Below are 56535 nucleotides of genomic sequence, written 5' to 3' on the forward strand. Positions count from 1 at the left end.
CTAGTGAACAGCGTGGTGACCATGGAAGCCATCGGCGCCCTAAAGGTCAACGAGCAGAGCCGTAACGCCGAACCCCAGATAGACAACATCCGCAAGATGCTCTTGGCCATGGTAGAAGATGTGCGCGCCGTGGTGATCAAATTGGCCGAGCGCATCTGTCTGCTACGGGAAGTCAAAAATGCCGACGAGGAGACCCGGGTGCTGCTGGCGCGGGAGATCGCCGACATCTATGCGCCGCTAGCCAACCGTCTCGGTATAGGTCAGCTCAAGTGGGAGCTGGAAGATATCTCGTTTCGTTATCTGCACCCAGAGATCTACAAGGACATTGCCAAGCAGCTCGATGGCAAGCGGATGGATCGTGAGATTTACATAGAGACCTTCGTCAACCAGTTGCAGCAGCGTCTGGACGAAGAGCAGATCCGCGCCAAGGTCTATGGCAGGCCCAAGCATATCTACAGCATCTGGAAGAAGATGCGCGGCAAAGATCTTACCTTCGATGAGCTGTTTGATGTGCGCGCGGTGCGAGTCGTCACCGAGCGTCTGCAGGACTGCTACGGCGCCCTGGGTGTGGTGCATACGCTCTGGCATCATATTCCTAAAGAGTTCGACGACTATGTCGCCAACCCTAAACCCAATGGTTATCAGTCGATCCACACCATAGTCGTGGGCCCAGAGGGCAAGACGGTGGAGATCCAGATCCGCACCGAGCAGATGCATGAAGATGCCGAGCTGGGAGTGGCCGCCCACTGGAAGTATAAAGAGGGCACCACGGGTAAACAGAGCGGCTACGAAGAGAAGATCAACTGGCTACGTAAGATCCTACAATGGCAGGAAGATGTGGCCGAGAGCGGCAACCTGGTGGACGAGGTGCGCAGCCAGGTGTTCGAAGACAGAGCCTATGTGTTTACGCCAAACGGTGACGTGGTGGATCTGCCCATGGGCTCGACCGTGCTGGATTTCGCCTACTATATTCACTCCCAGGTGGGTCACAGGTGTATCGGCGCCAAGGTCGATGGCCGTATCGTGCCCTTCACCTATCAGGTGGAGACAGGCGAGCGGGTCGAGATCATCACCTCCAAGCATCCTAACCCTAAGCGCGACTGGCTCAATCCTAACCTGGGCTATATTAAGGCGTCGCGCACCCGCTCTAAGATCCAGCACTGGTTCAAGCAGCAAGACAGGGACAAGAATATCGTCGCCGGCCGCGAGATGCTCGAAGCCGAACTGGCTCGCTCTGGACTGACCCTGAAAGATGCCCAGAGCGCGGTAGAGCGTTTCAACATGGTGGGCATGGATGATCTGCTGGCCGGTATCGGCGGCGGTGACGTCAGGCTCAACCAGGTGGTTAACCATGTACAGAGCCGGATGCGGGTCAATGAGGTCTCCGAAGAGGAGGCGCTCGAAGATCTGCTGAAGAAGAATCAGGCCCGCGCCACAGGCAAGGGCAAAGGCCAGGTCGAGGTTAACGGTGTGGGTAACCTGCTCAGCCATATCGCCAAGTGTTGCCAGCCTGTGCCTGGAGATGAGATCTTCGGTTTCATCACTAAGGGTAGGGGGATCTCTGTGCACAGGGCCGATTGTGAACAGGTCAAAGAGTTGATGCGGGTGCATCCCGAGCGCAGCGTCGATGTGGTTTGGGGTGAGAACTATTCCGGCGGCTACAAGTTGAAGCTCAGGGTGCAGGCCAACGACCGTAGCGGTCTGCTGAGGGATCTCACCTCGGTACTGGCGGCGGAGAAATCCAATGTGCTGACCATGAGTTCATCATCGGATGTGAAGACGCAGACGGCGGCCATCGAGCTGGAGCTTGAGCTGTATAATCTCGACGGCTTGTCCAGGGTGATTGCTAAGTTGTCCCAGGTGAGCGGCGTTATTGAGGCGAGACGTCTCTAACCTAATTCACCAATGAAACGATAAATTAAGAGGCGGCCCTGGCCGCCTTTTTGATGAGGTAAGCGATGCAGAGTAAATCAGATATTCAAAAGCTGCTGACTATCATGGAGCGGTTAAGAGACCCGATAACGGGTTGCCCCTGGGACAAGGCGCAGAGCTATCAGACCATAGTGCCCTTTACCCTGGAAGAAGCCTTCGAGGTGGCCGATACCATAGAGCGCGGCGCCCTGGATGAGCTGCCGGGAGAGCTTGGGGACCTGCTGTTTCAGGTGATCTTCTATTGCCAGTTGGGCAAGGAGCAGGGCAGGTTCGACTTTGATCTGGTGGTGGATAAGATCTGCACTAAGCTTACCGAGCGTCATCCCCATGTGTTTGGCGAGATGACACAGGCATCCAGCGAGTCGGTGCGCGAGACCTGGGAGAGCATCAAGGCCAAGGAGCGTGCCGGACGCTCGCTACACTCTGTGCTTGACGATATTCCGCGGGCGCTACCAGCCCTGACCCGCGCGGCCAAGGTGCAGCGCCGGGTAGCGACTGTGGGCTTTGACTGGAACGACTTAGGGCCCGTGGTGGCTAAGATCCACGAGGAGATCGATGAGGTGATGGTGGAGGTCGCCGCCCAAGACAGAGACAAGATGGAAGATGAGCTGGGGGACCTGCTGTTTGCCGTGGTTAATCTGGCCAGACACCTCAAGCTAGATCCGGAGCAGGCGCTACGCCGGGCGACCAATAAGTTCGAACATCGCTTTCGCGGCGTCGAGGCCTTAGCCGCTCAGTCTGACAAAGCGATGCAGGAGCATAGCCTAGATGAACTGGATGCCTATTGGGAGCAAGTCAAGAAAAATGATCCCCTAAAAGACTAAAATAGTTGCCGTTACCTATTTGTCGAATCCAAAGGGCTTTGATATAATAACGCCCCGTCCTAGTGCTTTCTTACAAGCACATATTTCCAACTCATTTTCTCAGGTTCAGCATGACTACAAGGTATATCTTCGTTACTGGTGGCGTGGTTTCATCACTAGGTAAAGGCATTGCAGCAGCATCATTGGCGGCAATTTTAGAGGCTAGAGGCCTTAACGTAACCATTATGAAGTTGGATCCTTATATTAACTTGGATCCGGGTACCATGAGCCCAACCCAGCACGGTGAAGTATTCGTCACCGAAGATGGCGCTGAAACTGACCTCGACTTGGGTCACTACGAACGTTTCATCCGTACCAAGATGAATCGTCGTAACAACTTCACCACGGGTCGTATCTACGAAGAAGTGCTGCGCAAAGAGCGTCGCGGCGACTACCTAGGGGCCACCATTCAGGTGATCCCACACATCACCAACGCGATTAAAGAGAAAGTGCTTGAGGGCGGAGAAGGGCACGACGTGGCGATCGTTGAGATCGGCGGTACCGTAGGTGATATCGAGTCATTGCCTTTCCTTGAGTCTATTCGTCAGTTGGGCGTAGAACTCGGCCGTGACCGTACCCTGTTTATGCATTTGACCCTGGTACCTTTCCTAGGCGCTGCCGGTGAAGTGAAGACCAAGCCGACACAGCACTCTGTAAAAGAGCTGCGTTCAATCGGTATCGCGCCAGATGTACTGGTTTGTCGTGGTGACCGTGCGATTCCATCTAACGAGAAGGCGAAGATCTCGCTTTTCTGTAACGTTGAAGAGCGCGCTGTTATTTCGCTGAAAGATGTCGATAGCATCTACAAGATCCCAGCGCTGCTGAAGGCGCAAGGTCTGGACGACTTAGTCACCAAGCGTTTTGGACTAGAGTGTAAAGAAGCCGATCTGTCTGAGTGGGAAAACGTTATCTATCAAGAAGCCAACCCAACCGGTGAAGTCACTATCGGTATGGTAGGCAAGTACACCGAGCTGCCAGATGCCTACAAGTCGGTGAACGAAGCGCTGAAACATGCCGGCCTGTTTAACCGCGTGTCGGTCAACATCAAGTATATCGATTCACAAAACATCGAAGCCAAGGGCATAGAGGTGCTGGAAGGCCTTGACGGTATCTTGGTACCAGGCGGTTTTGGTGAGCGCGGCGTCGAAGGTAAGATCATGGCGGCCCAGTATGCCCGTGAGAACAAGCTACCTTATTTCGGTATCTGTCTGGGGATGCAAGTGGCGCTGATCGAGTTCGCTCGTCACGTGGCTGGTTTAGAAAATGCGCATTCAACCGAGTTCAACAAGGATACGCCGTATCCAGTTGTGGGTTTGATCACAGAATGGATTGACGAAAAAGGTAATATCGAGCAACGTCATGAAGAATCAGATCTGGGTGGCACCATGCGTCTAGGCGCGCAGCTGTGTCATCTGGTCGAAGGTACTAAGGCGGCAGAAGCCTACAAGGGACTAACCTGTGTAGAGCGTCACCGTCACCGTTACGAAGTGAATAACACATACAGAGAACGTTTAGAGAAAGCCGGCTTGGTATTCAGCGGTCTGTCGACAGATCGTCAGCTGGTTGAAATGATTGAACTCCCTAACCACCCATGGTTCGTGGCGGGTCAGTTCCACCCTGAATTTACATCAACGCCTCGCGATGGTCAGCCATTGTTCCAAGGTTTCGTTGCTGCAGCCGTTGCGTACCAAAAACGCGATTTAGGCTAATCTTTATACAAGGGCCGCTTCCGACTCTCGGAGGCGGCTTTTTTGTTTCAGATGATGTAAATTTAGCGATAAGAATTTTAGTTTTGCATTAACTTTTAAACTTAAATCTTAAACTTAAAGTCGAGGAAATTATGGCTAAAATTATCAATGTCATTGGTCGCGAGATCATGGATTCACGCGGTAACCCAACGGTTGAAGCGGAAGTTCATCTAGATGGCGGTTTCGTAGGCATGGCAGCTGCTCCATCTGGCGCATCTACCGGTAGCCGCGAAGCACTAGAGCTGCGTGATGGTGACAAGAGCCGTTACATGGGTAAAGGCGTTTTGACCGCTGTGGCTAACATCAACGGTCAGATCCGTGACGCCCTAATAGGTAAAGATGCGACGGCGCAAGCCGAGCTGGATCAGATCATGATCGACCTGGATGGCACTGAAAACAAAGACAAGCTGGGCGCAAACGCTATCCTGGCTGTGTCTCTGGCTGCTGCTAAAGCCGCTGCTGCCTTCAAAGGCATGCCTCTGTACGCGCACATCGCCGAGCTAAACGGTACTCCAGGTCAGTACTCTATGCCTGTACCTATGATGAACATCCTTAACGGTGGTGAGCACGCCGACAACAACGTTGATATCCAAGAGTTCATGGTTCAGCCTGTTGGTGCTAAGAGCTTCCGTGAAGCGCTACGCATGGGCGCCGAGATCTTCCACAACCTGAAGAAGGTGCTACAAGAGAAGGGTCTTAACACGGCTGTGGGTGATGAAGGTGGTTTCGCGCCAAACCTGGCCTCTAACGCCGATGCGCTTGCTGTGATCAAGGTTGCGGTAGAAAAAGCCGGTTACAAGCTGGGTGAAGACGTGACGCTGGCCCTCGACTGTGCCGCCTCTGAATTTTACAAAGACGGTCAGTACGACCTGTCTGGCGAAGGCAAGGTATTTGACTCAAACGGTTTCTCTGACTTCCTGAAGTCACTGACCGAAGAGTACCCAATCGTTTCTATCGAAGATGGCCTGGACGAGTCAGATTGGGATGGCTGGGCATACCAGACTCAAATCCTGGGCGACAAGATCCAGCTAGTGGGTGACGATCTGTTCGTAACCAACACTAAGATCCTGAGCCGTGGTATCGAGAACAAGATCGCTAACTCTATCCTGATCAAGTTCAACCAGATTGGTTCTCTGACCGAGACGCTGGCGGCAATCCGCATGGCGAAAGATGCTGGTTACACTGTGGTTATCTCTCACCGTAGCGGCGAGACCGAAGATGCGACCATTGCGGATCTGGCGGTAGCGACTGCGGCAGGCCAAATCAAGACCGGCTCTCTGTGTCGTAGTGACCGTGTTGCTAAGTACAACCAACTGCTACGTATCGAAGAGCAGTTAGGTGAAAAAGCACCTTACAAGGGTCGTAGCGAGATCAAAGGCCAAGCATAACCGAGTTTTTACGGTTAATTTGGTAAAAGGCCACCACTTGGTGGCCTTTTTTGTTGTAATATCAGTTCAGCCTTTTAACAGAGATAAAGCCCATTAAGGATGAAGCGACTTCTTATCGCCATGTTTGTGCTGCTTGGTCTGCTCCAGTATCGACTCTGGTGGGGACAAAATAGCCTTCCCGAATCTTTTCAGCTGCAGGAACAGATCAAGCTGCAGCGTGAGAGTAACGCCAAACTCATCGAACGAAATCAGGTACTCAAAGAAGAGATTCTCGACCTTAGACGCGGTACCGAGGCGCTGGAAGAACGCGCCCGTAACGAGTTGGGGATGGTGAAACAGGGAGAGACCTTCTTTCGCGTAGTGGGTGAGCCTCAGCGTAAAGCCGAGATCGGCGGGCAATAGCCTCAGCCGGTTTCGCCTAAAACTGACACGAGTTAACACCGATGACAAGTCGCATACAAGAGCTGGTTGCTATTGTACCCGCCGCCGGGATCGGCGCGCGAATGGGCGCCGAGATCCCCAAGCAATACCTGATGTTAAATCATCAACCTATTCTGGCGCACACCCTAGATCGCCTGTTGGAACATCCGCGTATCGACAAGGTGATCCTGGCCCTGAGTTCAGAAGATACCCACTTCGCCAAGCTGACCCAGGCGAGCCACCCCAAGCTGATGACAGTAATCGGCGGTAAAGAGCGCGCCGATTCTGTGCTGAACGCCCTCAAGGCGGCACCGAGTGATGCCTGGGCGCTTGTGCATGATGCGGCCCGTCCCTGCTTAAGTGCGGCCGATATCGACAAGCTGATCGCCGCCTGTGAGACTGAAGCGGGTAGTCAGCAGGGGGCCATCCTCGCCATGCCGGTGCGGGACACCATGAAGCGTGCAGGCAAAGGCGGCGCGATACAAGAGACGGTATGCCGCGAGAACCTCTGGCATGCGCTCACCCCTCAGCTGTTTCCCGTGACCAGTCTTAAGCAAAATTTGACCAAGGCCCTGGCGGAAGGTGTTGCCATTACCGATGAGGCCTCGGCGATGGAGTGGGCCGGTGACCAGCCGCTGTTGGTTAGCGGGCGTTTCGACAACATCAAGGTGACCCATCCTGAGGATCTGCAGCTGGCGGCGCTGTTTCTGCAGGTGGCCGCGAGTGATTCCAATTCCAATACAGGTGAATGACAGATGAATATACGTATCGGCCATGGTTTCGATGTGCATAAATTTGGCGGCGAGCTGCCGCTTATCCTAGGCGGCGTGGAAGTCCCCTATGATACTGGGCTGGTGGCCCATTCTGACGGTGACGTGGTGCTGCATGCCATTTCAGATGCGATTCTCGGCGCCATGGCGCTTGGAGATATCGGCAAACATTTTCCCGACACCGACCCAGAGTTTAAGGGGGCCGACAGCCGCGTGCTGCTGCGCCACTGCTACCGACTGGCGCTGGATAAGGGCTATCGGCTTGGCAACCTGGATGTCACTATTATTGCCCAGGCGCCTAAGATGCTGCCCCACATTCAGTCGATACGCGAGTGTCTGAGCGCAGATCTTGAAAGTGACGTAGACGCGATCAACGTTAAGGCCACCACCACTGAGAAGCTTGGCTTTACCGGACGCAAAGAGGGGATAGCGGTGGAAGCCGTGGTGCTGATGTGCGCCGCCCCGAGATAAGAGAGAGTTATGACCCCACTACACTATTTGCATGGCCAGCCCGAGGCGAGCGCCGACCTAAGAACCTTCAACAGCGACTTTATCGTGCAGGAGATCTTGCCATTCCTCCCGACGGGCGAGGGCGAGCATCATATGCTGCACATTCGCAAGGAGGGGTTAAATACCGCCGATGTGGCGCGCATGCTCTCAAGTTTTTCCGGGGTGCACCCTAAAGAGGTGACCTTTGCCGGGCAAAAAGATAGGCACGCCATCACAGAGCAGTGGTTTGGGGTGCGTATTCCCGGCAAGAGTATGCCCGACTGGCAGTCGCTCAACAGCGAGCAGCTCACCGTGCTTTCCAGTGCCCGTCACGGCAAGAAGCTGCGCACCGGCGCCCTGGCGGGTAACCGTTTCACCTTAACCCTAAGGGCCGTGTCTGACATGGATGCGCTGGTGCGGCGCATCGAGCTGATTAAAGCCACTGGCGTGCCTAACTATTTTGGTGAGCAACGCTTCGGTCATGATGGTAAGAACCTGATTTTCGGTCGTCAGATGCTCGCTGGACGCAAGAAGGTGAAAGACAGAAATAAGCGCAGCATCTTTCTCTCGGCGGTGCGCTCTCATCTCTTCAACCAGGTAGTGAGCGAGCGCTTGCGTCAACAAGAGCTCAAAACACTCGATGGCGACTGTGTAATGCTGGCCGGCAGCAAGAGCTACTTCGTAGCCAACCCCTGGGATGGCGAGCTGAATGGCCGCCTGGCGGAAAAAGATATTCAACTCTCGGCGCCCATGTGGGGTAGGGGGCAGGCGCTGTGCGAGGCCGAGGCGTTAGCCTTCGAGAAGAGCGTTTGTGACCAGTACCCAGAGGATCTTGCCGGTCTCGAGCAGGCGGGGCTGAATCAGGAGCGTCGCCCGCTGCTCCTAGCGCCCCAGCAGCTAAGCTATGAGATCCAGGATGACACCTTAGTGCTCAAGTTTGCTCTGCCGGCTGGCAGTTTTGCGACCTCAGTGCTAAGGGAACTGGTGAATTATCAAGATGTCAAAGAGCGGGAATATCAGGCCAGAAAGGCAGCAGCGAGCGAGCAAGCCCATGATTAAGATATTGGTAAGCAATGATGATGGCATCACGGCGCCGGGGATCGCGGCCCTGTCCAATGCCCTGGCAAAGCATTTTGACGTGATGACGGTCGGTCCGGATCGTAACTGTTCGGGTGCCAGTAATTCGTTAACCTTGACTAACCCTTTGCGAATTAATAAGTTAGATAATGGTTATATTTCCGTCAGCGGAACGCCGACCGATTGCGTGCATCTGGCGATCCGTGAGTTTTATGCCAATGAGCCGGATATCGTGGTCTCCGGTATCAATGCCGGGGCTAATATGGGGGATGATACCCTCTATTCCGGAACAGTCGCGGCGGCGATGGAGGGGCGTTTCCTCGGTTTTCCAGCCATTGCCATCTCTCTGGTGGGGCGAGAGCTGAAGCACTATGACACGGCGGCCTATTATGCCTGTAAGATAGTGGCCGGTTTGATCGATAGCCCCATCGCATCGGATCAGATCTTAAATGTGAATGTACCGGACCTGCCGTTGGATGAGATCAAGGGCATTAGAGTCACCAGGCTTGGGGCCAGACACAGGGCCGAAGGCATGGTGCGCATGCAAGATCCTGCCGGAAGGGATATATTTTGGCTCGGCCCACCAGGTGAGGAGCAAGATGCCAGCGAAGGCACAGACTTTCACGCCGTGGCCAACGGCTATGTGTCAGTCACACCCTTGACGGTAGATCTGACCGCATTTGAACAAGTACCAAAAATAAAGCAATGGATAGAGCAATTATGAATGGGGTAGCCACCACGGCGGCATTGAATCTGGCACGTCACCTTCAGGGGGCGGGGATTGCTAATGCCGATGTCTTATCTGTGGTGGCGAAAACGCCACGAGAATTGTTTCTCGACGCAGCCCTGGGCCACAAGGCCTATGAAAATACTGCTCTGCCCATAGGCCAGGGACAAACCATCTCTCAACCTTATATCGTGGCGCGTATGACCGAGCTACTGCTTGAGTCTCATCCCAAGCGGGTATTGGAAATAGGCACTGGTTCTGGCTATCAGGCGGCTATTTTGGCGCAGCTGGTGGACGAGCTCTGCACGGTTGAGCGGATCAAGAGCCTGCAGATCCAGGCGCGGCAACGTCTCAAGCGGCTCGATCTGCATAATGTCTCCTTTAAATATGGCGACGGCTGGAAGGGGTGGGCCAACAAGGGCCCCTTCGACGCCATCATGGTGACGGCTGCCGCCAGCAGCTTGCCCCAGGCGTTACTGCAACAGCTGGCCGATGGCGGTGTACTGGTGATCCCCGTAGGAGAAGAGACCCAACAGTTGATGCGTGTGGTTCGCAGTGGCGATCAATTTCATTCCCAGACCATAGAGATGGTGAAGTTTGTGCCTTTGGTCAATGGTGAACTTGCCTAGTGGTCGTTATGTCTTGCGCCGATTCAAAAGAAAGTAGGGGAGCCGCTATGCTAAGCCCCCCGAATCGGTTTATGTTTTTTCATCGTCCTCTCCTAATAGCGTGCGTCTTCGCGTTTGTCGGTCTGTTGAGCGGGTGTAGCTTTCAGGCGCATACTCCTGCCCCCGTCGTAAACGTCAACACGCCGGTGAAGAAAGCCTATAAGCGGGGAGGCCTCACCTCCGACCACTACAAGGTGAAGCGTGGTGACACCCTCTACTCGATCGCTTGGGCGGCTAACAAAGATTTTGCCGAAATAGCCCGATATAACGGGCTTCGTAAGCCCTATACCATCTATCCGGGGCAGGTTTTAAAGCTTAAATCGACAAACACTGTTACAAATAGAAAGACCAAGTACAACGCTCAGGTATCGAGCAAAAAAACGCAACCAAAGACGGTGAAAAGTCAACCTAAACAAACAGTTAAGCCTAAGCAGCAGACGACCGCCAGTAAAATGACACCGGCGAAAAAATCGCTTGATCGGGGCGATAAATCTGCGTACGCTGTAACAACTGGTCAACAAAATGTTAACGGTGTTATCCACAAGCCCAGTAGCACCCTACCTAAGAAGGTTCAGCGCTGGCATTGGCCCGTTAAGGGCAAGTTGATCGGCAAATTCTCTACCAAGGAACAAGGTAATAAAGGAATTAAGATCGCAGGATCCCGAGGCGATCGCATTCAGGCCGCCGCCGATGGGCGCGTGGTGTATGCGGGAAATGCGCTAAGAGGATATGGCAATCTGGTGATCATTAAGCATAGCGATGACTATCTCAGTGCTTATGCCCATGCCGATAAGATCTTAGTAAAAGAGAAGCAGTTCGTTACCGCAGGACAAACAGTAGCGAGTATGGGACAAACGGGCACCAATAGGGTGATGCTGCATTTCGAAATTCGGTATCACGGTAAATCCGTCGACCCACTTAAATTTTTGCCTAAATCATAATTTTATAGGCGCCATTTTGGCAATTGGAGGACAGTAAAGTGCAGTAAATTAGCATGTAAAATTTGGGAGAGCATATTATGGGTCGTAAACAATCTACCGCCGTGGCGGAGCCCTTGGTTGACTTGTCTAAGAATGAGTCTGATCTATCAGCTAGCAACAGCAAGGAGGTAATGAAAGACGCAGAACTAGAACAGCAAGTACAAGATGACTTACAAAAGAACTTAGATGCCACACAGTTGTATCTGAGTGAAATTGGATTTTCCCCCCTATTGAGTGCGGAAGAGGAGGTTTATTTCTCACGTAAGGCCCTAAAAGGCTGTGATAAATCTCGCAACCGTATGATTGAGAGTAATCTCAGACTCGTCGTAAAAATTGCACGTCGTTATAATAATCGTGGTTTAGCCTTACTGGATCTGATTGAAGAAGGTAACTTAGGTTTGATCCGCGCGGTCGAGAAATTCGATCCCGAACGCGGCTTCCGTTTTTCAACCTATGCCACCTGGTGGATCCGTCAGACCATAGAACGTGCCATCATGAACCAAACCCGTACTATTCGCCTGCCTATTCATGTGGTGAAGGAACTGAATGTTTACCTTCGCACCGCCAGGGAACTCGCGCACAAGCTAGATCATGAGCCTACCGCCGAAGAGATCGCCGAGCAGTTAGACTTGCCAAGTAGCGATGTGAGCAAGATGCTTAAGCTTAATGAGCGTATTACCTCGGTCGATACCCCACTCGGTGGCGACAACGATAAGGCACTGCTGGACGTATTAGCCGATGACGATAGCGTGGGCCCAGACTACAAGGTGCAAGACGATGATATGTCTAAGTCTGTTGTGCGCTGGCTCGACGAGCTGAACAGCAAACAGAGAGAGGTTCTTGCCCGCCGTTTTGGTCTACTTGGCTATGAGCCATCGACCCTTGAGAATGTCGGTAAAGAGATAGGTCTCACCCGAGAGAGAGTTCGTCAGATCCAGGTGGAAGCCCTGAAGCGGTTGAGGGATCTGCTCAGTGCACAAGGATTATCGGTAGAAGCTATCTTCAGAGTATAAAATGGGTATCGGGGTGTAGGCTTAAGGACCGACTGCAATAATCTTGATATCGCCTATTTTGGTTACTGTTGGTGTCTTATGTTGTAACCATTGGGCTATAAAAAATGCTAGCGTCTTATGGAGAAAATAAGCGGTAAGTGTCCTAAGGTGTAACCTGTGTCTTGAAGAGCCGACCCCAGAATAAAAAAAAGCGCACCCTAAGAGGTGCGCTTTTTGCTATCTAGGTTTTGAAAGTCAACTGAGCTCTATTTACCTTTAAGCTCTCAATTATCCTAGCGTAGCTGCTTGAGCTCATAGAGGAGATCCAGTGCCTGTCTCGGTGTTAGGCTATCGGGATCTATGGTATCTAACCTGTCTAAGGCCTGTGAGGTTTCCGGCATGGCCAGACTCAGCTGGGCCTGTCTCAGTTCGGGGAGCCCCTCCTCTCTATCCCGGCTCTCAAGATGATGCAGCTTGTGCTTGGCGGCCTGAACCACCTTGGCCGGAACCCCGGCCAGCGCCGCCACCTGAAGGCCATAACTCTTACTCGCCGCCCCCTCCTGTACCGCGTGCATGAAGGCAATGGTATCGTCATGCTCTATGGCATCAAGATGTACGTTGGCCACGTTTTCCATCTGCTCCGGCAGCTGTGTCAACTCGAAATAGTGGGTGGCGAACAGGGTCATAGACTTTAAATTTTGTGCCAGATGTTCGGCGGCGGACCAGGCCAGCGACAGACCATCATAGGTCGAGGTGCCGCGGCCAATCTCGTCCATCAACACCAGGCTCTCTGGCGTGGCGTTATGCAGTATGTTGGCGGTTTCCGTCATCTCTACCATGAAGGTCGAGCGGCCTGAGGCGAGATCGTCTGCGGCGCCGATGCGGGTAAAGATGCGATCCACGGGGCCAATGGCGGCCTTCTGGGCCGGTACGAAGCTGCCGATATGGGCCATCAGGGTGATCAGTGCCACCTGACGCATATAGGTCGACTTACCGCCCATGTTAGGACCTGTCACGATCAGCATACGCCTTGCCGGGTCGAGGGTGACAGGGTTGGCAATAAACGGCGTCTGACTGACGCGCTCGACCACTGGGTGCCTTCCCGCCTCGATATGTATGCCGCCCTGGGCCGTGAGCTCTGGTCTATGATAGTCCAGCTGTTCGGCCCGCTCGGCGAAGTTGGTGATCACGTCAAGCTCGGCGGCCGCGCGGGCAAAGGCCTGCAGCTCGTGTAGGCGGGGCATCAGTAGATCGAACAGCTCTTCCCACAGCTGTTTCTCAAGCGCTAGCGCCTTGCCCTGACTGGAGAGCACCTTCTCCTCATGTTCTTTCAGCTCGGCGACTATGTATCGCTCGGTATTTTTCAGTGTCTGTCTACGCTGGTAGCTCATAGGCACCAGATCCGACTCGCGGCGACTCACCTCTATGTAGTAGCCGTGCACCCGGTTGTAGCCCACCTTCAGGGTCGAGGCGCCGGTGGCCGCCTTCTCCCGTGCTTCCAGCTCGGCGAGGTAGTCGGTGGCGCCCTGACTGAGCCTGCGCCATTCATCCAGCTCGCTGTGATAGCCCTCTTTGAGCACCCCACCGTCGCGGATCAGCATAGGCGGATTATCGACGATGGCGCGGCTGAGCAGGGCGCGCTCCTCGGGGAAGTCTCCCAGGTGACTCGAGAGGGTCTTGAGATGAGGGCTGTTGCAGTCAGCTAGCTGTTGTTGTATCTCGGGCAGCAGAGCTAGGGCCTGACGCAGACGGGCAAAGTCACGTGGGCGTGCGCTACGAATGGCCAGACGCGCCGTGATACGTTCTATGTCACCCAAGGCTTTTAGCTGTTCATGTAGGCTTTCGTGATAGCCATTGTCCAGCAGCTCGTCGATGGCATCATGACGGGCGCGGATGATGTTGTGGTTACGCAGCGGCTCGTGGATCCAGCGTTGTAACATACGGCTACCCATAGGGGTCGCCGTGTTGTCCAGTACCGAGGCCAGGGTGTTGTCGCTACCGCCTTGCAGGTTGCGGGTCAGTTCCAGGTTCTTACGGGTGGCCGCATCCAGTACTATGCTGTCGCACTGGTTGAAACGGGTGATAGCGTTGATATGGGGCAGGGCGGTTCGCTGGGTATCTTTTACATACTGGATAAGACAGCCGGCCGCCTGTAGCGATAGCCTGACTTCCCCCAGGCCAAAGCCATAGAGATCTTTGGTACCGAACTGTTCCAGCAGCAGCTTGTAACTGGTGTCGTAGTCGAACTCCCATTCCGGGCGGCGACGCTTACCCGACAGTGAGGCGATCAAAGCCGGCTCGCTGAAATCTTCGCTGTAGAGCAGCTCTGCGGGGTTGGTGCGTTGCAGCTCGGCTTCCAGCGCCTCTTTGCTGGCCAGCTCGGTGACCACGAAGCGCCCGGATGAGACATCCAGGGTCGCGTAACCAAAGCCCACCTTGCCATGATAGACGGCGGCCAGCAGGTTGTCTTGTCGCTCTTGTAGCAGAGCCTCATCTGTGAGGGTACCCGGGGTGACAATACGGACAATCTTACGCTCCACCGGGCCCTTGGTGGTGGCGGGATCGCCTATCTGCTCGCAGATGGCTACTGATACCCTGAGCTGTACCAGTTTGGCCAGATAACCTTCCACCGCATGGTAGGGGATACCGGCCATGGGGATAGGGTCACCGCCGCTCTTGCCGCGGGCAGTCAGGGAGATCCCCAGCAGCTCTGAGGCCAGCTTAGCATCGTCGTAGAAGAGCTCGTAAAAATCTCCCATACGATAAAAAAGCAACATATCTGGGGTTTCGGCCTTCAGCGTCAGATATTGACGCATCATGGGGGTGTGCTTTTCAAGATGTTGAGTATCGATGGCGTTCATGAGTTAACCAAGATTTCCTGCTGCAAAAATGTCTGTGAGAGCCCTGTGGCTTGGACAGAATGAATGGCCTCAATACTAACAATAAAATGATGGCGGTTGCGCGTTTATCCTGCCTGTTTGGGTAAATTTAGTGCTAATGCGCTTGAGAGCATTTGACCTGTTTTGATTAAGGAAGGACAAAAATAATCGCATACAGTACTTGATACTGTATGATTGTACAGTATACTAGTTTGCATATTGAGACAGCCTAAAGCGATGCGGAAACGGTCTGCGTGCTTTAACTTAACGGATACCCCACAGCGCAGCGTCTGTGATTGAGAGGAAAGCAGAATGAAGATTGATGCGAATAAAGAGAAAGCCCTGAGCGCGGTCCTTGGCCAGATTGAGAAGCAGTTTGGTAAAGGCTCTATCATGAAGCTAGGTGAAAACCGCTCTATGGATGTTGAGACTATCTCAACGGGTTCTCTATCGCTTGATGTTGCATTGGGTGCAGGTGGTCTGCCACTGGGTCGTATCGTTGAGATCTATGGTCCTGAATCTTCGGGTAAGACAACCCTTACACTGGAAGTGATCGCAGCTGCCCAGCGCGAAGGTAAGGTTTGTGCCTTCATCGATGCCGAGCACGCACTGGACCCTATCTATGCGCAAAAACTCGGTGTGGATATCGATAACCTACTTTGTTCTCAGCCTGACACCGGTGAGCAGGCGCTTGAGATCTGTGACGCCCTGACGCGCTCTGGTGCCGTAGATGTAATCATCGTCGACTCGGTTGCGGCCCTGACGCCTAAGGCGGAAATTGAGGGTGAGATCGGTGATTCTCACATGGGTCTAGCGGCGCGTATGATGAGTCAGGCGATGCGTAAGCTAGCGGGTAACCTGAAGCAATCTAACACCTTGCTGATCTTCATCAACCAGATCCGTATGAAGATAGGTGTCATGTTCGGTAACCCAGAGACCACAACCGGTGGTAACGCCCTTAAGTTCTATGCCTCTGTACGTTTGGATATTCGCCGCACCGGCGCTATTAAAGATCGTGAAGAGGTCGTTGGTAACGAGACCCGTGTGAAGGTAGTGAAGAACAAGATCGCCGCACCATTCAAGCAGGCAGAGTTCCAGATCCTTTATGGTGAAGGTATTAACCGTACCGGTGAGTTGGTGGATCTTGGTGTGACACATAAGTTAGTCGAGAAATCTGGCGCCTGGTATAGCTATAAGGGCGACAAGATAGGCCAGGGCCGAGCCAATGCCGGTAAGTACCTGGTAGAGAATCCTGAGGTTGCGGCGGAAATCGAACAGGCACTGCGCGCCATGCTACTCGGCAGTGGTGAAGTAGTTGCCGAGTCGGCTACAGGCGATGAGAACATCGACCTGGAAACCGGTGAAGTATTTTAAGCTTGACCGTTTCAGCTAAGCCTTTCTTAATGACACTGGCTTTGTGATGACAATGGTTCTTTCATGAGAACGTTTTTTTCATGACTATGTCGGCGATGCAAGTAGCGGTGGGTCTCCTGGCCCGCCGCGATTATTCCCGCTATCAGATAAAGAGTAAGTTGACTCAGAAAGGCTTTCTAGATGGCGAAATAGAGTCTGTTCTTGGTCAATGTGAAAGCCAGGGGTATCTCGATGATGCCAGGTTTGCCGCGCTCTTGTTGCGATCTCATATCGCCAAGGGCCATGGCCAGAACAAGATACGCCAGTCTATGTCCCAGAAGGGGCTGACCAGAGAGATTATCGAGTCTACCTTCAATCAGAGCGATTGTGACTGGTTCGAGCTGGCGAGACAGAAAGCCGCCAAAAAATACGCCACTAGCGGCCCCATTCAAGATCAGAAAGATCGCGCCAGACGGGTGCGTTATCTTCTCTCCCAAGGTTTCGGCTTCGATCAGGTCGCCTATGCCTTAGAGGTAGACCCTGACTTCGACTAACACCTAGGGCCACATTGGATCCCGTTTAGACGCCAGACCACTATCCTGACTTGGCCTTATATCCTTCATGTTCTACTTCTAATCGACCCATTAGAAACTTAGGCTTTTTACGCTTTCTTTGGGGATCCTCGGCTAAACCTCTGGTTGTTCACCCATAGACTGCTTATAATGCTGGGCTAACTGAGCATTCGTCGGTGAGCCTTTTGCTTTCATCGCTAAAACAATCAAATTCAGGATGATTTCATGTATCAAACCACTGCAGCGCTGAGAAGTGCTTTCTTGGAGTTTTTCCGCAGAAACGGTCACCAGGTTGTGGACAGCAGTTCACTGGTACCTGGCAATGATCCCACCTTGCTATTTACCAACGCAGGGATGAACCAGTTTAAAGATGTTTTCCTGGGGGAAGACAAGCGTGACTATAGCCGTGCCACCACGTCACAGCGTTGCGTGCGCGCCGGTGGTAAGCACAACGACCTGGATAATGTTGGTTACACCGCCCGTCACCACACCTTCTTCGAGATGCTAGGTAACTTCAGCTTCGGTGATTATTTCAAACAAGATGCGATTCGTTTCGCCTGGACCTTCCTGACAGAAGAACTCAAGCTGCCAAAAGAGCGTCTGTGTGTCACTATCTATGAGACAGACGATGAAGCCTTCGAGATTTGGAACAAAGAGATAGGCGTTGCGGCAGAGAACATCATCCGCATCGGCGATAATAAGGGTGCGCCATATGCCTCTGACAACTTCTGGCAGATGGGCGATACAGGTCCTTGCGGCCCTTGTACCGAGATCTTCTACGATCACGGCGAGCACATCTGGGGTGGCCGTCCCGGCACGCCGGAAGAAGATGGTGATCGCTTTATCGAGATCTGGAATATCGTATTTATGCAGTACAACCGTCAGGCCGACGGCGCTATGGATCCGCTGCCTAAGCCTTCTGTCGATACTGGTATGGGCATCGAGCGTATCGCCGCCATCATGCAGGGCGTACACTCGAACTATGAGATCGATATCTTCCAGTCTCTGATCAAGAAGACCGCCGAGATCCTGGGGGTTACGGATCTGGAGAACAAGTCGCTGCGCGTTGTCGCCGACCATATCCGTTCTTGCGCCTTCTTAGTGGCCGATGGGGTGATGCCGTCCAACGAGGGCCGTGGTTATGTACTGCGCCGCATCATTCGTCGCGCCGTGCGTCACGGTAACAAGCTAGGTGCTAACGAATCATTCTTTTACAAGCTGGTTCCTACACTGATCGAGGTGATGGGCGATGCCGCTAAAGAGCTGGTGGCGACCCAGGCTATCGTCGAAAAGGCGCTCAAGGCGGAAGAGGAGCAGTTTGCTCGTACTCTAGAACGTGGCCTGGGTATCCTCGATAATGCCCTGAGCCAGCTAGAGGGTAAGGAGCTTGACGGTGAGACAGCCTTTAAGCTGTACGACACCTATGGCTTCCCAGTTGATTTGACGGCTGACGTATGCCGCGAGCGTGATATCACTGTCGATGAGGCTGGCTTCGAGGCAGCCATGGCCGAGCAGCGTAGTCGCGCTCAGGCGGCCGGTCAGTTCGATACCGATTACAACGATAGCCTGAAGATCGATGCCGAAACCGAGTTTTGTGGTTACAGCGACCTTAACGGCGAAGCCAAGGTCATCGGTCTCTATGTCGATGGTCAGGCGGTTGACGCCCTGGCCGAAGGCGACCAAGGTGTTGTGGTGCTTGATAGCACGCCTTTCTACGGAGAATCTGGCGGTCAGTGTGGCGACAAGGGCCAGCTAAGCGCCGAAGGTGTCGAGTTCGAGGTGAAAGACACTCAAAAATATGGTCAGGCAATGGGCCATATCGGTCAGGTCAAGGCCGGTAGTATCGCTATGGGTCAAACCCTTAAGGCTGCGGTGGACAAGAAGCTAAGACATCGCACCGAGCTTAACCACTCTGTGACTCACTTACTGCACGCCGCGCTGCGTCAGGTGCTGGGTACTCACGTGAGCCAGAAGGGCTCGCTGGTTGAGCCTGAACGTCTGCGTTTCGACTTCTCTCATTTCGAAGCGGTTAAGCGTGAGGAGCTTAAGCAGGTCGAAGATCTGGTTAACACTCAGATCCGTCGTAACCACGAGCTGAAGGCCGAGGTGATGGATATCGACCAGGCGAAAGAGAAAGGCGCCATGGCCTTGTTTGGTGAGAAGTACGATTCTCAGGTTCGCGTGGTAACCATGGGTGACTTCTCTATCGAGCTATGTGGTGGTACTCATGTGGGCCGCACCGGCGATATCGGTCTGTTTAAGATCACCTCAGAGGGCGGTATCGCAGCCGGTATCCGTCGTATCGAGGCGGTCACCGGTGCTGCCGCTATCGCTTATGTGAGTGAGCAACAGGCTCAGCTTGAACAAGCGGCTTCCATGCTCAAAGGCGACAGCGCTTCTGTAGTGGCTAAGCTCAAAGCTCAGCTGGATAAGACCAAGCAACTTGAGAAGGAGCTGTCTCAGCTTAAAGACAAGTTAGCGGCGGCGACCAGTGCCGACTTGGCCGGAGAGGCCCAGGAACTAGCCGGCGTTAAGGTGCTGGTTAAGCAGCTCGAAGGTGTCAAAGCCGGTGCGCTACGTGGCCTGCAGGATGAGCTTAAGCAGAAGCTGCAATCTGGCATTGTAGTACTGGGCATTGCCGGAGACGCTAAGGTGAACCTTATCGCCGGTGTAACCAAAGACTTGACCGGTAAGGTCAAGGCTGGTGAGCTGGTGGCCATGGTGGCTGCTCAGGTGGGCGGTAAGGGCGGCGGACGCCCCGATATGGCTCAGGCCGGTGGTAGTGAGCCTGAGAAGTTAGCTGGCGCATTGGATTCTGTTATCCCTTGGTTGTCAGAACGTTTGGCCTAAGTTGGTCAGATAGAAAAAAGCGCTCCTAGAGCGCTTTTTTTGTGCCATATTGATTGAGGCTTAAGCTGAGGTACAGTTTAGAGTGTTAAATTTTATGCTGGTTTAATTGACAGTCCTTACTATCTTGGTTGTTTGTCAGGCATGTAGCAGATAAATCAGCGATGTGCGGCACATTTAAACGAATTAAGATGCAATAAAAGGGTGTTTTTTATCAGAACACTATTAATTTGTACTAAGCTGACCGTATAATAAGGTCATAACGGAATAATGCCGTATAAGCAGAATTAGGAACTAAAGGAGCAAAAAATGCTGATATTGACTCGTCGTGTTGGTGAAACACTGATGATTGGTGATGAAGTTACTGTCACCGTTTTAGGCGTAAAGGGTAATCAAGTTCGTATTGGTGTTAATGCACCAAAAGAAGTTTCAGTTCATCGTGAAGAGATTTATCAGCGCATTCAGTCTGAAAAGTCAGGTAGCTCTTCAGAAGGCGGCAATTTTTAAGCGATAGATTTAACCGGCGTTACACTATAAGAGTCAGCAAGTTTGCTGGCTTTTTTGTTTTTAGCTGACAGCTTTTTAACCATAACGGCGACATAGCATACAGGCCCTAAGGGGAAATAGGGATAACTGCTTAAAAACAGCTCAAACAGCATTTGTTTAGGAGAAATGGTTTGACTTATTTTCTTCAAACAGTAATATGTGCGCCAAGAAAACGGAGAGGTGGCCGAGTGGCCGAAGGCGCTCCCCTGCTAAGGGAGTATGGGCTTTAACTCCCATCGAGGGTTCGAATCCCTCCTTCTCCGCCATTTCTTAACTGACAAAACAGGGCGCGTGTAGCTCAGCTGGATAGAGTACCTGGCTACGAACCAGGCGGTCAGAGGTTCGAATCCTCTCACGCGTACCATTTGTTTTTCAGTAAAAGTAGGTTATAGATATAAGATGCGCGTGTAGCTCAGCTGGATAGAGTACCTGGCTACGAACCAGGCGGTCAGAGGTTCGAATCCTCTCACGCGTACCATCTCTTAACTTACTCGTTTTATCTGTGCGCGTGTAGCTCAGCTGGATAGAGTACCTGGCTACGAACCAGGCGGTCAGAGGTTCGAATCCTCTCACGCGTACCATATTTTAAATTCGACGGTTTTGGCCGTCGTTTTGTTTGAAAGCCTAGAATTTTGCGCGTGTAGCTCAGCTGGATAGAGTACCTGGCTACGAACCAGGCGGTCAGAGGTTCGAATCCTCTCACGCGTACCATTTTAGACGGAGAGGTGGCCGAGTGGCCGAAGGCGCTCCCCTGCTAAGGGAGTATGGGCTTTATCTCCCATCGAGGGTTCGAATCCCTCCTTCTCCGCCATTATTAAAACCCGTAACTTAGGTTACGGGTTTTTTTATGCCTATATTTCGACGCCTCTCTCAAATCCTATCTTTATCTGGCTAGTCAAGGCGTGGGCTTGACTAAAAATTGCATAATCTTGCATTCTTCCTTATCACACGTTCGTTTTCATGAATTCATTTTTCAGCTGGCTTAGGACTTTTTAATCTAATTCTAGATTCATGGGCTAAATTTTTAAGTGATCCGTAAAAATCATCGACTTTTATTGAGAATTAATCGACATGGTCTTATCAATTAGTCGTAGTTTGGTAAGACCAATTTACAAGGTGCTCGCCTTTTGTTATAGATTGGTTAAGGTTTCCTAAGTTGAGGCGATCTTTTTGCGCCCAAATCGGCGTCACCTGTCGATTTAAATGCGTGTGAGTTGAATAAATAGCATGTCGAGCGGCTAGGCCGTAAGTCTGATGTGCTCGATTAACCTGAGAGGATAGTATGGATTCAATGGCTGAACAGTTAATGGAAGCACTGATGATCATGGCGCTGGGAATGGGGTTGGTGTTTATCTTCCTAACTATACTCATTGGGGCCGTGAATCTGGTGGCCTGGAAATTTGCGCCTAAACCCAATCTTGCCCCCATCGCCGAGGCGAGCGAGGCACAAGTTACAAGCTTTCCAGGCATAGACCCTAAGATGGTCGCCGTTATTACCGCCGCCGTTCATCAATATCGCGCCAAAGCATAATTAGAAGTAGGGAGTTTTTATGAGCAAGCCACTTGCATTAACCGACGTCGTCCTGCGCGACGCGCATCAATCGATTCTTGCCACACGTCTTCGTATCGACGACATGCTTCCTATTGCCCCCTTGCTTGATAAAGTGGGCTTCTGGTCGCTGGAGTCCTGGGGCGGTGCCACCTTCGACGCCTGTATTCGGTATCTGGGTGAGGATCCTTGGGAGCGGATCCGTGAACTTAAGAAGGCGATGCCCAATACGCCCCAGCAGATGTTACTCAGGGGGCAGAATCTCTTAGGCTATCGCCACTATGGTGACGATCTGGTGCACAGGTTCGTGGAGCGTGCGCATCAAAATGGTGTGGACGTGTTCCGCATCTTCGATGCCATGAACGATGTGCGTAACCTGGAGACTGCGGTTAAATCTGTGGTTGAGGTGGGCGGGCATGCCCAGGGCACCATCTCCTACACCACTAGCCCGGTACATACCTTAGATACCTGGGTCGACATGGCTAAGCGTCTGGAAGACATGGGTTGTCACTCGCTCTGTATTAAGGATATGGCAGGCCTACTAAAACCCTTCGACGCCTTCGATCTTATCAGTCAGCTCAAGGCGCAGACCAACTTGATTGTCTCAATGCAATGCCACGCCACCACAGGCCTGAGTACGGCAACCTATCAAAAGGCGATCGAGGCTGGTATCGATGTGCTCGACACGGCAATCTCTTCGATGAGTCAAACCTACGGCCACAGCGCCACCGAAACCTTAGTCGCCATGGTGGAGGATACCGACAGGGCCACGGGTTATGACATGGCGCTGCTCGAGCAGATCGCCGCCTATTTCAGAGAGGTACGTAAGAAGTATGCCGCCTTCGAGGGTGAGCTCAAGGGGATCGACTCGCGTATTTTGCGTGCCCAGGTGCCGGGAGGCATGCTCACCAACATGGAGAATCAACTGAGAGAGCAGGGCGCCGCCGACAAGTTGGATCTGGTGCTCGAAGAGATCCCTAAGGTGCGTGAAGACCTGGGTTACCTTCCGCTGGTTACCCCGACCTCGCAGATCGTTGGCACCCAGGCGGTGATCAACGTGCTCACAGGTGAGCGTTATAAGTCGCTTACCAAGGAGACCGAAGGGGTACTCAAGGGCGAATATGGTGCCACGCCTGCGCCGGTAAACAGTGAGCTGCAGGCCAGGGTGCTGGCTGGTGGCGAGGCGATCTGCTGTCGCCCGGCAGATCTGTTGCCCAATGAGCTGGACAGCCTGAGAGCCGAGCTAAGTGAGAAGGCCGCCAGTGACCATATAAGCCTGGCAGATGAGCTGGACGACGATGTCTTGACCTATGCGCTCTTCCCGCAGATTGGCCTTAAGTTCCTCAAGAACCGTGATAACCCTGATGCCTTCGAGCCTAAACCTGAGGCGCCTCAAGCGGCAACTCAAGCCGCAACTCAAGCAACAACTCATGCCACACCGGCGAGCGAGCCGGTCGCTACGCGTCAGCCACAGGGCAAGGAGACCTATACGGTTAATGTTCAGGGGCAGAGCTTCGTGGTAGAGGTCTCTCCCGGCGGCGATATCAGCCAGATAGTCCCGAGCGAGAATGTGGTGCCTTTCGCGGCGCCAGAACCTGCTGCTCCATCTGTCGGCGACGGTGCGCCCATGAATGCGCCTCTGTCGGGCAACATCTTTAAGGTGAATGTCCAGCCAGGAGATGCGGTCAAGGCAGGCGATGTGGTGATCATCCTCGAGGCGATGAAGATGGAGACTGAGATCCGCGCCGAGGCCGATGGTGTGGTCGCCAAGGTCTGGGTCAAGGAAGGTGACTCTGTTGCCGTTGGCAATCAATTGCTTGCCATTGCATAGGAGCTGAGATGGACGGATTAATCGCCTTTTGGGCCGAGTCGGGTATTGCTAACTTTACCGGCCCTCAGTTGTTGATGATGGCCGTGGGGGCGCTCTTGCTCTATTTGGCCATCGCCAGAGGCTTCGAGCCCCTGCTGCTATTGCCTATCGGTTTTGGCGCCATTTTGGCCAACATACCCAACGGGGGCTTCACCGAGGAGGGAGGCCTGCTCTATTACGCTTACCATGTGGGAATAGAAACAGGGGTCTTTCCTCTGTTGATCTTCATGGGGGTCGGTGCGCTGACCGATTTCGGTGCCCTTATCGCCAACCCTAAGATGTTATTGCTGGGCGCCGCGGCGCAGTTTGGGATCTTCGCCACACTGCTAGGGGCCATCGCCCTCAATGCAGTGCCGGGCTTCGAGTTCTCGATGCAAGATGCGGCGGCCATCGCCATCATCGGTGGCGCCGATGGCCCGACGGCCATCTTCCTTGCCTCCAAGTTGGCACCAGAGCTGCTTGGTGCTATCGCGGTGGCGGCCTACTCATATATGGCGCTGGTGCCCATCATTCAGCCACCCATCATGAAGCTGCTCACCACTGAGGCTGAGCGACAGATCAAGATGGAGCAGCTGCGTGAGGTGAGTAAGCTGGAGAAGGTCATCTTCCCCCTCGCTGTACTTGGGTTGACCATACTCTTCCTACCAGCGGCGACGCCCCTGGTGGGGATGTTTTGTCTGGGTAACCTGATGCGCGAATCTGGCGTGGTCGACAGACTCTCTAACACGGCGCAGAACGAGCTGATCAATATAGTGACCATCTTCCTGGGACTGGCGGTGGGCTCTAAGCTCTCGGCGGATAAATTCCTGCAGCTGGAAACCTTGGGCATCCTGGTGCTGGGAGCCGTAGCCTTCGGCATAGGTACCGCAACCGGTGTGCTGATGGCTAAGGTGATGAGTAAGCTTTCGGGCGGCAAGATCAATCCACTGATTGGCGCCGCCGGCGTGTCTGCCGTACCCATGGCCGCCCGTGTGGTCAACAAGGTAGGGCTACAGGCCAATCAGCAAAACTTCCTCTTGATGCACGCCATGGGGCCGAACGTTGCGGGCGTGCTGGGTTCGGCGGTGGCCGCCGGGGTCTTGTTGGCGGTACTGGGTGGTTAGCCAAGGCCTATAGTGCGCTATCAGAATATGAAACGGTCGGCATCTGTGTCGGCCGTTTTTATTTGTCTGCGTTTTATACGCGTTATTGGTCAGCCAGCTTGTTGTGTTCTGTTTTAAAAGCGAGTTTCCCTCACTAGTTAAGGGCGATTCCATTTTACTTCCCTTAATCAAGCTAATGCTAAAGCGCTTGATACAGATCAACGTCTGCCTCGCAGATTTGGTGTCTTATAAGTGTGACTTGGCTCGCATTACTGGTGTTTAGGTGAGCCGTAACCCGTTTTCGAGGAGTAGGCGATGGAATTACGACCCAACTGTTATACCGATATCTGTGTAAACGGCAAATGGTTTCACTATGACCACGGTGACCATTCGGTGTTTATGTTAAACGGTGGCGATCCATTGACCTTCGAGTTGAGCGAGCTGCCGACTACCGAAGCCGAGCTAGAGGCGCATCTGGCAATCTTCACTCAGCAGGGGTAGTTCTGGTTAGTTAACCGCGTAGGTTTTGTCCGGCGGTGAGCCAGAGCAGAAAGCCGAGAGAGAGCATGAGGGTCGCGCTAATGGCTATGATGTAGATAAAGCCCTTCTTGCCTTGTTTCAGCGGCACACCGTTGAGATAGAGAAACAGTGCCCAGAACAAACTGAGTATGATTGGCAGTAAAAACAGGCGGGCCATAGTGGTTAGTGGTTACCTTATTTCTGGGGTAAGTATTATATGATTTAAACTTACTATCTCAGTTTTAACAAGCAATTAGCAATAAAAAAAGCCGCAATAAGCGGCTTCTTTTCTGTTCATTGTACTGCGGCTTAACCTACTACCTCAGGGGCATCGGCCTCGTCGACGCGACAGAACTGCTCTTCGTCGAGCTGGCCTTCCGATTTGCCCACCACGACGGCGGTCATCATGTCGCCGGTAACATTGGTGGCGGTGCGTATCATGTCGATCACCCTATCGATAGAAGCGATAAAGGCGATGCCTTCTAGGGGCAAGCCGATGACACCCAGGGTGACAGAGAGCATCACCATGGCGCTACCCGGTACGCCGGCCGTGCCCACTGAGGCTACAGTGGCGGTGACGGCGATCAGCATATAGTCAGTCATCTCTAGCGGGATGCCATAGATCTGCGCGATGAAGATGGCGGCGATGGCCGGATAGATGCCGCCACAGCCATCCATGTTCATGGTGGCGCCGAGTGGCAGTACGAAGGCGCCATATTTCTTCGATACGCCCATGGTCTCTGTGGCGCGGGTGCTGGCGGGTAGAGTGCCGAAACTCGAAGCCGTGGTGAAGGCTACCAGCTGGGCTGGCATCGCCTTTCTGAAGAACTGTAACGGACTCAGGCCGGCACCGAACCTGACCAGACCGCCGTAGACGAAGATGATGTGGATCAGTGCGGCAATATAAATGGCGCCGATAAATTTACCCAGTGGCAGTAGGGTAGAGAGGCCATATTCGCCCACAACCCAGGCCATCAGGCCAAACACGCCGATAGGGGTCAGCTGCAACACCATGCGGGTCAGTTGGAACATCACCTCGGCACCGGCTTCTATGGCGTGCTTGAGTGGCTCGGCCTTCTCGCCGATCTTGTTGATGGCGATACCGACTAAGGCGGCAAAGACGATGATCTGTAGCACCTTGCCTTCGGCCAGCGAGGCAAATGGATTGACGGGGATCATGTCCAGCAGTACCTGTGCAAAACCTGGCACGTTACGCTCACGCACCTCAGTGGTGGCGAGTTCTAGCGAGCCGCCCATGTCGATCAGGCTGCCAATCGCCAGACCGATAAGCGAGGCGATAGTACCTGTGAACATGAACATGGCCAGAGTCTTGATACTCAGACGCTTGAGACTAACATCGTTACCCAGGGAGGTGATGCTGACGACGATGGCGCAGAAGATAAGTGGCGCAACCAACATCTTGATTGCCGCGATAAAGAGGTCGCCAAGGGGCTTAAGGTGGGTCGCCTGTTCGCCCAAGATGACGCCTAGGCCTACCCCTAAGATGAAACCGGCGAGGACCTTCTGCCAGAAGGGGATCTGTTTAATTGTTTGCCACATGGGATCTATTCCAAATTTTAGTAAGTCGTTATTGTGGATGGCGTTATCGAATCAAAAATGAATTGCTTGTTCTAGCACGAGCCATCCAGGTATTTCAACCTTAGAGAGTGAGCAGGATATTGTATCTGGACGACGTCTTGCTTACCAAAGCGATTTTGTTATAACTTATTGTGATATAAGAGTTTGTTTTAATAAGATTAAATTTTTACTTTTAGGTAACATGATCACCTTGAATAGACCACACATAAAAATTTACTTTTTTTCATTAGGTAAGGGATCATGAGCGCGTTATGGTTGATCTTTAGCGGCGCCTTTTTGGCCGCTACTCTGTTACCGGGTGGATCTGAGGTATTACTGGCGGCGCTGATTAATCAGGCGCCAGAGACCTGGGTTTCGTTAGTGGGTATGGCAACTTTGGGCAACACCCTGGGCTCACTGACCAGTTACTATCTGGGCGCCCTGGGGCGCTTTGCCAAGACGCCGGAGGAGATGGCCAGTGGTCGATATCGTCATGGGCTGAGGCTTGTCGAGCGCTATGGCTACTGGAGCCTGCTGCTCGCCTGGACGCCCATCATTGGCGATATATTATGTCTGCTGGCAGGCTGGCTCAAGCTGCCAGTGATTAAGTCCAGCATAATGATTTTTATAGGGAAAGGTGTGCGCTATCTGCTGGTTGCGGCGTTGGCGTTACACTGGTTGTAAGCGGTGTGGTCTTTTGGGACGAACTTTTTTTGGCAAAGGCTGTCTCGATAAAGGCTGGCCTCACTGTTTAAAATGGGAGCAAAGAATGAAGAAATGGATATTGGCCGCGGCGATTTCTGCCGCGCTGAGTGCCTGTGCCAACGCACCGGCTAATGTGGCGCTGCCTCAGGGCGTCTCGCTGGTCGAAAATGTGGCCCTGGCCGAGTCGGGCGTGGGCATTCCTTACAAGAAATATCAACTGGCAAATGGCCTGACGGTGATTCTGCATCAGGATCATTCCGATCCTCTGGTGCATGTGGATGTCACCTATCATGTGGGCTCGGCAAGAGAGCTGCCCGGACGCTCGGGATTTGCTCACCTGTTTGAGCACATGATGTTCCAGGGCTCTGAGCATGTGGGCGATGAGCAGCACTTCAAGACGGTAACCGAGGCCGGTGGCACACTCAACGGCACGACTAACACGGACCGTACCAACTATTTTGAGACAGTGCCCAGCAATCAGCTAGAGAAGATGCTCTGGCTGGAGTCGGATCGCATGGGGTATTTCTTACCCGCCCTGACCGACAACAAGTTTGAGGTGCAGCGCGAGACGGTGAAGAACGAGCGCGCCCAGCGCATCGATAACCAGCCCTATGGTCGCATGAACGAGCGTTTCAACCAGGCCTTCTATCCCAGCGGTCATCAGTATTCCTGGCCCGTCATCGGTTGGCCTGAGGATCTCAATCGCGCCGAGCTAGATGACGTGAAGCACTTCTTCCAGCGCTGGTACGGCCCGAACAACGCCACACTCACCATAGGCGGCGATTTCGATGAGATGCAGACCCTTGCCTGGGTGAACAAATATTTCGGCGAGATCCCAAGAGGCCCTGAGGTGAAGCCAGAGCCTAAGGAGCTGGTCACTCTGGATAAGACCCGCTATATCTCCATGGAAGACAGGGTGCACTTGCCGCTGCTGCGAATGGCGTTTCCAACTGTGTATGCCAGCCATCAAGATGAGGCAGCGCTGGATCTGCTGGCCAACATCATAGGTGGCGGCCCAACCTCGCTGGTGTACAAGAACCTGGTGAAGGATGGTTATGCGGTGCAGGCCGGTGTGAACCACCCTTGTCAGGAGCTTGCCTGTCAGTTCTCTATCTATGCGCTAGCGAACCCTGCCAGAGGCGGTCAGCTGGCCGATGTCGAGCGCCGTATTCGCGAGTCTATCGCCGAGTTTGAGCAGCGCGGCGTGACAGATGACGACCTACAGAAGGTGAAGGTGCAGTTTGAGGCGAGTACCATCTTCGGTCTGCAGAGCGTTAAGGGCAAGGTGTCGACCCTAGCCCTGAACCAGACCTTCTTCGGCAATCCCGACATGATAGCCCACGATCTTAAGCGCTACGCCAACGTTACCAAGGAAGATGTGATGCGGGTGTTTAACACCTATATCAAGGGCAAGCCGTCAGTGGTGATGAGTGTGGTGCCTCACGGACAGAAGCAGTTAATCGCCCATGAAGATAACTTTGTACCGCCGGCGCCGCGTGTGGCCGCCGAGGCAGTGACCGGTATGGTTGATGTGGCCGAGGCGAGTAGCAGCTTCGATCGCAGCATTATGCCGAGCGCGCAGCAAGCACCTGTCATAAAGGTGCCGAGCCTGTGGACAGATAAGCTGGCTAACGGCATTGCCGTCATGGGTACCGAGAGCGATGAGACACCTACCGTCGAACTGCTCATCTATCTTAACGGCGGCCATCGCCTGGCCGACGTGAATCAGGCGGGATTGGCCGGTCTGACTGCGGCCATGCTCAACGAGTCGAGCGACAAGCGCAGCACAGAAGAGCTGGCCCAGGCGCTGGAGATGCTGGGCAGTAGTGTGAGTTTCGGCAGCAGCATCTATCAGAGCTATATCAAGGTCTCGGCCCTGACCTCACACCTAGATGAGACCCTGGCGATTGTCGAGGAGAAGCTGTTCCATCCAGGCTTTAAAGCGAGCGATTTTGCCCGAGTACGGCAGCAACATCTGCAGAGCCTGCAACATATGCAGTCCGATCCTAACTATGTCGCCAACAGCCAGTTCGATGCCTTGCTCTATGGTAAAGATACCGCACTGGGTGTGAGCGACATGGGGACATTGGCCAGCGTGTCTCAACTGACGCTGGACGATGTTAAAGCCTTCTATAACAAGCAGTTCAGAGCCGGGAATGCACAGATAGTGGCCGTAACCAACCTGCCCAAGGCCCAGCTGATGCCAAAGCTGAAGGGGCTGGCCAAATGGCAAGGGGATGCAACGCCGCTGCCAAGTATGGCCGCCTTGCCAACCCTCGATGCCGGCACCGTCTATATCCTAGACAAGCCGGGTGCGGCCCAGTCGGTGATCAAGATAGGTAAGCGCGCCATGCCCTATGATGCTACCGGCGAGTTCTTCAAGTCTTACCTGATGAACTATCCACTGGGCGGCGCCTTTAACAGCCGCATCAATCTCAATCTGCGTGAAGACAAGGGCTATACCTATGGTGCCCGCAGTTACTTCAGTGGCGGCAGCGAGCTTGGTCTGTTTGAGGCCTCGGCCAGCGTGCGCAGCGATGTCACCGCCAAGGCGCTCACTGAGTTTGCCAAGGAGATCGACGCCTATCAGGCAGATGGGATGACTGACAAGGAACTGACCTTCCTGCGCAGCTCTATCTCCCAGGGGCAGGCACTGGATTATGAGACGCCATATCAGAAGGCGGGTTTCATGCGTAAGATCCAGCGTTACAAGCTTGCTGCCGATTACACCCAGCAGCAGGCCGAGATCATCAAGTCGGTCGCTAAGGATGAACTGAATCAACTGGCGAAAGATAAGCTGAAGCTGGATGAGATGATCGTCCTGATTGTCGGCGATAGGGCGAAGATCGAGCAAGAGATTAAGGCTCTGGGCTACCGGGTGAAAAATTTGGAGTTGTAATCTGACGATTGCGCCCCAATATAGGCCCTAGCGGTGAGCATTAACTCTGCTCACCGCTTTATTTTTTCCCTTGCCAAGGATCTAGCACAGCGGCTATTTTGTGGTGATGGCGAAAGCAAACGCGCTTTTTGCAGGTCTGACTTGCAAGGCAAACGGTTGAAGCAATGAGAGACGAAGAATTTGAACTCTTTCGATGAAGTGATAGGCCTACTCGACAACGAGCAGGGAAGCGCCGCATTGGCAGGTATGCAACGAGGTATTGAGCGCGAAGCATTGCGTATTGAGCCAAATGGTCATCTGGCCATGGATAAACATCCTAAGGCACTCGGCTCGGCCCTGACTCACTCTCGGATCACCACAGACTATAGCGAATCGCTGTTAGAGTTTATTACCCCCGTCTATCAAGATATCTCTGCCTTGCTGACGGATCTTACCCAGACCCATGCCTTTTCGGTAAGGCACCTGGGCCAGCAGCAACTCTGGCCGGTGAGCATGCCCTGTTATGTCGGCGATGTGGCCGATATTCCCATTGCCGATTATGGCAGTTCTAATACAGGGCAATTAAAGCGTCTGTATCGCAAAGGCCTCACCTATCGCTATGGTGCCCAGATGCAGATCATCTCTGGCGTGCATTTTAACTTTTCCGTATCCGATGCCTTGTGGGAGCTACTCTATCAAGCATCGGATAAATGCCTGAGCAAAGGCGATTTTATTTCTGAATCCTATTTTGGATTGATCCGTAACTACCGCCGTCTGGTTTGGGTATTGCCCTATCTGTTTGGCGCCTCTCCGGCGCTGTGTGGCTCCTTCATCAAAGATCAACAAACCGATCTCGCCTTCGAGAAGCTAGGGAAAGGCACTCTGTATCTGCCCTATGCGACTTCGCTGCGCATGAGCGATCTGGGATATACCAACAAGGAGCAGGAGCGACTCAACATCAGCTACAACTCCCTGACGGATTATCTCGAGGGGATCAACGCGGCGATCAAGATGCCATCGGCCAGTTTCGAGGCCATTGGCGTCAAGGTCGATGGCGAGTTTCGTCAGTTAAACGCCAACGTGTTACAGATCGAAAACGAATTCTACTCGCCCATTCGTGCCAAGCGCGTGACGCTCACCGAAGAGAAACCCTCCCAGGCACTTGCTCGCGCGGGTGTCGAATATATTGAGGTGCGCGCACTGGATGTAAACCCCTTCAGTCCAGTGGGGATAGATGCCGATCAGGTGCGCTTCTTGGATCTCTTCTTGCTGCACTGCCTGCTGACGCCATCGCCAAAGAGCGATGCCAAGGATGAGGCCGCGATAGGCGATAACCTAAATAAGGTGATCACCCGTGGCCGAGAGCCCGGATTGACCCTTAATCGTGCGGGCGAGGAAGTCACGCTACAGGCCTGGCTCGAGTCCCTGTTTGGTGAGCTAAGCACCTTGGCTAAGCTGCTCGATGGCCAAGGTCAAGACCAAAGCCAAGTCTATCAAGACAGCCTGGCCCATTGGCTCGAGGCGGTACACGATCCAGCTAAGACCCTGTCTGGCCGCGTGATGTCGGCATTGCTGGCAGAGGGGATAGATCACAGTCAGTGGGTGAAATCCCTGGCGAAAGACTATTATCAGGCTCTGCTCGAGTATCCTCTGCCTCCTGAGGTTGAGGCGGCCTATGAGGCTGCCGCCGAGCAGTCCTTGGCGGCCCAGGCACAGCTTGAGACGGAATCAAAGCAGGACTTCGAGCAGTATCTTGCCGACTACTTTGCCGAGGCGCCCGCGCCGGTCGACCAAGTGGTGTAACCATGAAGGTTAGCGGTATTTGCTCTGGTTTCGGTCGAGGCTTTGGCATAGCAATTAGCCTGCTGACACTGTCTATGTTGTCGGGTTGCGCCTCCGGACCCGACAATGAGTCGTTGTGTGCGACTGTGTCTGGTTATCAGATGCCCGACGAGTCTCAGGGCCTGTACCGCGCCGTGGTGACCCACCTCAACGGTAAGCCTGTGATCTCAAGGCCCAACTATCGCCTGGCGCCGGGGGAGTACCAATTTACCCTGGCCGAGCTTATCGACTCGCCGCGTCTCAAGGTGAAACTCGCTGCGCGCCAGACAAAGACGCTGACGCTGCATATCGAGGCGAATCAGCGTTATCACCTAGCGGCTCAGTTTAATCGGGATAAGATCTATCGAGTCCTGGATACCGATTATTGGCAACCCGTAGTTTGGGCCCAGGAGCCTCACGAGTGTGAGTTTCTCAACGAATCAAATTAATGAATTGTTAGCCTGGGGTAAATTCGCCCCCTAGCGATTGCTTCTCTCTAATAACGATGTGAAACTAGCCCAATGTGTTTAACGTTTCGGGTTTGTTGATGAGAAAGATTTCCTTTGCCTTACTTGCGGTTACCTTCCTGTCAGTGGGGGGCTGCGCCACCTCGCCACCAGAGGATCCAGAGAACCTCTGCGCCATCTATAAAGAGAATCGAGATTGGTACGAGGCCGCGGTCAATACCCGGGAGAAGTGGGGCGTGCCTGTGCATGTTCCCCTGGCCATGATGTATCAGGAAAGCTCCTTCAAGCACAACGCCGCACCACCTATGGAGTATTTCTTGGGCTTTATCCCTATCGGCCGCGCCAGTGATGCCTATGGCTACGCCCAGGCTAAGACAATGACCTGGGACGATTATGTGCGCGAGACAGGCAACTCCTGGTCTAGCCGTAGCGACTTCGACGATGCCATGGACTTCATGGGGTGGTTTATCTACAAGACCCATAAGATAAATGGCGTCTCCAAGTGGGATGCCCGTAATCAATACCTCAACTATCACGAGGGGTGGGGCGGATATAAGCGTGGCACCCATAGGCAGAAGCCTTGGCTGATCAAGGTGGCCGATAAGGTCGACAAGCGATCTAAGCGTTATGCCGCTCAGTACCATACCTGTCAGGAAAATCTCGACTCTTCCTGGTTGTGGCGCCTCTTCTTCGGTTAATCCACAAGCCTCGCCAGCCTTGTAGATAGGTGCTGGTGAGGCGACAATGCCTCTTTGTCGCCTCGTTACGCCGCCGGCGGCGTCATAAAACGCCCGACCTTAAACCTGAGAACTCACTGTTTTTGTCAGCGCATAATTACTAGCCGTTATTTTTAGGCTAAGTCAATGCTGCTTAAGCCTTTTTATCCTGTTTGGGTTAATACCCGCGATCACTATTATCTGCATTTAAAAATGACTATAATGCGCGCAAAACAATAGCCTTACCCTACAAAAAGGATAAAAGATGACTAAGCCATTTGTTGCCGTACTCATGGGATCGGATTCCGATCTCCCAACAATGCAAGCCACCTTAGATGTACTTAAGACTTTTGGTATTCAATACGAAGCCAAGGTGACCTCGGCGCACCGCACGCCTGCAGCGACTCACGCTTACGTACACGATGCCGAAGAGCGTGGTTGTAAGGTCTTTATCTGCGCGGCGGGTCTGGCGGCTCACCTTGCAGGTGCCGTGGCCGGTATCACAACTCGCCCTGTGATCGGTGTACCCGTAGATTGCGGTCCACTTCAGGGGCATGACGCCCTGTTATCGACAGTGATGATGCCTGGCGGTGTGCCTGTGGCTACCGTGGCAATCGGCAGTGCTGGCGCGAAGAACGCGGGTTACCTGGCGGCTCAGATGCTAGCCGTCGGCGATGATGCCCTTGCACTTGCAGTTAAAGAAGAGCGCGCCAAGTCGGCCGAAGCCGTACAGGCAAAAGATGCCAAGCTACAAGAGAAGCTGGCTAACGCATAATCTCTTTTTGATGACATAAAACGCCGCCAACCGCGTAGGTTGGCGGCGTTTTTTTTGTCGAGTTTAACCCTTAAGTCCATTTCTAACGTTACTAGAATTAATGAGGAGTTTAACGCGGCAGCGGGAGCATGAGATGCGCATTGATCTATCGACTAAAGTTAACGCGGTGACGAGCACTGGTAACCTAATTCATTCATCCTTTCTAGTGGCGGTTTTATTGTTAGCCATGCTCTCTGGCTGTAATCTGGCGAACGAGCATTCGCGAGAAGAGAACTTAGCCGAAATGCAGACGCAACAGAGCGAAGTCGTAGCGTTACAGACTGATGAGAATAGCAATGAACAGGCTGCAAGAGTGCTTAAGTCATCAACTCGAGAAGAGCCTGTTCCGCAGCAAATAAAGCAGGGGGAACATACCTTGGTTAAACCCGTTGATAAACCATGGCCGCCTCAACCTGATCCAAAACCTGTATTGGAAGAGAAGCCTAGAAAGGACAGCATATAGTTGAATTTACACGCATACCTTTTGGTTAGCCGTAGACAAACGGCGCTAGGCGATGCAGACTCAGTCATAAATGACTGATTATCCAATTGTGGATATGCATAGGGAGCCTAGCGTGACTAAGGTATTTGAAGATGATGTCGAAAAGGATCCTGATCAAGCCTTAATGATGCGGTTTACACAAGGTGATCACCAAGCATTCGAGCGGCTTTATCATAAACACAAGGGTGGTTTGTATCGCTATTTCAAGCGTCAGCTAGGCGACAGTGCCTTGGCTGAAGATCTCTACCAAGAGACCTGGAGCAGGGTGGTTAAGGCCGCCGCAGGCTATGAGCAGCGGGCCAAGTTTACGACCTGGCTCTATCGCATCGCCCATAACCTGCTGGTGGATCATGTCAGGGCACTGAAACCTGTGGATAGCCTAAATGAGCCCGCAGGGGGAGAGCAGCCTCTGGAGGCGACATTGCCCAGCGACCTGACAGGTCCCGATGGTCAGCTCGAAGATGAGCAGAAGGCGCTGATATTAAAGCATTGCATCAGCCTGTTGCCCCATGTGCAGAAGGAAGCCTTCTTGCTGAATGTGGAGATGGGATTTACCGCCGCAGCGATTGGTGAGATCGCCGGGGTTGGCATGGAGGCCACTAAGAGTCGTATTCGTTATGCCAATCAGGCGTTGAAAGCCTGTGTGCAACAGAAATGGCAGGAGCAGTCTAATGTCAGATGAAAAGGATAAAATGCTCTCGGATCCTGAGCTGAAGGCGCTCTATCAGGCCGAGGCCAAAGAGCAGCCGTCATCCGAGCTGGATGCGCGTATCCTGGCGATGGCGCGGCAGCATCTGGACGAGCAATCTGGAGAGCTGGGAACTACAGCCAATGTAGTTTCGGTCAGCTTCTGGCGTCGATATCGCTGGCCGCTGTCATCGGCCGCATCGGTGCTGCTGTTATCCAGCCTCTTGCTATTGAACCTACAGGGACCTGCGCCTATCGATGAGCAGCTCCAGCCCATGTTGCTCGACGAGCCTCGGGCATCGAAAATGGCGGCGCCGAGTGAGCAGCAGGGGCCTAATGCACAAGCGGACGCCATCGAGGCGACGCAGCCTGTTCAGTCTACGAGTCCTCAAGGCGTTATGCCTCAGAGCGTTAAGGTGCAGCCTCGTCAGGCAGATGTGAGCGATCCCCAAGTTCAGACCGAGACAGCTGTCAAAGCAAAGACTCAGGCCAAGGCGATGATATCGGATATTCAAGCGGTGAATCATCTGCAGCAACTGGTCGATGGTGAGCTGTGGACTGATGCCGATACCCTGTATCAGAGAATGCTTAAGGAACGTCCAAGGCTGGAAGATAAGACACATCCTCAGCATGCCCAGTGGCAGGATTTGGTGAGCAAGATTAAGGCGCAGCTGAGCAAACAGTGATAAAGCATTCATAACGGGGCCTAGTGCCCCGTTTTGCTATCTAAGCCGGATTCTTGTGCATCTTTATTATTAAGTGGCTACGTATCTTTTATACCAAATGACTAGGCGTCTTTCTATGCGAAGTCGTTGCCCTTTGAGGCGATGTTCCCCCGTGGTAAGAGACAATCAAAACTTCGCCCTTCATTACCCTAGATAGAGGGAAATGTGGCCCAGGTATACTTGTACACATTTGCTAATACTTCTTTGGTCACAAATTACTGTAGATTTAAGGAAAGTTTGCTACCTTGTTGCCCCATAAAAATAAATCCGACTTAAATATGGGCGCTTTATGAAACTCTCTCACCTGTTTGCCTGTTGCGTAATCGCATTGGGCACCGCTTCTTCCGCACCACTTTTTGCCGCTCAAGCCGAAAATGTAAAAGCCGAAAGCCAGGCTCGTGAGCAGAACGTCGGCTACTACCGCTCGCCAGCTATTCATGGCGATACCCTGGTATTTACCGCCGAAGGGGATCTCTGGGTTCAGCAGCTAGGTGATGCCCAGGCGAGAAGGCTTACCAGTCTGCCGGCGCAGGAGCTTGGCGCCGCCATCTCAGACGATGGTCGGCAGCTAGCCTTCGTAGCCAACTATGAAGGTGCCAGCGAAGTCTATGTGATGCCCATTCAGGGCGGCGTCGCCAAGCGAGTCAGTTACGAAAACAGCCGCGTGCGGGTGCAAGGCTGGACGCCAGATGGCAAGGTGCTCTATGCCACGGATAATGCCTTCGGCCCCGCCAACTATTGGGTGCTGCGCAGCGTCGATCCTAAGAGCTTGACCACCCAAGATTTGCCGCTGGCCGATGCCATCGAAGGTGTGGTGGATGATGCCGGTGAATATGTTTACTTTACCCGCTTCGGCCTGCAAGCTACCGGCGATAACGCCAAGGTGTATCGCGGCGGCGCCAAGGGAGAGTTGTGGCGCTATAAGCTTGGCAGCGATCAGGAGGCCATGCCTTTGACCGCCGAGCATGAAGGCTCGGTGCGTCAACCCATGCTGTGGCAAGACCGTCTCTACTTCGTCAGCGACAGCAGCGGCAACGATAATATCTGGTCCATGGCCTTAGATGGCAAAGACCTGCGTCAGCATACTCAGTTTAGCGATTGGCAGGTACGCGGCGCCCGTCTCGAGCAGGGGCGCGTGGTGTTTCAGCAGGGTGCCGATATCAAGCTCTATGATATTGCCAGCAATCAGGTGTCGACCCTGGATATTCACCTGACCTCAGATTTTGCCGAGCGCCGTGAGCACTGGGTCAACAAGCCGATGAAATATGCCACCTCGACCAGCCTGGCACCCAGTGGTGACAAGGTGGTGATCACCGCCCGCAGCCATGTGGCCTTGGCGGGCACAGATGGTTCGCGCCTGGTTGAGCTGGCGCTGCCCGGAGACTACCGGGTCCGCGGCGCCGTGATGAGCCCCGACGGCAAGTGGGTCTATGGGATCAGCGACGCCTCGGGCGAGCAGGAGATCTGGCGCTACAGCGCAGATGGCAGCGATGAGGCCAAGCAGCTTACCCAAAACGGTAACGCCCTGCGTATGGCGCTGAGCCTCTCACCCGATGGACGCTACATCGCCCACGACGATTACAACGGCGATCTCTGGCTCTTGGATCTCAAGAAAGGGCGCAACAGCAAGATATTAACCAATGGTCAGGGACTCGGTCCCTATGGCGATGTGGTCTGGTCGAACGACAGCCGCTTCATCGCCGTCACCAAGGATGAGCGCGGTCAACTAAGACCCCAGATAGTGCTCTACTCATTGGAAGAAGAGAGAGCCGAGGCGTTGACCAGCGACAAGTATGAGTCTTTCTCGCCTGCGTTCAGCGACGATGGCCAGTGGCTCTATTTCATCTCCAACCGCGAGTTTAATGCCACCCCAACATCGCCGTGGGGCGATCGCAACATGGGGCCGGTATTCGATAAGCGCGGACAGATCTTCGCCCTGGCGTTGACGCCAAAGGCGGTTTTCCCCTTCAGTAAGCCTAACGAGTTAAATCAGGCGCAGGCTAAAGAGGAAGAAGCAGCAGATAAGCCTGCCAAGACTCAGGTTCAGTGGCAGGGGCTTAGCAAGCGCCTGTGGCAGGTGCCGGTGGAGTCTGGCAATTACAGCCAGTTGCAGCTGACCGAGAAGGGACTGTATCTGCTGTCGCGCTCGGTCGATGGCGCTCAGGCACCCTCGCTCAAGTGGGTCAAGTTCGATCCTCTCGGGCCTAAGGTGGAGACCTTCAGCGAGGATGTGGCCAGTTATGCGCTCTCCCGTGACGACAGTAAGCTCTTCCTGCGCCGTCACAGCAAGGGGGGCGCCGAGATGTTGATCGTCGATGCCGGTGAGTCGCTGCCCAAGGAGCTTACCCATGCCAAGGTGCAAACTCAGCAGTGGCAACTGGCGATCTCTCCTCAGCTCGAGTGGCAGCAGATGTTTGAAGATGCCTGGCTGATGCACAGAGATTCTTTCTTCGATAAGCAGATGCGGGGTCTCGACTGGCAGGCGACCAAGGCCAAGTACCAGCCTTTGCTGGCCAGGTTAACGGACCGTCACGAGCTTAACGATATCTTTATGCAGATGATGGGCGAGCTCGATGCCTTACACTCTCAAGTGCGCGGCGGCGATCTGCCGTTAGATCCTAACCAGCCTAAGGGGGCTAATCTGGGGGCTCGTCTGCTACAGACCAAGCAAGGGGTCGAGATAGCCCATATCTATCAAAATGATGCCGAGTTGCCGCAGCAGGCCTCGCCGCTGGCCAGGGTAGATGTCGATGCCAAGGTTGGGGATATCATCCTGGCGATCAATGGCAAGTCGGTTGAAAGCGTTGCCGATGTGGCTCGCCATCTGCGCAATCAAGCCGATAAGCAGGTGCTGCTGACCCTCAAACGCGATCGCAAGACCCTTAAGACAATCGTGCTACCGGTTAGCAATCGCGTCGATGCCAAGCTGAGATATCTGGACTGGGTCAACAACAATAACCAGAAGGTGGCTAAGGTAGCCGATGGCGAGATAGGTTATCTGCACCTGTATGCCATGGGTTCAGGCGATATCGCCAACTTTGCTCGTGAGTTCTACGCCAACATTGAGAAGAAAGGCCTGATCATCGATGTGCGCCGTAACCGTGGCGGTAACATCGACAGCTGGATCATAGAGAAGCTGCTGCGCCGCGCCTGGATGTTCTGGCAGCCGACTCAGGGTACGCCAAACACCAATATGCAGCAGACCTTCCGTGGCCACCTGGTGGTGTTGACCGATCAGCTTACCTATTCGGATGGAGAGACTTTCTCGGCCGGTATCAAGGCGTTGGGTCTGGCTCCGCTCATCGGTAAGCAGACCGCCGGGGCCGGTGTCTGGCTCTCGGGACGTAACTCGCTGACCGATAAAGGGATGGCGCGGGTTGCCGAGTATCCTCAGTACGCCATGGATGGACGCTGGATAGTGGAAGGCCGGGGCATCAGCCCAGATATCGAGGTCGATAACCTGCCCCATGCCACCTTTAAGGGGGAGGATGCTCAGCTGAATAAGGCGCTGAATTACCTCAAGCAGAAGCTGGAGCTCGATCCTGTACTGCCAATTAAGGCGCAGCCTATGCCAGACAGCGGGATGGCTCAAGACGTCAAATAAAACCTTTATTGACCTCTTAAGTTAACCCAAACCATTTTAGGAGGTTACCGACCAAGCAGTTCCCAGGTCGGTAACCTCCATTTTTATGGGTGGTTGGAACTAATTTTTAGCAACATCAAAAATAAACTATAAAAATTGTATTAGCTTATAGGTATATCGCTGCTATCGTTATATTCGTAATTTGAGGAAACCAGGAAGGTGGATATGAAAACCGCTTTTGGAGTTATCAAAGGTCGCATCGCCATCGGTGCCTTGTTGCGACTGGGGGCTATATTATTGAGTATGGTTTCCTTTGGCACCGCTCAGTTAGCCCATGCCGAGCAGCGTGGATTTTCCGTCACCCTGAGTGGTTTCTACTCAAATTCAGATTCCGGCATAGTGGTGCAAAACCCAAATCTTGGAACAGACTTTACCCTAGATTTCGAGAACGATCTGACTCTGGTTGAGAAGGAACTCTTGCCGACTCTGGAACTGGCCTACTGGTTTAATCAAGATCACGGTGTCTATCTCGACTGGAAAAGACTGGATCGTGAGGCCCGCAATCGCGCCATCTCTAAGCCCTACGAGTATACCGAGGTGAACTCGGGCCAGACCTATCTGGTACAGGCGGGGGCGGACATCAGCACCATCTTCAATGTGGACATTCTGCGCCTGGGTTATCGCTATAACCTTTATAGTGACGAGGAGGTCGATCTTACTCTGCTTGCCGGTCTGCACCTCATGTGGTTAAAGCTACAGTTTGTGGGAGAAATTGGCGCTTGTCTCGACGAGGAGTGCCGGGTGGTGGACATTAATCCTAAAAGCAACGCCCTCACCGAGGTGACGGCGCCATTGCCTGATCTTGGCCTGCAAGGGCGTTACCGTTTCAATGATCGCTGGAGTCTCTCTGGTTGGCTGCAGTATTTCTATGTCAGCCTGGGCGATACCAAGGGGCAATTGTTCGATTTCAGCGCTGGGGTCAACTATCGGCTGAGTGATTCCCTCGATTTGGAGTTGGGCTACAAGTATTACAAGATAGATGTAGAGGTCGAGAAAGATCTCGCCGATTTCGATGTCTATTATGGTTTCAAAGGCCCAGCCCTGTCGCTGACCTATAAGTTCTAGCCCGTAGCGATACTAGCCCTTAGCGACCTAGCCCATAGAGACATTAGTGCTAGCGCCTTTGGCGCGGCGCTATTTCAATGGCTATCTCTTTGGCCAGTGAGTTGGCGATAAAGCAGTGCTTGTGGGCGAGGGCATGCAGCTTAGCTAACTCTTCCTCGCTCAGTAACGCCGCCAGTTCAACCTCAGGGTTTAGGGTGATCCGGGCGATTGCCGTTTGCCCCTCTTCATTTCGCCCCAGTTCGGCCGTCGCTCTGTCGCGATACCTTAGCAGTACCAGACGCTTCTTCTCCACTATGGTGAGAAAGCTTAGCATGTGGCAGGCCGCCAGCGCACTCAGAAGGCTCTCCTCTGGGTTTATCCTGTTTTTACTACCTCGATACTCGGGCGCGGCCGAGCCTGCGACGACTTGACCGCTGCCGAAGCTAAGCTGGTGATCCCGGCTCATCTGCTGCACACTTGTCGAAGACTCACTTTCTAGAGAGTCATTTATTAGAGAGCCATTTACTAGAGAATCAGTTGTTTGAGGAGCAAGGCTGTGCGCCTCAGATGCTTGATTTATGTGGGGTGCTGGTGGCCAAGAGACGGTAACCGAAAAAGACATGCAGACAGGCTCAATGGAATGAGAAATAGAATGCGGTCACTATAGCAAATTTAAAAAACCTTAGGGATAGGCTGAAAACCTTTGTAGGCGTTATGCCGCATCCTCTTGCACTGCTTCGGCGTTCGCTCTTTTGGCGTTAAGCTCTTGAGCGCTGTGGTCTAGAGTACTGTGGTCTAGAGCACTGTGGTCTAGAGTACTTAGCTTCAGGGCGAGTGGCGATAGTGTGACTCTGTCTTGAGTAAGCTCGGCGGCGCTGGCGAGCTGCCTATGGTGCTCGTCACCGCTATTGCTGCGGCTTATCGTGGTTTTATCGCTGGGGAGCTGGCGTGTCCATCTCTGGTAGGCCGCCGTAGGTGAAATTCGCATCGCATCTGCCCTTGCTGTTTGGCGCCTGTCTATCAAGAGTGTTATCAGGCGCCATAGTGTTTGCTGAGCAGATCATAAGTAAATTATGCTGTATCTAGGCTGAATATAATTTAAACAAACAGGCTGAAATCGACCAGTGCCAGCAAGGCGGCGACAGCCATGCTAGCGGGCAGACGTTTAGCCTGATAGCTAAGTAGCAAGATAACCGTCAGCGCTGCGGCGCTCATCACGCCAAAGAGCAAAATCGTTGCGTAGGCGGTCTCATATTGGCCGAGCAGAACGACAAAGCTTAGGGCGAGTAAGCCCCAGCCCACCAGAGTAAGAACCCTTTGTTGAACTTGGCTTGGCGGGCGCTTGAAGCAGCTCTTGAAGTGACCAAACATGGCGAGCGCCAGCGCGCCAAAGGCGATGAAACTAAGGCTGAGGGCTAAAATCATTGGTGGGCCTCCTCTAAGCCTGTGTCTCTTGTTTCACGGGTAATAGCGGCTGTCTTGGGCGTTGCAGGCCTGCCTGCTCTAGCCTTGCTTGTCTTGGGACTGGTGGCGCTCCGGTTCAGATTAATCAACTTAGACTGGCGCACCTGTCTGGCGGCAAAACCCAGTGCTAGGGCAAGTAGCAGGCTGACAATATCGAACCCCACCAGAGTCCATTGATTATCAATCATGTTACCCAGCAGGCTCTGACCAGAGGTGACAGCGCCTATCAGCGGCAGCGCAGCAAAGGTCAGGGCGCCCAGTAATAACCATTGGCGCCAACGTCGCCAGGACTGTGCGCCGCGCAGGCCATCCCAAAGGGCCACCAGGGCGATGACTGCCAGCGTGATGAAGAAGGCGTCCACCTCACGCTGTGCCCGGCTGGCGATATCGAGCGGCAACAGTCGGTTGGCATAGAAAAAGGCCGCCGTTGCAAGGGGAAGACCGCAGATGAAGCTGATGTTAAGCCCGTTCACTAGCCTAAGGCCGACGGTTGGCTTGGTGCCAGATTGAATGACTTTTTGTTGTTTCTGGGCGATTTTTACCGCCCACAGCAGAGTCCCCGTGGCGACCATGGCACAGCCCAGCAGGCCGCAGAGGAAGAAGAAGCCTCTCAAGGCCCAGTCGGCAAAGCGTGCCGTGTGCAGTGCCATCAGGGTGTCATAGGTCTTGTAGGTGGCGCTTTCTGGGTTGCCTTTCGATATCAGTTGGCCCGTTACCCCATCGAAGATCAAGAGGTCGCGCCTATCAGTCACCCTCTGTTCACTGTTGAGCGTAAAGCTGATACGGCTGTTATCGCGTCCCGGCGCACTGATGCTGACCTGCTTAAGCGGCGCGGCTCCCCACTGCTGCTGAACTTTGTCTATTAGCCCTGCCGCCTCGATAAGAGGCGCAGTGGCTTGACTGGGCTTTGCCTGTATGCGGGCCGGATTGAGATCGGCCCTGAAGGCGCGCACGTCGCCATCGTACTGCTGTAAGGCGCCCCAAGGCATAAACATAAACATCAGGGTGATCAGGCCCGTATAGGTGATGATCAGATGATAGGGTAGGGCCATTACTGAGCTGATATTGTGGGCGTCGAGCCAGGAGCGACTGCCCTTTGCCGGTCGGAAGCTGAAGAAGTCTTTAAAGATCCGCTTGTGGATCACCACGCCGCTGATCAGGGCGATCAGCATCGCCATGGTGGCGAGTCCCACGATCCAGCGCGCGACCACCACAGGCAGGTAATGCAGATCGAAGTGCAGGCGATAGAAGAAGTTGCCCCCCCTGGAGTCGCGAATTTCGGTGATCATCTGTTGACCATCCTGATCGACCACATGCTCATGGAACTTGCCGCGGCGCTCGCCCTTCTTGGGCGCATCCGCCCAGCCGAAGCTCAGATAGGGTTTACGCTCGCTAGGAAAGGAAATGATCCAGCGTGTGGCATCTGGGGCTGTCTCGGTCAGATAGGCCTGGCCCTGGGCGATCTGCTGGGCGAGTCGGTTTTGATCATAGTCTTGAAACACGGATTTGTGCAGTTCCGGCTTGCTCCATAGGCTGATCTCGTGGCGGAAATAACTCAGGGTGCCGGCAAAGAAGATAAGCAGCAACAGCCAGCAAACGGCGAGACCGGCCCAGGTATGCAGCCAGGTCATGGAGCGGAAAAAAGTCTCTTTCATGGGATTAACCTAAAACGAGGGTGAGGCCGAAGAGCAGGCTGCAGAGGGCTACAGGTTCCAGCACCACACGCAGGTGGGACCTGATGCTAAAGAGGCGAATGATCATAGTGGCAAAGATGCCAAAGGAGACCATAGTGCCCACAAGCACCGCATCGAGACGGCTAAGGGGCAGAGATTGCGCTAGCAAGATACAGGCAAGTGCGGCGGCGCCGTAGCCGCCGAGTAACGAGGCCAATAGGCGCACTATAACCGACGACCTGGGGGAGAGGTCTCGCTTAAATGGTATAAGGTGCTGAGAAATGCTTGTATTCACTATGGATAAATTCGTGCTCAAGAAATAGCGGTTATTCTACACTTGTTGATATGAATTCTCATTCGTATTTACATGTAAAGCTGTTTCTCAGGCCACTCTTTGACTTGCCCTTTAGCTTATCTTTAGTTTGTGGGCCGGCAGGGAGATGACGTCATAAAGACAGATTGATTAAATTTTGTTTACTTTGTGGGATTTATGGCCAAAACCGCCTGTTTGTGCCCGATATCCTATTTTTGCCGCTTGCTTTTAACCTGCATGGGGAGTAGATATTAGTAGACACTGAATGGAGATTTACTTGGATGTCGCCCATGCTTACATAGGCGTTAGTTGAAAAAAAAGTGCTTCAGTCCCTTGTTTTTTCTATCACTCATCCCAAGTTCATTATTGAAGTCATCCTAAAAAGGAAAACCTATGAAAATAAATCTTTCTGGTCATCACGTAGATATCACCGATTCAATAAAAGAGCATGTGAATCAAAAGTTTTCCAAAATAGCGACCCATTTCCCAACGCTCATTTCACTCGATGTCATCATTGCTAAAGAGCACGGAGAGTTTCAGGTCGAACTCAGTACTAATTATGAAGGTAGCCGGATATCAGCCTCTGGGGGGGACGATGTCATGTATCCGGCTATCACTAATGCCGCCAAAAAACTGGATGCGGCATTAAAGCACAGAAAAGGTCAATTGAAGGCAGATCTGCATCAAAAGCCGGTAAGTACCTCACCTGAGATTGCCCATGAGATCATCCAGGAGATGAAGTTGGTCTAAGTCTGGAAGGTTAGCGAGATAAAAAAGCCACCCCTAGGGTGGCTTTTCTGTATCTGAACTCAGGGTGAGGTTAAGGTAAGTTAACCTCGAGAGTCGGGCATTCAAGGCTTGTACTCTGCGCCTTATCATTTAAGTCTCGATATAGCCTTAAGGGGCGCAGTGCCGCCTGATATCGGCCCGGCCGAATTGCAAAAGCCTGAGCCAGATCCAGCGAGACGCTTAAGGACTCGCCCGCTGGCAGCAGCAAATAATCCTCATCAGTCGGTTCGCCGCGTTTGGCTAGCGCGCCTTGATATTGCAAGCTTTGGTGACTATTCAGGTCGGTGAGGGTTAAAAAATTGCTAAACCAGGCATCGAAGGGGGTATGCCAGCTCAGCAGATACCAGTGTGTGTTAGCCGGCACGCTTATCTCGAAGGTGAGGGTATTGCCTTGCTCTGCCTTTATCAGGTGACAATAGGGCAAGGCTTGATGCGCGAGGCTATTCATACTAATCATCCAAAGTAATAACAGGCTGAGTGACAGGAACCTTAAAGGCGTAAACATAGGCGTTAACCCTTGGCATGAGCTAAAAAAAAGGGCGGATAATTCCGCCCTTAGATTGACAAGAAAGATAAGAGTTAGATTAGTTCAAGTTAGGCGTGTTTTCAGCAAAATATTCATGGCTGTCAGCATTTTGAATCGCCTGTGAAGGATCGCTGATTGCCAGTGATTTTGCACCGCTCTGACCATAAACAATATCATCGGTACCTGCGACTACGTTGAAGTGGCTGGTCTCATGAATGATGGTCCCGCCCTTAGAGTCAGTACCCGAAGTTGGGGCTGACCAGAAGGCATTACACATGTAAATCTTGTATGGCTGTGTTGGGTAAACGTAAGCGTAGTATTGCTTCTTACAGCTACAGTCGAAGGTCAGTGGCTCGTTGTTGAGCGCACTATCGATCTTGCTGAAGTTGTTGCTTACTGTGTTCCAGCGAGACGAGCTGTAGGCGCCAAACCAAGTACTGTAACGCTGTGAGTTGCTGCTGGCTGTGGCCAGGTGCTGGTTAGCGTCGGCAGACATTGTCTTTGCCGCTGCTAGACCTGCAAGGATGTCGCTTTGCTGTGAGTTGCTGCAGCGACCGGTGAAAGAGATGCCGTCAGGTGTCGTGCCGCCGCCATCGCCTGTACCCGGCTTGCCCTTGTTATTACCGCCCTTAAATTCGCGACCCTCAAGGTAGAAGCTGGCTGGTGCCGAGTGTATGCCTTCTACGCCCAGGCGAGCCAGTTTCTTGGCTTGGCCAGGATTTGGCGCAAACAGCTGCATAGAGCTGACATCATAGCTGATCTCATAGTTAGCCGTGGCGGACATGTCGTACAGTGACGATAGCTCCACCTGGTAAGAGATGCTCTCACCGGATTTTAGCTTGATGTAGTCCTTATGGCTTGGTGCTGGGCGCTTATAGTGGGCGCCAAGGTAAGGGCGCTCTTGACCGTCAGCGCTTACTTTAAATAGCGACTCTTCAACACCGTCTGCCGCGGTAAACCACTTGAGCATTTTCACCGGAACGTTTGCTTCGTTGGTCAAGGTTAGGGTGACCATTACGTCCTGGTCGCTGCTAAAGCTGTCTTGGCTCATCTGCAGTTTAGCGGCGATCCCCTCGGCGAGGGCCGATTGACTCAGTAAGGTGCTGGCAATAGCCAGTGTTGATAATTTGAATAGCTTGCTCATCAATTTGTCCTTTTGATTGAGGTTGTTCTTATTGTGTTTACAAATGTTACTCAAATGTTGCGAAATCGAGTTTATGTCGAACCGCTAATGAAAAGCAAGACTAAGTTGGCGATTTGTTTCGTTATGATCTTAATATCTAGTGTAAAACGCTTTTTTAGCACCCAGCAGGAAGGCGAAATTTAGGGGCAGGGCATGCGGGCTCGATTCCTCATCGAAACGAGCCCGGTTAGGTTAACGTGTTAACCATTGGGTGATGGCTTGATTAAAGGCCTCCGGCGCTTCTGTCATGACCCAGTGACGGGTATCGAAGGCGATGACCCGATTACCTTCTCTTGCGGCCATCTCTTGTTCCCACGCAGAAGAGTGGAACATACCCGGTTTATTCTTTCCGTATATAAACAGCAAGGGACAATCGATTTTTAGTGGCAGATGACCCAGAGGCTTGCCCGTCAGCGTTCGACTCCATTTCCAGTAGTAGGAATAGGTCATAGATGAACCGATCAAGGCAGGATCTCCCGGTGCATGAAGCCACTTAGCCATCTTGCGGGTCATCGCATCGCCAATGCTGCCGCCAATTTTCCAGGCCGTGGCTAACCAGATCTGGTAGGCAAACATAAAGGCTTTGACGCTTGCGGTTAACTGATGCTCCTTTGAGCCGGCATCACCAATGTCGACACCTATGATCTTCTCGACTTTATCCTGATGGCGCAGATAAAACTGGTAACCGAAGAAGCAGCCCCAATCGTGGAGCATTAAGATCACCTTTTGGTTAGGGCTAACGGCATCGATGACAGCGTCAATTAAGGTGACGATCTGCTCTAAGGTATAGAGCGTGCGCGATTGTTTGTCCTCGTAGCCGGGTAGGCTAAATCGAACACAACGATAATCTGACTTAAGGACATCGACCTGTGGTTGCCAGAGCCGATAGGTATCGGGCCAGCCGTGAAGCATCAGTATGATCTGTTCGCCTTGACCTTCTATATGAACCTGGGTTCCGTTTACATCTACTAATTCAACCATGTTAACTCCCACTCTTGGTGAAAACAGTTTAGAGTAATTGCTCTATTTTAAGGTAAGGCGAAAAAAAGAGCATGTCCAGAAGATGTTAATGCATCAGATCATGTTTTCAACGTAAACCTGTGGGATGAAAAACGGCTGCCGATGCGAGCATGGCCTGAGCATTGGGTGATCATAGTGCGATCAATCGTAGAATGATTGTAGATGGCATGATTAAGCCCAATGTTAAGCGGCGAGATCATGAGACTAGTAAGACCATGAGGCCAGTAAGACCATGAGGCTAGCAATACCAAGGGCTGGTGGACGGGAGCTTTAACCTTCTATTAAAAGTTATCGTCATTAGGGGGGTAATAGCAGCGGGGCATCGTTAAGCTTTTACGCCCGTCGAGTGATCCCTGGGGCGGCTATTGTCGTAGGCCTATTTATGAATCGATTACATCCCAAGAAACTGCTCCAGAGTAAATGGACAAAAGTAACGCCGCAGGCGCGTGAGAAACACTTCATAGTGATTGAGGTGGATTATGACGAGCATCGAAATGTCCAAGGCTGCGTCATCGAGGCCCTGCATAGTGGCAGGCAATACGCTATCGACTGGCGTTCACTGAAAGACAGTGATATCTGGCTTGTCGGCTGGCGCTAATCGGCTTAACCAATAATCTCCATCGAGTCTTTTTATTTAAATTGTGCGCAATTTATTTGCGTAACACTCTCTTGTTTGCTATAAATAGCTCCAGTTAAGTTGTGTACAATTTATTTTAGCAAAATCGAGAGAGGAAAATGAGATGAAGACATTATATCAAACTAGTGCTACTGCCAGTGCCGGACGTAACGGCCGAGTCGCCACCGACGATGGCAAACTGTCGCTAGACCTAAGCTATCCTAAGGAAATGGGCGGAACAGGTGAGGCGACCAACCCAGAGCAGCTGTTTGCCGCGGGTTATAGTGCCTGTTTTTCTAACGCCATATTGCATGTTGCCAGAGAGGCTAAGGTGAAGCTGACTCAGGCACCGGTTACGGCCGAAGTTGGCATAGGCGCCCGCGCCGAAGGCGGGTTTGGACTGAGCGTTAAGCTCAACGTTGAACTGTCATTACCTCAGGAGCAGGCCGTTGAATTGGTGAAGATGGCCCATCAGGTCTGCCCATACTCTAATGCCGTGCGTAACAACATTGACGTAGGGCTAATGGTTAATGGTGAGTCTTTGTAAGTGCAATTTATGAATAGTCATTCGATGGATGAACGATTCGCTGCTGCGGGGATCTTAGTTGGGCGTATCATGCTAGCGCTCTATTTTCTCGTCCCTGGGATCATGAAGTTCGTCAGCTGGGATATGCATGTTGCCTTAATGGAAAGGCATCAGATGGTGTTAATTCCCTTGCTGCTTGCCACCGCCGGTGTCAGCCAGATTGTGGCCGCCATATGCTTGATATTTGATCGTTATACTTCGGTAGTCTCCTCGCTGTTAGCCATGATGGTGCTGCTGATTAACGTTACACTGCATGACTTTTGGCATTTTGAAGGGGTTGAAGCGGCCCACGAGATGCAAAATTTCATTAAGAATCTTGGCATATTCGCGGGTTTGCTAGTGTTGGCAGGCCATAGTCACCTTAAACACCTTCGCGCAAATGGTTTGCACTCGGCATAGTGACTAGGTCGTGTAATAAAACGCCCCATTTTATGGGGCTTTTTTATAACCTGTGTTTTGCCAGCTCGGTGAGCAGCATCTCGCGTCCCTCGCTTTCCACATGGGTCAAGAAGGCCTGGGCGATCGCCGAGGGACGTTTAGACTTCAGCCAGAGAAAATACCAGTTGGAGTTGATAGGCAGCTCCTTCACATTAAGCTGCGCCAGCCCGGTATTGCCGCCAAAGGCGAGGGTATGGGCAGAGAGTATGCTGACCCCCAGCCCAGACATGACAGAGTGCTTGATCGCCTCGTTACTCTCTATGGTCATCTTCACGTTGAGCTTCACCCCCTGTTTCGCCATGAAACGCTCGATCGCCAGGCGGGTGCCCGAACCGTTCTCACGCATCAGGAAGGGCGCCTCGCAGAGCTCGGCTAACGAGACGCCATCCTGACTGACCAGAGGATGGTTTTCCTGTGCAATTGCCACCAGAGGATTGTTGAAAAACTCTATGCTCTCTGTGTTGATATCCGCCGGTGGATGACTGAACACGTAGAAGTCGTCGATGCCCTGTTTGAGGCGCTCTATGATCTGCTGGCGGTTACCCACATTCAGCTGCACCGTAACGTTGGGATAGCGCTCACAGAAGGGGCCGAGCAGGTGAGGAATAAAGTACTTTGAGGTGGTCACCACCGCCAGGCGCAGGGTACCCGATTTCAGTTCCCCCATGTCCGACAAGGACATCTCCAGCCGGGCGAAGCTGTCGAGGATCTCCGTGGCCGATTTAACCACCTCCAGCCCCGCCTCAGTAAACACCACCTTGCGACCCACTATGTTATACAGCGGGAAACCTATCACATCGGCGAGCTTCTTAAGTTGCATAGAGATCGTAGGCTGAGTGAGATGCAGGGTCTCGGCGGCGCCGCTGACACTGCCGCTATCATAGACCGCCAGCAAGATCTCCATCTGCCTGAGGGTACCAAGATGTGCCTGTAGTCTGAGAGACATAGTCGCTCCTCATATAGATTTTTATCTATATAAAAACACAAAAATATCTATTTTTATATATAAATTGTTTTTGGCAAGATCGCTCCAGTTAAAAGAACACCGAATTTTTCGCGGTATCAGTCGTAAACGGGGGATCTTATGAAACAGTTAACTCAGCTTGTCCTGGCAGAAAAACAATCACTCTTCAGCCTAGTTGTGGGCCTGATGGTGACCGCGCTGGCGTTTGCCACCATGAGGGAAGGGCACAACGGTATGGGGCTGCTGGTTGTCGGTCTCGGCCTTGTTTCGCTGAACTTGGTTTCCATCGCTGCTAAGCTGTCGTCTAAGCGTCGCGTCGTAAAGCCAGCCACTCGCCTGCAAGTAAAGGGCGCTTAAGATGCAGCTGGATATCACCATCGCCTTCTTTATCCTCGGTGCGCTAGCCACGCTGATCCGCTCGGACATCCAGTTTCCCAAGGCGCTCTATCAGAGCCTTACCCTGTTCCTCATGCTGGCCATCGGGCTCAAGGGGGGCGTGGCATTGTCAAAATATGGCTCCATGGCGCTCTTGCCTCAATCTGTGCTGGTGATAGGTCTAGGGCTGATTATTCCGCTGATTGCCTTTCCCATTCTTCGCTATGTCGGTCAGCTTAAGCTTGAAGATGCGGCCTCAATTGCCGCCCACTATGGCTCGGTCAGCATAGGCACCTATGCGGTAGCTGTGGCGTTTCTTGAGGCGCAGGGCATAAGCTACGAGGCCTACTTCCCACTGTTTGTGGTGTTGCTTGAGATCCCCGCCATCGCCGTGGGTATCGCCCTGGCCAGACGCTCGGGGACTAACCTTAAGTGGCGCACACTGATCCATGAGGTGTTCTGCAACCAGAGCTTGGTGCTGCTGGTCGGCGCGCTGATCATAGGCTACTTCTGGGCCGAGCGCATCGAGGGAATAACACCTTTCTTCTTCAACCTGTTCCATGGTGTGTTAGCCCTCTTCCTGCTGGAGATGGGGATGCTGGCCGCCAGCCGCCTAAAGGAGCTCAAGCAGATGGGCAACTTCATGTTGGCATTCGGCGTCTTCATGCCACTGATTGGTGGCTTGCTGGGCAGCATTCTGGGCTTACAGATGGGACTGTCGAGCGGCGGCGCCACTCTGCTGGCAGTGCTGGGGGCGAGCGCCTCATACATAGCGGTGCCGGCGGCCATGCGGGTCGCGATTCCCGAGGCGAACCAGAGCCTGTCTATCACCTATTCACTGGCAATTACTTTTCCGTTCAACGTATTGGTGGGCATACCTACCTATGCGCTGTTCACCTATTGGTTATCAAATTAAGAGGCACGTATGAATAAAGCAAGAGTAGCAATCATCATGGGTTCACAGAGCGATTGGCCGACCATGAAAAATGCCACCACAGTCCTGGATGCCCTGGGTATCGCTTATAGTAAACAGGTGGTCTCGGCGCACCGTACCCCAGAGCGTCTGGTGAGCTTCAGCCACGGTGCGGCCGATGAGGGCATCGAGGTGATTATCGCCGGTGCAGGCGGCGCCGCGCATCTGCCGGGCATGACGGCGGCCATGACACACCTGCCTGTGATTGCCGTGCCCGTGATGAGCAAGGCGCTAAAAGGGATGGATAGCCTATTGTCTATCGTACAGATGCCCAAAGGGGTTGCGGTAGCCACCCAGGCGATTGGCGATTCAGGCGCCTTCAACGCAGGGCTGATGGCGGCGCAAATCTTAGCGCTGGGTGATAGCGAATTGACCCAGCGTCTATGTGACTGGCGCGAAAGCCAAACCTCAGGTGTGCCGCTGGAGGTGGAATAATGCGCATCGGCATTATCGGTTGTGGTCAGCTGGCGCGCATGATGGCGCTGGCGGGCATTCCATTAGGGCTTAAATTCAGCTTCGTTGCCGATGGCGGCCCTGATACGGATCTCAGCTGTGTCGAGGGCCTCGGCCCTGTGGCGACCTGGCAGCCGGGGCAGAGTGTCAGCGCACTCTATGAAGCCTTGGGAAAACCAGAGGTGATCACGGTCGAGAAAGAGCAGGTGGATCTCAAGTTAGTTCGCGCGCTCGAGGCTCACTGCACCATCAGGCCGAATGTCGACAGCATCGCTAAGTGCAAGAGCCGCATTCACGAGAAGCAGCTATTAGCCGAGCTAGGTATTCCCTGCGCCCCCTTTACCTATGATGTCAGCCTAGAGGAGAGCGCCAAGACCTTAGGTTATCCCATGATGATCAAGTCCCTCGATGAAGGCTATGACGGTAAAAACCAGTGGGTGGTACGTAGCGATGATGATCTTGCTAGTGTTGCGCCTGATCTTAAACAAGGCCATTACTTAGCCGAGCAATGGATCCCCTTCGATGCAGAGGTGTCTATTATCGGTGTGCGCAGCGCCAGCGGCGAGGTGAGCTGTTATCCCCTGACCGAGAATCAACATCAAAACGGTATTCTGCTGCGTTCATTGGCGCCAGCCAGAGGACTAAGCGCCGAGATGGTGCAGCAGGCACAAGCCTATATGACCAAGCTGCTGGAAGCACAGCAGTATGTGGGCGTGCTCGCCATGGAACTGTTCGTGGTGGGCGATAAGCTGCTGGTGAACGAATTGGCGCCTAGGGTACACAACAGTGGTCACTGGACTCAGCTAGGTGCCCAGACCTGCCAGTTTGAGAACCACATTCGCGCCGTCGCCGGACTCGCGCTGGGCGCCACATCTGCCATAGGTAAGACCGGCATGCTGAACCTGTTAGGTGTCGTTGCACCGCCAATGGACGCCCTAAGCAGCAATGCCAGCCTGCACTGGTACAACAAGGTCGCTAAGCCCAACCGCAAGCTAGGACACATCAACTTCATGCTGGATGACTACACCCAACTGGCCAGTCAGATGCAAAGCGTCGAACAGTCGCTGGTGAAGTGCTAGGCTAAGTGATTCATGTGCAAGTATTAGATTGGAGTCTAAGATTTAGCTTCATAAGCGTCTTAAACCTATAACGAGAAAGCCCCGACAGGACCTGTCGGGGCCTTTTTTATGGTTCGTATATTGATACCAGCTTCCCTTACCCAATATCGGAATCATAAAGTTAGGGTCTATTATTTTTGATGCTTAAACTATATGATGCCCCAATACTTGATACCTTCTATAAAAGTGAATAGCCCATGCGTATCTTTTCCTATTGTCGTGTTTCTACGACAGAGCAAACCACAGAAAATCAAATTATTGCTATCAGGCAAAAAGGGTATGAGGTGAATCATGCTCGCACTATCAGTGAAACAATCTCTGGTTCTGTTGAAGCGATGAAGCGTGAGAAGTTTAAAATGCTTATCAATCACCAGATGGAACGTGGTGATATGCTGGTGGTCTTAAAGCTCGACCGTCTAGGCCGAGATAATATAGATGTTCAAAACACCATTAACCTGCTTACAGATAAAGGCATCAAAGTCGTTTGCCTCGATCTCCCCGTAGCCGATCTTTCAAGTGCGGAGGGTAAGCTGATGCTGCAGATGTTTTCAGTCTTTGCAGAGTTCGAACGAAACCGTATTCGAGAGCGAACAAAAGAAGGGCTAGAACGAGCTAAAGCTCAGGGGAAGAAGCTTGGTAGGCCTGAAGCCTATGGCACCACTCAGTCAGTTCAAGCCAAAAAAGCCGAGGGCTTATCTCAATCTAAAGCCGCAGAGGTATTAGGTTTGGGGATTGCGACGGTGAAAAGACATTGGAATAAGTAGAAATGGTAAACAGGGATTTGATTACATACCTATTTAAATCACTCACAGAGTAAATCGATATTCAATAAAATCAGGTAAGTAATTTTCATCTTAATTGAGACTTTGGGGTAATAATAAACATTAAGACATATTCTGCAAAAAACTGATTTAACATACAGAATTTTGGCGGATTTTTAGTATACTCTTTCCCAATTGATTTGAGCCTCATCACCTCTAGCTGTCACAAATAAGCAGGAATATCCAATGGCTAAAAAGGCCCCAATAGCAAAAACAACCACCAGCATTGAAGACTCTTTGTGGGAAAGTGCGAATAAACTACGCGGTAACATTCAATCTTCAGAGTACAAGCATGTTGTGCTTAGCCTAATCTTCCTGAAGTTTATTAGTGATAAGTTTGAAAAGCGCAAAAAAGAGATAGAAAAAGAGTTTGGTTCAGAGTTTGTTAACGAACCTGATTTCTACAAGATGAAGAATGTGTTCTTTCTACCAGAAAATGCGCGCTGGAGTCATATCGTTAAACACGCTAAGCAAGATGGACTGGCAATAGAAATCGACTCCGTGATGACTGCTGTAGAAAAGAGTGATAAGTCCTTTGCTGGGACTCTGCCAGATAACTATTTTTCTCGTCTGGAAATAGATAGCGCGCGATTGGCATCTTTGGTCGATACCATCAACAATATTGACACCATTGCGAGTGAGTGTGAGCTTTCAGAAGAGGATTTGGTCGGTCGAGTTTATGAGTATTTCCTAGGCAAATTCGCTGCAAGTGAAGGTCAACGTGGTGGAGAGTTTTATACACCCAAATGCGTTGTAACGCTATTGACCGAAATGCTGGAGCCTTTCCAAGGCAACATTTATGACCCGTGTTGTGGTTCTGGCGGTATGTTCGTTCAGTCATTGAAATTTATTCAAGCACATCAAGGCAGTCAAAACAATGTAGCGATACATGGTCAAGAGTTTACTAGCACTACCCGTAAACTGGCTAAGATGAACTTGGCGATTCGTGGCATTAATGGCGACTTGGGCGAAGAGTCAGCAGATACTTTCTTTAAAGATCAGCACCCAGATCTTAAAGCTGACTACATCATGGCAAACCCACCATTCAACCAAAGTAAGTGGCGTGGTGATGCTGAACTGACCGACGACCCTCGTTGGGCAGACTACGACACACCGCCTGTGGGTAATGCTAACTATGCCTGGATCATGCATATGATCTCTAAGCTGAGCAATAAGGGAACAGCGGGCTTTGTACTGGCAAATGGTTCTATGAGCTCAACTACCAGCGGCGAAGGCAAAATCCGCGAACAAATCATCAAAGATGATTTAGTAGAGTGCATGATTGCGCTTCCTGGTCAGTTGTTTTACACCACTCAAATCCCTGTCTGTTTGTGGTTTTTAACCCGAAATAAAGAAGCGAATAAAGCGAAAGACTATCGTGACCGCCGCGGTGAAACATTGTTTATTGATGCGCGCAACATGGGCTCACTGATCGAAGGTAGTCGCAAACAGAAAGAGCTATCAGTTGAAGAGATTCAAGAAATTGCTCGCACTTTCCATGCTTGGAGAGGCGAAAAGAAAGACGGTGAGTATCAAGATCAAGCTGGCTTTTGCAAATCAGCGACACTTGAAGACATCGCCAAACATGATTTTGTGTTGACTCCGGGACGTTATGTTGGCGCTGCTGAAGAAGTGGATGATGGTGTTTCTTTTGTCGAGAAAATGGCAACACTGACTTCGAAGCTGGGTGAGCAGTTTGCTGAATCAGCAACGTTAGAAGCGGAGATAAAGAAGAATCTAGCGGGGTTAGGTTATGAGCTTTGAGATGACTACTCTTGGGGAATATATCAAAGTTCAGGGTGGCTATGCTTACAAAAGCAAAGACTTTATCGAATCAAGTGAGAATAAAGTCCTAAAAATAAAGAATGTAAGATTCGGAACTGTTGATTATTCAGAACCTGCGTATATATCAGATGAAATTGCTAAAACGACCAAGAATTGGAAGGTTAATGAAGGCGATGTTCTTATATCCATGACTGGTTCAGGCCCCAATGCACCTCAGTCTTTGGTTGGTCGTGTAGCGCGAGTTTGGAAAAACGAACCCGACGCATGGATTAATCAACGAGTAGGCAGAATTTGTTTGTTGGATGAAAATATGGTTCATCTGGACTTCATTTTCTACTGGTTGTCGCTACCTCAAAGTCAAGATTACTTAGTCTCCAACTCATCAGGCAGTGCAAACCAAGCCAACATTAGTGGGAAAATAATTGAGTCACTCCCATGTCCTAAAGTTGATTATCAAACTAGTAGGCAAATTGCTGATTTAGCTAGGAAGTTTGATGAGAAGATTATTGTAAATTCACAAACTAACAAAACCCTAGAAGAAATGGCGCAAGCAATCTTCAAATCATGGTTTGTCGATTTCGAACCAG

At 52.5% G+C, this 56535-nt stretch carries 54 protein-coding genes and 6 tRNA genes (2 of these 60 cut by a window edge); 48 read left to right on the plus strand and 12 right to left on the minus strand.

The annotated features are described in order from the left end of the window. The 12 genes from relA to rpoS all read left to right on the plus strand — a co-directional run. Positions 1-1893: the 3' portion of a GTP diphosphokinase gene (gene relA, locus GNT65_RS08845; protein WP_160795361.1), read on the plus strand. It extends 312 nt beyond the left edge of the window; only the last 1893 of its 2205 coding nucleotides appear in the window; its start codon lies off the left edge, out of view; its stop codon occupies positions 1891-1893. Between the two features lie 65 nt (positions 1894-1958). After that, positions 1959-2756: a nucleoside triphosphate pyrophosphohydrolase gene (gene mazG, locus GNT65_RS08850; protein WP_160795362.1), complete on the plus strand. Its 798-nt coding sequence runs from the start codon at positions 1959-1961 to the stop codon at positions 2754-2756. A 110-nt stretch (positions 2757-2866) separates the two neighbouring features. Then, positions 2867-4504 carry a CTP synthase gene (locus tag GNT65_RS08855; protein ID WP_160795364.1) on the plus strand — a complete coding sequence of 546 codons (1638 nt, stop codon included), beginning with the start codon at positions 2867-2869 and terminating at the stop codon, positions 4502-4504. Between the two features lie 131 nt (positions 4505-4635). After that, positions 4636-5931, plus strand: a complete 1296-nt coding sequence (eno, locus tag GNT65_RS08860; protein WP_160795366.1) for a phosphopyruvate hydratase — start codon at positions 4636-4638, stop codon at positions 5929-5931. Between the two features lie 99 nt (positions 5932-6030). Then, positions 6031-6333, plus strand: a complete 303-nt coding sequence (gene ftsB / locus GNT65_RS08865; protein WP_160795368.1) for a cell division protein FtsB — start codon at positions 6031-6033, stop codon at positions 6331-6333. Positions 6334-6374: 41 nt separating this feature from the next. Beyond that, on the plus strand, positions 6375-7103 hold the full coding sequence (ispD, locus tag GNT65_RS08870; RefSeq protein ID WP_160795370.1) for a 2-C-methyl-D-erythritol 4-phosphate cytidylyltransferase: 729 nt from the start codon (positions 6375-6377) through the stop codon (positions 7101-7103). Between the two features lie 3 nt (positions 7104-7106). Further along, positions 7107-7592 carry a 2-C-methyl-D-erythritol 2,4-cyclodiphosphate synthase gene (gene ispF, locus GNT65_RS08875; protein WP_160795372.1) on the plus strand — a complete coding sequence of 162 codons (486 nt, stop codon included), beginning with the start codon at positions 7107-7109 and terminating at the stop codon, positions 7590-7592. Between the two features lie 9 nt (positions 7593-7601). Continuing rightward, a complete protein-coding gene (truD, locus tag GNT65_RS08880; RefSeq protein WP_160795374.1) occupies positions 7602-8669 on the plus strand; it encodes a tRNA pseudouridine(13) synthase TruD in 1068 nt (355 codons plus the stop codon). Further along, positions 8662-9411, plus strand: a complete 750-nt coding sequence (gene surE, locus GNT65_RS08885) for a 5'/3'-nucleotidase SurE (protein WP_160795376.1) — start codon at positions 8662-8664, stop codon at positions 9409-9411. Before truD ends, surE begins: the two co-directional genes overlap by 8 nt. Continuing rightward, positions 9408-10043: a protein-L-isoaspartate(D-aspartate) O-methyltransferase gene (locus tag GNT65_RS08890; RefSeq protein WP_160795378.1), complete on the plus strand. Its 636-nt coding sequence runs from the start codon at positions 9408-9410 to the stop codon at positions 10041-10043. The genes surE and GNT65_RS08890 overlap by 4 nt, the downstream gene beginning before the upstream one ends. 71 nt (positions 10044-10114) lie before the next feature. Beyond that, positions 10115-11023 carry a peptidoglycan DD-metalloendopeptidase family protein gene (locus GNT65_RS08895; protein ID WP_244952144.1) on the plus strand — a complete coding sequence of 303 codons (909 nt, stop codon included), beginning with the start codon at positions 10115-10117 and terminating at the stop codon, positions 11021-11023. A 77-nt stretch (positions 11024-11100) separates the two neighbouring features. Then, the gene (rpoS, locus tag GNT65_RS08900) at positions 11101-12075 is read left to right on the plus strand and encodes an RNA polymerase sigma factor RpoS (RefSeq protein WP_160795382.1); all 975 of its coding nucleotides are present in this window, start codon (positions 11101-11103) and stop codon (positions 12073-12075) included. A 272-nt stretch (positions 12076-12347) separates the two neighbouring features. Here rpoS and mutS read toward each other — a convergent pair whose 3' ends face one another. Next, positions 12348-14915 carry a DNA mismatch repair protein MutS gene (gene mutS / locus GNT65_RS08905; RefSeq protein ID WP_160795383.1) on the minus strand — a complete coding sequence of 856 codons (2568 nt, stop codon included), beginning with the start codon at positions 14913-14915 and terminating at the stop codon, positions 12348-12350. Positions 14916-15245: 330 nt separating this feature from the next. Here mutS and recA point away from each other — a divergent pair, with 330 nt between their 5' ends. From recA to GNT65_RS08975, 14 genes are all read left to right on the plus strand, one after another. Further along, positions 15246-16307, plus strand: a complete 1062-nt coding sequence (gene recA / locus GNT65_RS08910; RefSeq protein WP_160795384.1) for a recombinase RecA — start codon at positions 15246-15248, stop codon at positions 16305-16307. An 86-nt stretch (positions 16308-16393) separates the two neighbouring features. After that, a complete protein-coding gene (recX, locus tag GNT65_RS08915; RefSeq protein ID WP_338091767.1) occupies positions 16394-16840 on the plus strand; it encodes a recombination regulator RecX in 447 nt (148 codons plus the stop codon). Positions 16841-17083: 243 nt separating this feature from the next. Continuing rightward, on the plus strand, positions 17084-19708 hold the full coding sequence (gene alaS / locus GNT65_RS08920; RefSeq protein ID WP_160795387.1) for an alanine--tRNA ligase: 2625 nt from the start codon (positions 17084-17086) through the stop codon (positions 19706-19708). A 306-nt stretch (positions 19709-20014) separates the two neighbouring features. After that, entirely contained in the window at positions 20015-20212 is a 198-nt protein-coding gene (csrA, locus tag GNT65_RS08925) for a carbon storage regulator CsrA (protein ID WP_011865020.1), read from the plus strand. A 213-nt stretch (positions 20213-20425) separates the two neighbouring features. Next, positions 20426-20517 (plus strand) — tRNA-Ser (locus GNT65_RS08930). A 21-nt stretch (positions 20518-20538) separates the two neighbouring features. Beyond that, positions 20539-20615, plus strand: a tRNA-Arg gene (locus tag GNT65_RS08935). 37 nt (positions 20616-20652) lie between these two features. Further along, positions 20653-20729: transfer RNA gene (locus tag GNT65_RS08940), tRNA-Arg, on the plus strand. A 26-nt stretch (positions 20730-20755) separates the two neighbouring features. Further along, positions 20756-20832, plus strand: a tRNA-Arg gene (locus GNT65_RS08945). Positions 20833-20885: 53 nt separating this feature from the next. Next, a tRNA-Arg gene (locus GNT65_RS08950) sits at positions 20886-20962 on the plus strand. An 8-nt stretch (positions 20963-20970) separates the two neighbouring features. Continuing rightward, positions 20971-21062 (plus strand) — tRNA-Ser (locus tag GNT65_RS08955). A 480-nt stretch (positions 21063-21542) separates the two neighbouring features. Continuing rightward, positions 21543-21782: an OadG family protein gene (locus GNT65_RS08960; RefSeq protein WP_338091768.1), complete on the plus strand. Its 240-nt coding sequence runs from the start codon at positions 21543-21545 to the stop codon at positions 21780-21782. Between the two features lie 19 nt (positions 21783-21801). Continuing rightward, on the plus strand, positions 21802-23631 hold the full coding sequence (gene oadA, locus GNT65_RS08965) for a sodium-extruding oxaloacetate decarboxylase subunit alpha (protein WP_160795391.1): 1830 nt from the start codon (positions 21802-21804) through the stop codon (positions 23629-23631). 8 nt (positions 23632-23639) lie between these two features. Continuing rightward, positions 23640-24773, plus strand: coding sequence for a sodium ion-translocating decarboxylase subunit beta (locus GNT65_RS08970; protein WP_160795392.1), 1134 nt, complete (start codon positions 23640-23642; stop codon positions 24771-24773). Positions 24774-25067: 294 nt separating this feature from the next. Beyond that, positions 25068-25253: a hypothetical protein gene (locus GNT65_RS08975; RefSeq protein ID WP_160795394.1), complete on the plus strand. Its 186-nt coding sequence runs from the start codon at positions 25068-25070 to the stop codon at positions 25251-25253. A 10-nt stretch (positions 25254-25263) separates the two neighbouring features. Here GNT65_RS08975 and GNT65_RS08980 read toward each other — a convergent pair whose 3' ends face one another. Together GNT65_RS08980 and GNT65_RS08985 are read right to left on the minus strand one after the other, a co-directional pair. After that, positions 25264-25449, minus strand: coding sequence for a hypothetical protein (locus GNT65_RS08980; protein ID WP_011865025.1), 186 nt, complete (start codon positions 25447-25449; stop codon positions 25264-25266). Positions 25450-25580: 131 nt separating this feature from the next. Beyond that, positions 25581-26831 (minus strand): dicarboxylate/amino acid:cation symporter, encoded by a 1251-nt coding sequence (locus GNT65_RS08985; protein ID WP_160795396.1) that lies wholly within the window; start codon positions 26829-26831, stop codon positions 25581-25583. Between the two features lie 279 nt (positions 26832-27110). Between GNT65_RS08985 and GNT65_RS08990 the strand changes: the two genes are divergently transcribed. The 11 genes from GNT65_RS08990 to GNT65_RS09040 all read left to right on the plus strand — a co-directional run bounded on the left by GNT65_RS08990 (position 27111) and on the right by GNT65_RS09040 (position 40872). Then, positions 27111-27533, plus strand: coding sequence for a YqaA family protein (locus GNT65_RS08990; RefSeq protein WP_160795398.1), 423 nt, complete (start codon positions 27111-27113; stop codon positions 27531-27533). 85 nt (positions 27534-27618) lie between these two features. After that, positions 27619-30453 (plus strand): M16 family metallopeptidase, encoded by a 2835-nt coding sequence (locus tag GNT65_RS08995; RefSeq protein ID WP_160795400.1) that lies wholly within the window; start codon positions 27619-27621, stop codon positions 30451-30453. Positions 30454-30633: 180 nt separating this feature from the next. After that, complete coding sequence (gene gshA / locus GNT65_RS09000) at positions 30634-32235, plus strand: glutamate--cysteine ligase (RefSeq protein WP_181006217.1); 1602 nt, start codon at positions 30634-30636, stop codon at positions 32233-32235. A 2-nt stretch (positions 32236-32237) separates the two neighbouring features. Further along, positions 32238-32702 carry a hypothetical protein gene (locus GNT65_RS09005; protein WP_244952137.1) on the plus strand — a complete coding sequence of 155 codons (465 nt, stop codon included), beginning with the start codon at positions 32238-32240 and terminating at the stop codon, positions 32700-32702. Between the two features lie 98 nt (positions 32703-32800). Further along, positions 32801-33418 carry a transglycosylase SLT domain-containing protein gene (locus tag GNT65_RS09010; protein WP_160795402.1) on the plus strand — a complete coding sequence of 206 codons (618 nt, stop codon included), beginning with the start codon at positions 32801-32803 and terminating at the stop codon, positions 33416-33418. Between the two features lie 283 nt (positions 33419-33701). Continuing rightward, positions 33702-34211, plus strand: coding sequence for a 5-(carboxyamino)imidazole ribonucleotide mutase (gene purE, locus GNT65_RS09015; protein ID WP_041510500.1), 510 nt, complete (start codon positions 33702-33704; stop codon positions 34209-34211). 133 nt (positions 34212-34344) lie between these two features. Continuing rightward, positions 34345-34713: a hypothetical protein gene (locus GNT65_RS09020; protein WP_160795404.1), complete on the plus strand. Its 369-nt coding sequence runs from the start codon at positions 34345-34347 to the stop codon at positions 34711-34713. A gap of 94 nt (positions 34714-34807) precedes the next feature. Further along, positions 34808-35434 (plus strand): sigma-70 family RNA polymerase sigma factor, encoded by a 627-nt coding sequence (locus GNT65_RS09025; RefSeq protein WP_160795480.1) that lies wholly within the window; start codon positions 34808-34810, stop codon positions 35432-35434. Next, positions 35424-36125: a hypothetical protein gene (locus tag GNT65_RS09030; RefSeq protein ID WP_160795406.1), complete on the plus strand. Its 702-nt coding sequence runs from the start codon at positions 35424-35426 to the stop codon at positions 36123-36125. The genes GNT65_RS09025 and GNT65_RS09030 overlap by 11 nt, the downstream gene beginning before the upstream one ends. A 328-nt stretch (positions 36126-36453) precedes the next feature. Then, positions 36454-39768, plus strand: coding sequence for a S41 family peptidase (locus tag GNT65_RS09035; RefSeq protein WP_160795408.1), 3315 nt, complete (start codon positions 36454-36456; stop codon positions 39766-39768). Positions 39769-39972: 204 nt separating this feature from the next. Continuing rightward, a complete protein-coding gene (locus GNT65_RS09040; RefSeq protein WP_160795410.1) occupies positions 39973-40872 on the plus strand; it encodes a DUF481 domain-containing protein in 900 nt (299 codons plus the stop codon). Between the two features lie 49 nt (positions 40873-40921). On the opposite strand, the gene GNT65_RS09045 is transcribed toward GNT65_RS09040, so the two are convergent. The 5 genes from GNT65_RS09045 to GNT65_RS09065 all read right to left on the minus strand — a co-directional run bounded on the left by GNT65_RS09045 (position 40922) and on the right by GNT65_RS09065 (position 44205). Then, positions 40922-41317 carry an OsmC family protein gene (locus GNT65_RS09045; RefSeq protein ID WP_244952138.1) on the minus strand — a complete coding sequence of 132 codons (396 nt, stop codon included), beginning with the start codon at positions 41315-41317 and terminating at the stop codon, positions 40922-40924. A gap of 246 nt (positions 41318-41563) precedes the next feature. Further along, positions 41564-41839: a hypothetical protein gene (locus GNT65_RS09050; RefSeq protein ID WP_160795414.1), complete on the minus strand. Its 276-nt coding sequence runs from the start codon at positions 41837-41839 to the stop codon at positions 41564-41566. A gap of 110 nt (positions 41840-41949) precedes the next feature. Then, positions 41950-42276, minus strand: a complete 327-nt coding sequence (locus GNT65_RS09055) for a DUF3325 domain-containing protein (protein ID WP_160795416.1) — start codon at positions 42274-42276, stop codon at positions 41950-41952. Beyond that, positions 42273-43970 (minus strand): PepSY-associated TM helix domain-containing protein, encoded by a 1698-nt coding sequence (locus tag GNT65_RS09060; RefSeq protein WP_160795418.1) that lies wholly within the window; start codon positions 43968-43970, stop codon positions 42273-42275. The genes GNT65_RS09055 and GNT65_RS09060 overlap by 4 nt, the downstream gene beginning before the upstream one ends. A 4-nt stretch (positions 43971-43974) precedes the next feature. Continuing rightward, entirely contained in the window at positions 43975-44205 is a 231-nt protein-coding gene (locus tag GNT65_RS09065) for a hypothetical protein (RefSeq protein ID WP_160795420.1), read from the minus strand. 489 nt (positions 44206-44694) lie between these two features. Here GNT65_RS09065 and hpf point away from each other — a divergent pair, with 489 nt between their 5' ends. Beyond that, positions 44695-45051 carry a ribosome hibernation-promoting factor, HPF/YfiA family gene (hpf, locus tag GNT65_RS09070; RefSeq protein WP_160795422.1) on the plus strand — a complete coding sequence of 119 codons (357 nt, stop codon included), beginning with the start codon at positions 44695-44697 and terminating at the stop codon, positions 45049-45051. A gap of 70 nt (positions 45052-45121) precedes the next feature. Here hpf and GNT65_RS09075 read toward each other — a convergent pair whose 3' ends face one another. The 3 genes from GNT65_RS09075 to GNT65_RS09085 all read right to left on the minus strand — a co-directional run bounded on the left by GNT65_RS09075 (position 45122) and on the right by GNT65_RS09085 (position 47780). Next, positions 45122-45538: a protease gene (locus tag GNT65_RS09075; protein WP_160795424.1), complete on the minus strand. Its 417-nt coding sequence runs from the start codon at positions 45536-45538 to the stop codon at positions 45122-45124. Between the two features lie 136 nt (positions 45539-45674). Continuing rightward, complete coding sequence (locus GNT65_RS09080; RefSeq protein ID WP_160795426.1) at positions 45675-46760, minus strand: M35 family metalloendopeptidase; 1086 nt, start codon at positions 46758-46760, stop codon at positions 45675-45677. A gap of 231 nt (positions 46761-46991) precedes the next feature. After that, positions 46992-47780 (minus strand): alpha/beta fold hydrolase, encoded by a 789-nt coding sequence (locus tag GNT65_RS09085; RefSeq protein WP_160795428.1) that lies wholly within the window; start codon positions 47778-47780, stop codon positions 46992-46994. Positions 47781-48201: 421 nt separating this feature from the next. On the opposite strand from GNT65_RS09085, the gene GNT65_RS09090 reads away from it, so the two are divergent. The 3 genes from GNT65_RS09090 to GNT65_RS09100 all read left to right on the plus strand — a co-directional run bounded on the left by GNT65_RS09090 (position 48202) and on the right by GNT65_RS09100 (position 49420). Continuing rightward, complete coding sequence (locus GNT65_RS09090) at positions 48202-48417, plus strand: TIGR02450 family Trp-rich protein (protein WP_160795430.1); 216 nt, start codon at positions 48202-48204, stop codon at positions 48415-48417. A gap of 142 nt (positions 48418-48559) precedes the next feature. Next, the gene (gene ohr, locus GNT65_RS09095; RefSeq protein WP_041510511.1) at positions 48560-48982 is read left to right on the plus strand and encodes an organic hydroperoxide reductase Ohr; all 423 of its coding nucleotides are present in this window, start codon (positions 48560-48562) and stop codon (positions 48980-48982) included. Positions 48983-48991: 9 nt separating this feature from the next. Continuing rightward, on the plus strand, positions 48992-49420 hold the full coding sequence (locus GNT65_RS09100) for a DoxX family protein (protein ID WP_244952139.1): 429 nt from the start codon (positions 48992-48994) through the stop codon (positions 49418-49420). A 43-nt stretch (positions 49421-49463) separates the two neighbouring features. Here the strand turns inward: GNT65_RS09100 and GNT65_RS09105 are convergent, their stop codons facing one another. Beyond that, on the minus strand, positions 49464-50405 hold the full coding sequence (locus tag GNT65_RS09105; protein ID WP_160795432.1) for a LysR family transcriptional regulator: 942 nt from the start codon (positions 50403-50405) through the stop codon (positions 49464-49466). A gap of 138 nt (positions 50406-50543) precedes the next feature. Between GNT65_RS09105 and GNT65_RS09110 the strand changes: the two genes are divergently transcribed. The 7 genes from GNT65_RS09110 to GNT65_RS09140 form a co-directional block, all read left to right on the plus strand. Continuing rightward, a complete protein-coding gene (locus GNT65_RS09110; RefSeq protein WP_160795434.1) occupies positions 50544-50780 on the plus strand; it encodes a hypothetical protein in 237 nt (78 codons plus the stop codon). Between the two features lies 1 nt (position 50781). Next, on the plus strand, positions 50782-51714 hold the full coding sequence (locus GNT65_RS09115) for a sodium-dependent bicarbonate transport family permease (RefSeq protein ID WP_160795436.1): 933 nt from the start codon (positions 50782-50784) through the stop codon (positions 51712-51714). 9 nt (positions 51715-51723) lie between these two features. Beyond that, positions 51724-52206 (plus strand): 5-(carboxyamino)imidazole ribonucleotide mutase, encoded by a 483-nt coding sequence (gene purE, locus GNT65_RS09120; RefSeq protein WP_160795438.1) that lies wholly within the window; start codon positions 51724-51726, stop codon positions 52204-52206. After that, on the plus strand, positions 52206-53303 hold the full coding sequence (locus tag GNT65_RS09125; protein ID WP_160795440.1) for a 5-(carboxyamino)imidazole ribonucleotide synthase: 1098 nt from the start codon (positions 52206-52208) through the stop codon (positions 53301-53303). Before purE (GNT65_RS09120) ends, GNT65_RS09125 begins: the two co-directional genes overlap by 1 nt. 236 nt (positions 53304-53539) lie before the next feature. Further along, positions 53540-54106, plus strand: coding sequence for a recombinase family protein (locus GNT65_RS09130; protein ID WP_160795442.1), 567 nt, complete (start codon positions 53540-53542; stop codon positions 54104-54106). 243 nt (positions 54107-54349) lie between these two features. Next, on the plus strand, positions 54350-55927 hold the full coding sequence (locus GNT65_RS09135; protein ID WP_160795444.1) for a type I restriction-modification system subunit M: 1578 nt from the start codon (positions 54350-54352) through the stop codon (positions 55925-55927). After that, positions 55917-56535 carry the 5' portion of a restriction endonuclease subunit S gene (locus GNT65_RS09140; RefSeq protein WP_219822461.1) on the plus strand. Its footprint extends 689 nt past the window's final position, so only the first 619 of its 1308 coding nucleotides appear in the window; its start codon is at positions 55917-55919; its stop codon lies off the right edge, out of view. Before GNT65_RS09135 ends, GNT65_RS09140 begins: the two co-directional genes overlap by 11 nt.

It is taken from the genome of Shewanella insulae (assembly GCF_009831655.1).
In the GTDB taxonomy this organism is placed as follows: Bacteria; Pseudomonadota; Gammaproteobacteria; order Enterobacterales; family Shewanellaceae; genus Shewanella; species Shewanella insulae.

What these genes read in the sequence shown, in the direction of transcription:
- GNT65_RS09050 (WP_160795414.1), bottom strand. Translation starts at nt 41,839, where the DNA reads ATGCGAATTTCACCTACGGCGGCCTACCAGAGATGGACACGCCAGCTC.
- GNT65_RS09090 (WP_160795430.1), top strand. Translation starts at nt 48,202, where the DNA reads ATGAATCGATTACATCCCAAGAAACTGCTCCAGAGTAAATGGACAAAA.
- GNT65_RS09055 (WP_160795416.1), bottom strand. Translation starts at nt 42,276, where the DNA reads ATGATTTTAGCCCTCAGCCTTAGTTTCATCGCCTTTGGCGCGCTGGCG.
- oadA (WP_160795391.1), top strand. Translation starts at nt 21,802, where the DNA reads ATGAGCAAGCCACTTGCATTAACCGACGTCGTCCTGCGCGACGCGCAT.
- GNT65_RS09105 (WP_160795432.1), bottom strand. Translation starts at nt 50,405, where the DNA reads ATGTCTCTCAGACTACAGGCACATCTTGGTACCCTCAGGCAGATGGAG.
- GNT65_RS09005 (WP_244952137.1), top strand. Translation starts at nt 32,238, where the DNA reads ATGAAGGTTAGCGGTATTTGCTCTGGTTTCGGTCGAGGCTTTGGCATA.
- GNT65_RS09025 (WP_160795480.1), top strand. Translation starts at nt 34,808, where the DNA reads ATGCATAGGGAGCCTAGCGTGACTAAGGTATTTGAAGATGATGTCGAA.
- GNT65_RS09045 (WP_244952138.1), bottom strand. Translation starts at nt 41,317, where the DNA reads ATGAGCCGGGATCACCAGCTTAGCTTCGGCAGCGGTCAAGTCGTCGCA.
- surE (WP_160795376.1), top strand. Translation starts at nt 8,662, where the DNA reads ATGATTAAGATATTGGTAAGCAATGATGATGGCATCACGGCGCCGGGG.
- GNT65_RS09130 (WP_160795442.1), top strand. Translation starts at nt 53,540, where the DNA reads ATGCGTATCTTTTCCTATTGTCGTGTTTCTACGACAGAGCAAACCACA.
- GNT65_RS09010 (WP_160795402.1), top strand. Translation starts at nt 32,801, where the DNA reads ATGAGAAAGATTTCCTTTGCCTTACTTGCGGTTACCTTCCTGTCAGTG.
- GNT65_RS08975 (WP_160795394.1), top strand. Translation starts at nt 25,068, where the DNA reads ATGGAATTACGACCCAACTGTTATACCGATATCTGTGTAAACGGCAAA.
- GNT65_RS09110 (WP_160795434.1), top strand. Translation starts at nt 50,544, where the DNA reads ATGAAACAGTTAACTCAGCTTGTCCTGGCAGAAAAACAATCACTCTTC.
- GNT65_RS09135 (WP_160795444.1), top strand. Translation starts at nt 54,350, where the DNA reads ATGGCTAAAAAGGCCCCAATAGCAAAAACAACCACCAGCATTGAAGAC.
- GNT65_RS08960 (WP_338091768.1), top strand. Translation starts at nt 21,543, where the DNA reads ATGGCTGAACAGTTAATGGAAGCACTGATGATCATGGCGCTGGGAATG.
- alaS (WP_160795387.1), top strand. Translation starts at nt 17,084, where the DNA reads ATGTATCAAACCACTGCAGCGCTGAGAAGTGCTTTCTTGGAGTTTTTC.
- GNT65_RS09085 (WP_160795428.1), bottom strand. Translation starts at nt 47,780, where the DNA reads ATGGTTGAATTAGTAGATGTAAACGGAACCCAGGTTCATATAGAAGGT.
- rpoS (WP_160795382.1), top strand. Translation starts at nt 11,101, where the DNA reads ATGGGTCGTAAACAATCTACCGCCGTGGCGGAGCCCTTGGTTGACTTG.
- mazG (WP_160795362.1), top strand. Translation starts at nt 1,959, where the DNA reads ATGCAGAGTAAATCAGATATTCAAAAGCTGCTGACTATCATGGAGCGG.
- GNT65_RS09075 (WP_160795424.1), bottom strand. Translation starts at nt 45,538, where the DNA reads ATGAATAGCCTCGCGCATCAAGCCTTGCCCTATTGTCACCTGATAAAG.
- GNT65_RS09115 (WP_160795436.1), top strand. Translation starts at nt 50,782, where the DNA reads ATGCAGCTGGATATCACCATCGCCTTCTTTATCCTCGGTGCGCTAGCC.
- GNT65_RS08990 (WP_160795398.1), top strand. Translation starts at nt 27,111, where the DNA reads ATGAGCGCGTTATGGTTGATCTTTAGCGGCGCCTTTTTGGCCGCTACT.
- GNT65_RS08995 (WP_160795400.1), top strand. Translation starts at nt 27,619, where the DNA reads ATGAAGAAATGGATATTGGCCGCGGCGATTTCTGCCGCGCTGAGTGCC.
- ispF (WP_160795372.1), top strand. Translation starts at nt 7,107, where the DNA reads ATGAATATACGTATCGGCCATGGTTTCGATGTGCATAAATTTGGCGGC.
- GNT65_RS08985 (WP_160795396.1), bottom strand. Translation starts at nt 26,831, where the DNA reads ATGTGGCAAACAATTAAACAGATCCCCTTCTGGCAGAAGGTCCTCGCC.
- GNT65_RS09035 (WP_160795408.1), top strand. Translation starts at nt 36,454, where the DNA reads ATGAAACTCTCTCACCTGTTTGCCTGTTGCGTAATCGCATTGGGCACC.
- GNT65_RS09030 (WP_160795406.1), top strand. Translation starts at nt 35,424, where the DNA reads ATGTCAGATGAAAAGGATAAAATGCTCTCGGATCCTGAGCTGAAGGCG.
- truD (WP_160795374.1), top strand. Translation starts at nt 7,602, where the DNA reads ATGACCCCACTACACTATTTGCATGGCCAGCCCGAGGCGAGCGCCGAC.
- purE (WP_160795438.1), top strand. Translation starts at nt 51,724, where the DNA reads ATGAATAAAGCAAGAGTAGCAATCATCATGGGTTCACAGAGCGATTGG.
- GNT65_RS09100 (WP_244952139.1), top strand. Translation starts at nt 48,992, where the DNA reads ATGAATAGTCATTCGATGGATGAACGATTCGCTGCTGCGGGGATCTTA.
- GNT65_RS09080 (WP_160795426.1), bottom strand. Translation starts at nt 46,760, where the DNA reads ATGAGCAAGCTATTCAAATTATCAACACTGGCTATTGCCAGCACCTTA.
- GNT65_RS09020 (WP_160795404.1), top strand. Translation starts at nt 34,345, where the DNA reads ATGCGCATTGATCTATCGACTAAAGTTAACGCGGTGACGAGCACTGGT.
- GNT65_RS08980 (WP_011865025.1), bottom strand. Translation starts at nt 25,449, where the DNA reads ATGGCCCGCCTGTTTTTACTGCCAATCATACTCAGTTTGTTCTGGGCA.
- purE (WP_041510500.1), top strand. Translation starts at nt 33,702, where the DNA reads ATGACTAAGCCATTTGTTGCCGTACTCATGGGATCGGATTCCGATCTC.
- recX (WP_338091767.1), top strand. Translation starts at nt 16,394, where the DNA reads ATGTCGGCGATGCAAGTAGCGGTGGGTCTCCTGGCCCGCCGCGATTAT.
- ftsB (WP_160795368.1), top strand. Translation starts at nt 6,031, where the DNA reads ATGAAGCGACTTCTTATCGCCATGTTTGTGCTGCTTGGTCTGCTCCAG.
- ohr (WP_041510511.1), top strand. Translation starts at nt 48,560, where the DNA reads ATGAAGACATTATATCAAACTAGTGCTACTGCCAGTGCCGGACGTAAC.
- GNT65_RS08895 (WP_244952144.1), top strand. Translation starts at nt 10,115, where the DNA reads ATGTTTTTTCATCGTCCTCTCCTAATAGCGTGCGTCTTCGCGTTTGTC.
- recA (WP_160795384.1), top strand. Translation starts at nt 15,246, where the DNA reads ATGAAGATTGATGCGAATAAAGAGAAAGCCCTGAGCGCGGTCCTTGGC.
- eno (WP_160795366.1), top strand. Translation starts at nt 4,636, where the DNA reads ATGGCTAAAATTATCAATGTCATTGGTCGCGAGATCATGGATTCACGC.
- mutS (WP_160795383.1), bottom strand. Translation starts at nt 14,915, where the DNA reads ATGAACGCCATCGATACTCAACATCTTGAAAAGCACACCCCCATGATG.
- ispD (WP_160795370.1), top strand. Translation starts at nt 6,375, where the DNA reads ATGACAAGTCGCATACAAGAGCTGGTTGCTATTGTACCCGCCGCCGGG.
- GNT65_RS09125 (WP_160795440.1), top strand. Translation starts at nt 52,206, where the DNA reads ATGCGCATCGGCATTATCGGTTGTGGTCAGCTGGCGCGCATGATGGCG.
- hpf (WP_160795422.1), top strand. Translation starts at nt 44,695, where the DNA reads ATGAAAATAAATCTTTCTGGTCATCACGTAGATATCACCGATTCAATA.
- GNT65_RS09060 (WP_160795418.1), bottom strand. Translation starts at nt 43,970, where the DNA reads ATGAAAGAGACTTTTTTCCGCTCCATGACCTGGCTGCATACCTGGGCC.
- GNT65_RS08970 (WP_160795392.1), top strand. Translation starts at nt 23,640, where the DNA reads ATGGACGGATTAATCGCCTTTTGGGCCGAGTCGGGTATTGCTAACTTT.
- GNT65_RS08855 (WP_160795364.1), top strand. Translation starts at nt 2,867, where the DNA reads ATGACTACAAGGTATATCTTCGTTACTGGTGGCGTGGTTTCATCACTA.
- csrA (WP_011865020.1), top strand. Translation starts at nt 20,015, where the DNA reads ATGCTGATATTGACTCGTCGTGTTGGTGAAACACTGATGATTGGTGAT.
- GNT65_RS09040 (WP_160795410.1), top strand. Translation starts at nt 39,973, where the DNA reads ATGAAAACCGCTTTTGGAGTTATCAAAGGTCGCATCGCCATCGGTGCC.
- GNT65_RS08890 (WP_160795378.1), top strand. Translation starts at nt 9,408, where the DNA reads ATGAATGGGGTAGCCACCACGGCGGCATTGAATCTGGCACGTCACCTT.